The following is a 55,020-nucleotide window of genomic DNA, read 5'->3' as shown; positions in this document are numbered from 1 at the left end:
GGACGTAGACGATCGCGAGAGCGAGCAGCGGGAAGCCGGTGAGCAGCACGATCCGCAGGGACAGGACCGGGACGAGCAGCCCGCTCATCATGCCGAGGAACGCGCCGCCGATGATCAGGGCGATCTCGCCCGTCTCACGGTTCTTGCCGACGATCGCGTTCGGCCGGGCACGGCCGATGAGATACGTACGGCGGGGCGCGATCGGATGGGACTGCGTGCTCAACGCCCGCCACCTCCTGTGCTTTTGTTACCTGAACTGCCGGATTCGCCGCGTGGGCTGCGGCTGCCGTGCGGGGTGCCGGACGTGGGGCCCGAACCGCTGCGGGGCGGAGGTGCGGCGGAGGGGACAGATCCGCCGCCGACCCCGCTCCCGGAGTTGCGGGAGCTGTGCGCGGCGACTCCGCCGCTGACCGGGTTGGACGGCCGTCCGCCGCCGCTGTTGCCGCCACCGCTGTCCTGGCCGCCGCCGCGGCTGCTGTGGGTCTTGATCCCCTGCGAGACGAGTGCGGCGGGCGAGCTGATCATCGCGGCGGCCTGGGAGCCGTCGGTGGCCTGCTTGCGGTTGGTGCGGGCGCCCTGGATCTCGTCGCCGAAGCCGGGGACGAAGCGGTAGATCATGCCGGAGGCGAAGATCGCCAGCAGGATGATGGCCAGCCCGGAGACGACGGCCGAGAACGCGTCCGGGCCGTCGTCCGAGGACAGCGCGCCGGCCAGCCCGAGCACGATGACGATGACCGGCTTCACCATGATCACGGCGACCATGATGCCCGCCCAGCGGCGTACGTGTCCCCACATGTTCTTGTCGACGAGTCCCGCGTACACGGCGGTTCCGAGCAGGGCGCCGACGTAGAGCAGGGCGGCGCGGATCACGAGCTCCAGCCAGAGGATGCCCGCGGCGAGGATCGACACCAGCGAGACGACGATCAGCATGATCGGCCCGCCGCCGATGTCGGCGTCCTTCTTGAGCGCCTCTGCGAACGACCCGAAGAAGACGTCGGTCTGACCGCCGGAGGACGAGGAGATGACCTCGGTGACGCCGTCGGTGGCGGAGACGATCGTGTACAGGATCAGCGGCGTGAACGCGGACGCGAGCACGGTGAGCCACAGGAACCCGATGGCCTCGGAGATCGCGGTGGTGACCGGCACGCCGCGGATCGCCCGCTTGGCGACGGCGAGGAGCCACAGGACGAGCGTCAGCACGGTGGAGGCCGCGAAGACGATCGCGTACTGCTGGAGGAAGCGGGTGTTGGTGAAGTCGACGTTGGCGGTGCCCTTGACGGCCTCGCTGAGCTTGCCCACGATCCACGCCGCGGCGTCGGCGCAACCGCGTCCGAGGGAGGTGAGGGGGTCGAGGGAGGGGTCGACGCTGTTGGGGAGGTCGGACTGGGGGGCGGAGTTGTCGCCTTCGCAGTAGTTCTTGGCGGGTCCGATCAGCAGGTCACAGGCCCTGTTACTCGGACTCGGCGTCGGAGTCGGAGATGGCGTAGGCGCGGCGACGGCACGTGCGGAGAGGAGGACAGCGGCTGTCTGTACTGCAGCCAGAGCGGCGACAACGGCGCGAACGCCGAACCGAGGGCTACCTCGCATAAGTGAAGCCTCCGTACTCCTCGACAGCCTTGCTGATCTCGTCAGAGCTGGAAGCGGCCACGTCCCCAGGGACCGGGGCAGGCCCGTCTCTCTGTGTGTCGTCGACGGCCTTCCAGCCTTCGTCTGTCCACGTGAGTTCGACGGTCCAGGTCTTCCAGGAGGTACTGACGGGGTCGGTCGAACCTGGACCGGACATGCCGATCAATGCCGTGTACCAGACCGATACCTTGGCCGTGTCGCCACCGTAAAGCTCCAGCTTGGTGCCTACGGGAATGGTCCGCGAAACAAAGGTGCTGTCCTGAGGTGCAATTCCATCGGCGTCAAGGCCCAGCTTCTGGAGGAAACCCGGTGAGTATGCGGCGTCCTGGGGTGCCCTCAGCTTGTTCGCGGCGTCAGAGGTGTAGATGCTGTCCACGATTGCGTGACGGCTGTCCTTCGTAAACATTCCGACAGAGCCGAGTGCTACCGCGAAGTTGGACGCAGCGCTCTGCGCCCCCTGCTCGTCGTGCGCGAAGCCCGAGGGGATCTCACCGTTCTTCCCCGTCACCGGCTTCGTCCCCGTGGCCGCTGTCGGCGCGGCTCCTGCCTTGCTTCCGCCGCCGCCCCCCGACGTGCCGCCCTTGTCTCCGTCGCCCCCGCCCAAGTTGGCGAACGCGATGGCTGCGAGGAGCAGGACGATCACGCCCACGACCGTGACCAGCGAGCGGGAGCTGCGGGGCGGGCGGCGGGGGCCGTAGCCGTCGCCGCCCTCGCCGTCGGGGAGGCGGGTGCGGGTCTGGCGCGTGCCGCCGAGGGTGCTGTAGCCGTCGCCCGTACGCCCCGAGTCGTTGCCGTAGCCGTCGTCGTGACTCATGCCGCGCACGCCCCCTCAACCGTTGCCTGAACCGTTCCTTTGTACGACGGTAGCCGTGCTGGTTCCCGCGTGGACGCGGTGTGGTGAGTCGACATCAGGGAGACGCAACCTCTGCCGGTGGGCACGACGGACGGATGGTGAGGGGTGGGCGGGGACGCCCCTGGGCATGAGCTGACGGCTGGTTAGACGGCCATGCCGTAGACGATGGTGAACACGGTCCCCAGTGATCCGATGATGAACACACCGGTCAGGCCCGCGACGATCAGCCCCTTGCCCTGTTCCGCGCTGAACGTGTCGCGCAGGGCCGTCGCACCGATGCGCTGTTTCGCCGCGCCCCAGACCGCGATGCCGAGGCAGAGCAGGATCGCGATCGCCATCACGACCTCGATCATTACGCGGGCCTCGTTGCCCAAGGTCCCGAACGGCCCCCAGTTCGGGGCGATTCCGCCGATGATGGTGGTGATGTCGCCCTTCTCAGCTGCCAGGATCATGTAAGTCACCGCCCCTGTTGGGTAGTTCGATGCCCGTGTCGCTTGGCACGAGTCACCCTCTATCTTCGCTGATGAAACTGCTCTCGTACGACGACTTGACGGCTCTCTTTACCCGGATCTCGTACATATGACCGGTCTGGCCGCCCTGACCTGCGGATCGAATCGGTGTGTGAGCGATTTGTGTCTGGTTACTCTGTGTATCACGGAGGGTGACGCCGGGCAATGATTGCCATCGCGCCACCCTGGCCGAGACCTGCGAGGAGGCCGGAACCGCACCCGTCAGGGGTGATGCGGGGAGGTCGGGGCGGCCATGGGTCACAGGAGCGGGTGGCGGGGGACCGGTGGTCGGGGTGGGGTGCGCCAGGCCTGGGGAGGCCGGAAATCGCACCAGGAGCCGTCGAAGGGAAACGTTCCGGCCTCGGCGAGCCGGGCCACTCTGTCTCCCTCGGTCCTGATGGCCGCGGCCTCCTCGGCGGTCCAGTACGCGGGATGGCCGGTCTTCTCGGCGAAGGACTCCTCGTCCTTCCACCGCCAGGTCCGGTCCGGTGACACGTTGATGTCGAGCTCGTGGTCGGCGATGTCGATGTCGGCACCGCGGTGGACCCGACGCTCCAGATTGACGTACCAGCCGCGGAACTTCTGTCCACGGCCGAACAGCCACAGGACGGAGTGCGCGGCACCCGTCGGCTGGTGGAACAGGGCGTTGCCCATCGGCCACCGGTCGGCGATCACGGGGTAGCCCTCGGCGGGGCGCTCGTGCGGGGCGATGTCACGCAGGTGTGTGGCACCGCGCGGCAGAGCCGTGCGCCACATCGGGGTGCCCGCCTCCATCCAGACGAGCTGGCCCTCGGGCGTGCGTTCGACGAGGCGCACGGGTACGGAGGCGCTCAGGTGGCCGCCTATGAAGAAGTTCCAGTGCAGGATCTGCCCCGGTTCATCGCTGACGCGGTCGACCGCGTCGATTCTCGCGTCGTATCCCGGCTCGGCTTCCGTGCCGTTGCCGACGACGTCCCTCTTGCCCGTTTTCATGCATTTGATCATGCCCGCGTGGAGGTCCCCGGACACGTGCCCGGCCGTCCGGCGCTGTCGAGTTCGCGCGATCGCGCGATCCCGCGGTCCGTGTCCGAGCGGCGGGTGGCGCTCAGTGACCTCCCCGGTTCTCCACGCATGGCCCCATTCCCGGCTGCGGCTCGGCGTAGGCGCCGTGCACCTGAATGGTCAGCTCCTTCTCCGTCAGGTGCCCGGACACGCACACGTCTCCCGTGTGAACGCTGTAGAAGCCGTTCCCGACGTAGACGCCGTGCTCTTTCCCGCAGCCGAGATTCTTCAGCGACGCCGTGATCCGCTTCTCACTCACGTCACCCTCCTTCCGGGCCTTTTCCAGCTCGTACCGGATGAGCCCGGCCGACACCTCGCCCTTTGCCTGCTGGGCCGGGCTGAGATCGGCGGACATGCGGTAGGCGTGGTTGTCGGCGTAGTTGGGCGGTCCGTCCACGCTGCTTCCCTCCTGCGGCACGGCAGCAGAAGGCGCGGAAGACGCGGAGGGAGGCGTGCTCGGAGGGGGCTCGGCCGGCTGGGCGCACTTCGGCCGGGGGGTGAACGACGGTCGCGGGACGGCCGGCTGAGCTTGCTGCTGCCCGGCGTGTTCGGTTCCGCACGCGGTCACGGTGAGCGCGAGAAGAACGGCTGCTGCGGCGGATGGCCCGAGGTGTGTGGTGAGGGACATGACAGGAGTCTCGGGCTTGGGCCGCGCCTCGTCCAAGAAGAATTCCACCGCGTGGGCTCCGCCGGCTCGCAGCTATCCGCGCAGCCCCACGATTCCCCAGCCGCGAAGGGCAGTCCCGGACAGGACGGATCCCCAGTCCTCCAACAGGTCGGTGAAGGCTTCGAAGGTGCCCGCCCAACCATGGGCGCCGGCGGCGTGCTCGTCAAAGGCCCCTCGCAGCCCGGGGAGCAGGGGCCGCACGCGTTCCCACGTCGCAGCCAGCCCCCGAACGCTGTCCGGCGAGCGTGCGAGCAGCAGGTCATGCGCGAGGGCGGGATCATCGCTGAAGAAGCCCGGATCGGTTTGGGAGGCCTCGCCGTCCATCCCCTGCCAGACCAGTCCCAGCAGCAAGGTGTCCAACTCGGTCCGCAGAAGCGGGTCTGCATGGTCGCGTACGTCCTCCCACCGCTCCCCGGTCCAGAAGTGCGCCTTGTACGAGCCGAGGGTGCGCCGGAACTCGTAGACGGCGAAGGAGCCGCTGTGAGGCCCCCGTGGCCATGTCCACTCGCCTTCGGGCAGTGCCGGAGCGTCGTGATCCCACAACCCGGTCCCGTCGTCGTGCCATGCGTCCCGCAACCGCGAGAGCCTCTTGTCGCGCGCCGCCTCTCCCAGCCATGCCCAGTCGGCGGGCAGCACGGTGATGTCCATTCCCATGCGGTCAGCGTACGGATCAACAGCGCTGCGGCTGAGGGCCACGGGCGGCTTGCCGAGCTGCCTCGCGGACGGCTGCCGGCGCCCTCAGTCGACGGCGATGCCCCGGGCCGCCAGCACGTCGACGTCGAAGGCGGCGCCGATTCCGCAGTCCTCGACGCCGGAGATCAGCTTCAGGTTCGGCAGCAGATCGAGGTCGTCGAGCGAACCCACGTCAAAGAGGTCGTCCTCGCCGTCCCAGACCGGGGAGCACTCCTGGTACACCGAGAGCCCGCCGTCGAGGATGAGCTCCTCGACCGTCGCGAGCAGCTCCGTACTGATCTCCAGTGCCTCGAAGTATGCGCGGGCCTCGGGGAGCACGGTGTAGGTGAGGTCGTTGTCGTACGCGTAGGTCTGTGGGTCGTCGACTCCCTTCGCCTTCAGGCAGTCCGCGATGCGGAACGCCGGCGTCAGGGTCTCGTCCGTGTACATGAGCTGATCGATGACGAGCAGCTTGAGGTTGAAGTCTCGGAAGGCAGGCATGCCGGGAGCGTAGCGAGGAGGTGTGACAGTCGGCCGGGGTGGTGCCGCACCTCTACGCGTCAGGGAGGTGGCGACCCGTGGTGGAGCCGAAGCCCAGCCAGGTGTGCCGGTTGCCCGCCCAGCACCATCCGGCCTTCGGAGCGTTGCGTCGCTCCCGGCCGTCGCGGCCGGTGCCGTTGCTGATCCAGAGCGCCGGGGTGCGGGCGTCCAGGGCGCCGTTGGCCTTGCGCAGCCGGGATCCGATGGTCATGAAGCAGTGGTTGCGCTCCAGGGCGGCGGGCTGTTGCAGCACCCAGTGGATGCCCTCGGTGAGGAGCAGCGGGGTGCGGCCCTGCGCGGCGAGGGCGGGCAGCGCTTCGTCCGGGCTCCAGTTCGCCATGTGGTCGCCCCGGTCGATGTCACCGAGGACGTGGAGCGGTGCGTCGGGGACCGTGATGGTGTCGAGCGGGGTGAAGAGGTCGACATCGGGCATGTCGACGACGACGAAGCCCTGTTTGTCGTCGCGACGGAGCAGCGGGGCGAGCGCCGACGCGGGGGCCCGGTCCGGGTGGACGGTGAGCAGCCCGCCCTGTACGGCCCCGCCCGCCCCGGCCGCCTTGGCGAAGCCGCGGATCTCGGCTGCGGTCAGGCCGGCGATCTCGTGGATCCCGAGCTCGATCAGCGTCTCACCCTGTGTGGTCAGGGGCGGCAGGGCGGGGAGAACGGCGGCGGTGACGGGGGTGGGCTCGGGCACGATGCTCCTCGGGCGGCTGCTGGTGACAGGGACGGCCGGAGACGTAACGAGGCGGCGCGGCTTGAACGTTCCCCTCACTCATGTCTGGCGGACAGGGCCTCGTACCGTGCGGCGGCGGTGGTAGGCGACGGCGACCGCGCCCACGAGCGGGCCCCAGAGGATGAGCGGCTGGTACAGCAGGCCCACGACGATGTGGCCGGTGTGTGTCATGTCGGTGTGCGGGAAGGTCCACCACCACGCCATGGGTGTCCACAGCGCGGTGAGGCAGCCGGCTCCGACGAGCGCGGCCACGGTGGCGGCCAGGGGGTGGACCGTACGCCCGCCGATGCGCGGGATCCAGCGCGGCAGTACTTCGCCCCACGGGCGCACCAGGCCGGTGGTCAGGAGTGCCAGCAATTCGGTGGCCACGCTCAGGAACAGCATCCATGCCTTCGCGCCCGGGGTCTCGAAGCCCGCGAACCCGTCGGCCGTGTAGCCGGACGGGAAGCCGATGACGAGCGCGATGCGCCAGAGGCCGGTCGGCAGGACGACGAGAGCGGCGAGGTGCGCGGAGCGGACAGCCCAACGAGGGGCGGGCGAGGTGGCGACATCGGCCGGGGAGTGGGGGTGCTGTGTCGGGCGCATGACGTCAGCCTTTCGCGCCCGCACACCCGTATCGCCGTTCCCGGGGGTGAGTTCGGCACCGCCGAGAGGAGGAGAGGGCGCCTGGGCGCCTCCGCCGCCCGAGGGGGAAGCCGTCATCCTTCGTGCGCCGCTCCGGCCCCGGCGGGCCGGGCGGTCGTCAGCCGGCGGGCTCGGTGAAGTGGTCGAACTCGCCCGCCCGGACTCCCTTCGCGAAGGCCTCCCATTTGGCGCGAGTGGTCGTGACGATGTTCTCGGGGTCACTCGTCTCGCGGAGATGGACGAGGTCGTTCCCCTCACCGAACGCGATCTCGATCCACGGGCCGGGGCCGGTCTCGTCCTCGGGGGCGGCGCGGGCCCAGGTGAGGGTGGGGAGGGCCTTGTCAGCCATGGGGGTGCTGCTCCTGCTTGAGCGCGCGGAGGAGGGCGTGCAGGGCGGTGGGGGTGGTGTGGAGTATCGCGCCGGTGGGGTCGCCCGACTCCCTCACTCTTACGGTGCCGTTGCCTGCGGCCACGTGGACACACGAGTTGCCCTGGGCGCAGTAGGACGACTTCTGCCAGACGCTTGCGGTCATCTCGGATCCCTTCACAGGCTGAGCGCGATGGTGTGGATGAAGGTCCTGGACTCTTCCCGGCCGAGTGCGATGCTCTCCATTCGGTTCAGGAGGACTCGGTACTTCTCGAGCTGGGGGTCGGTGTCGAGGAACACGGGGCCGTGCGACTGGTCCAGGTTGATGGTGTCGAGTTGGCGGACCGGACCATGTGAGTAGTAGATCGACTGGCCCGAGCCCGCGAAGCTGCCCGCAGAGAACGGAATCACGTGGAGCGAGATGTGCGGGAGCTCGCTCAGCGCCAGTAGGTGCTCCAACTGCTTCCGGGCGACCACTGTGCCGCCGAACTGCATGCGAAGAGCCGCTTCGTGGATGACGACCTGCTGGGGGACGGGTTGCTCCCGGTACAGGACGGCTTGCCGTTTGATGCGGAACGAGACCCGGTGTTCTACGTCGGGTGGGGGCAACGCCGGTACGTCCTGCCGGAACACCTCGCGGGCGTGCTCGACCGTTTGGAAGAGCCCGGGGATGTGCACGGTCACCGCGGTGCGGAGATGTTGTGCGTGGTGTTCGACCTCCGCGAGGTCGAGCAAGGGCCCGGGAAGAATTTCGCGGTACTCCTCCCACCAGCCGCGGTTTCGGTCCGCCGTCATTTCGCAGAGCGCGGCGATCAGTGCCTGGTCGGTGCAGCCGTAGTGGCCGGCCAGAGCGCGTACGCGGTCGGGGCTCACGCCTACGCGGCCGGCCTCCATGTTGCTGATCTGGTTCTGCTGGACGCCCAGGATCCGGCCTGTCTCGGTGGCGGTGAGACCTGCGTGCTCGCGAAGTTTGCGCAGTTCGGCGCCGAAGCGGAGTTGGCGACCCGTTGGGTTGCTTCTCACGGGCGTGTTCGCCTCCTTGAACGGCTGGTCACCCACAAGGGTGCGAGTTTACGGATATCTCGCGATTCGGTTAACACGTTAACTGCGACTCGCTAGCTTGGTCTCAGGCCATCCGCCCGGAAGCACCCCGCTCGACGGAGCGGCCTCGTCACCGGGTACCGCAGGACCCCTCATCGACGCCTCCCCGCCCCTCGTGATCGGAGAACTCCATGCCCGCAGCCACCGTAACGCCGCCCTGGACCTACACCCTCCAACTCCCGCAGGATCCCCGGGCCCCCGGAGTCGCCCGCGCCACCCTCCGTAACGTGCTCCGCGTCCACGGCATGGCCGAACTCACCGAAACCGCCGAGCTCCTGGCGAGCGAACTCGTCACCAACGCCTACCAGCACTCCTCCGGCCCGTACTCCCTGCGCATCCGCGACGCCGGACGCAGCCGCGTCCGCCTCGGCGTCTGGGACACCGAACCCCACATCCCCGCCCCCTTCCGCTGGACCGCACAGGCCCCGGAAGAACTCACCGAACGCGGACGCGGGCTCTACCTCATCACCCTCTACGCCGAGAGCTGGGGCGCCTACCCCATGCGCGGCGGACTCCCCGGACAGGGCGGCAAACTCCTCTGGGTGGAGTGCGTCGCCAAACCGGATCACCGGGGCGGGTTCGACGAGGCCCACTGGGGTTTGGCGCGAGAGTAGATCTTGGTTGTGGCAGATCGCGTGCTGGGACGCCAACGAGTGGCTGTGACCAGCACGTTCGCTACAGGCACTGGCCTGCCTTCTCCTCCGGCCCTCGACCGGCCGGCCGCTCGCGACCCCAGGCGGCCAGCGGCTGGAGCGCGTCGTTCAGGTGCTTGCCGTCCTCGGTCAGTGAGTACTCGACGCGCGGCGGCACCTCGTCGTAGGAGACACGGTGCACGACACCGTCCGCTTCCAGCTCGCGCAGGTGAGAGGCCAGCACCTTCTCGGAGATCCCCGGAAGCAGTCGACGCAGCTCGCCGAAGCGACGGCAGGGGTGTTCGTGGAGCGCCCAGAGGATCAGCACCTTCCACCTGCCGCCGATCACCTCCATCGCGGTGTCGATCCCGCAGACGTGCCCGTCCGGTGTGCCCGGCCGGTTCAGCGTTGTCATGCCGCACCCTTCCGACGTGCTCGCTCACCCCGGGGTAACCACCCACTGCGAAGTGCGTACTTGATCACCCCCGGACTTGTGGCCAGCCTAGTCGGCATGGCACAGAACACTGTTGAGAAGACGCCCGTCACGCTGCTGGGCCTCGGCGCGATGGGTACCGCGCTGGCCCGTACCTGGCTTGCCGCCGGCCACCCGCTGACCGTCTGGAACCGCACCCCGGCCCGCGCCACGGCGCTCGCCGCTGAGGGGGCAAGGGTCGCGGACACCGCCGCTGAGGCGGTCGCGGCGAACACCCTGGTCGTCGTCTGCCTGTTGGACGACACCTCGGTCGAGGGGGTGCTGGCCGGCACCGACCTGGCCGACAGGGACCTGGTCAACCTGACCACCGGCACCCCTGCCCAGGCCCGCGCCCGCGCCGAGTGGGCCCGCGAGCGCGGCGCCCGCTACCTGGACGGCGGGATCATGGCCGTCCCTCCCATGATCGGCGTCCCGGAAGCCGGCGGCTACGTCTTCTACAGCGGCTCGCCAGAGCTGTTCGAGAGGCACAAGGAGACCCTGGGCGTCCCGGTAGGCACTACCTACGTCGGCGAGAACGCGGGCTTCGCGGCCCTGCACGATGTGGCCCTGCTCAGCGCCATGTACGGGATGTTCGCCGGGGCCGCGCACGCCTTTGCTCTGATCCGTAACGAGGACATCGACCCCGAGGCGCTCGCCCCGTTGCTCGCCGACTGGCTCGTCGCGATGGCCCCGGCGGTTCACCAGACGGCCAGCCGGCTGCGGAGCGGTGACTACACCAAGGGTGTCGTCTCCAACCTCGCTATGCAGGTGGCCGGCACGCCGACCTTCCTGAGCACCGCCGAGCAGCAGGGGGTCAGCCCGGAACTGCTCAGCCCCTACTTCGAGCTGATGCGCCGCCGCCTGGCCGAGGGCAGCGGCGAGGAGGACCTGACGGGCGTGATCGACCTGCTGGTGCACTGACCGGCCACTTGCCGCCCGAGAAGCGACCGTGCTGGTCACAGGTCTCATCGAGTAGCTGTGACCAGCGCTTTCGCGACACGCCCCAGTCTCCGGTGCGCGTTAGCTGAAGCCGTTCAGGCCCCACCAGTCGCCGTTGGTCTGCTCGCCGCGCGCCAGGGAGCCGTTGCTCAGGCCTCTGTGGGTGAGGAGCCAGCCCGGGTTGCCCCGGTAGCCGTCGATGGCGTACGTGGTGTTGGTCACGGTGGCGAGGTCGGGACGGCCGTCGCCGGTGAAGTCGCCGACGGCGATGAAGTTCGCCATGGCGTTCCAGCCGCCGGTGCCGATGAGCTTGCGCCCTCCGAGCTTGCCGGTCGACGTGGCGGGGTAGAGCCAGAGCTTGCCGGTGGATGCTTCGCGGGCGTAGAGGTCGGGTCGGCCGTCGCCGGTCACGTCGCCGACGCCTGAGAGCGCGCTCATGGCGTTCCAGCCGCCGGCGCCGATGAGCTTGCGCCCTCCGAGCTTGCCGGTGGACGTGCCCGGGTACAGGTAGAGCCTGCCCGTGGACGCCTCGCGCGCGATCAGGTCGGAGCGGCCGTCGCCCGTCAGGTCACCGAAGGCGGTGATGTTGCTCATGGCGTTCCAGCCACCCGTACCGATCAGCTTGCGTGCGCCGAGGGAGCCGGTGCCGGTGCCCGGGTAGAGCCAGAGCTTGCCGGTGGACGCCTCGCGGGCGATGAGGTCCTCGCGGCCGTCGCGGCTGAAGTCCCCGTGCCGGGTGAGGGTGTTCATGGCGTTCCAGCCGCCCGCGCCGACGAGGCGGCCGGTTCCGTTGCCCGAGGTGAACCAGAGTCGTCCCACCTTGTCGCGGACCAGCACGTCGGCTTTGCGATCGCCGTTCATGTCACCGAAGCCCAGGGCCTTGGGAGACGTCTCGGAGTACCAGTAGGGAGAGGCTGTCCATCCGCACTCGCGCTCCGTACGGACGAACTTGATCGAGCTGGTCGTCGGAGGGAAGTCCGTACTGTACGCCAGGCCGGTACCGGCGGGATCCTCGGCGAAGTAGCCGCCCCCCGCAGCGTAGTTCTTATCCTCATAGGTGCAGGCGATGAGGTTCGTGCGGTTGACGTGCGACCGGATCTTGTTGTCCCAACTGCCCAGGTTCGCGACGTTCTTCTTCGTCATGTACCGCGTCCCGGTGCCGTCCGCGCGCGACCATCCGCACCAGTAGCCCACCGTGCAGCCGTCCACGTCCTTGGCCGCGGCCGACTCCGCGCTCGCCGCGTTCAGGCCGGTACACATAAGCGTGAGGCCGGCGAGCGTCGCCAGGCCCCGCACGAGATGCTTCCGCATGTGTGGTGTCCCCCTCCCCATGGATGCGCCGATGCCCTCGGCCCTCAGCACACCGGGGCCACCAAATTGATGGTGTGGCTCCACGGCTGCTCGTCGGCGCAGGCACACACTGCCATGAAGGAATCATGGTTGACCAGGACAGCGGGGAACGGTACGCAGACATCGGCCCCACACCCTCGCGGAGGACAAGGAGAAGTGAAGTCGTCTGTCCCGGTCCTGCTCACGGGCGGCGGGGTGGTCGTGTGCGTCGGCCTGTGGACTCTTCCGGATCGCACGTGACGAATACGCGCGGTCCGCCGGAATGGTCACTGGTCGGGTTCTCGGTAAGGAGACACGCTCCAGAGGTGGAGGGGGCGGGTGGCCGCTATGGCGGCAGCTGGCGTCACGCACGAGTCGTCACCTCGCCCCCGATGAAATCGGTCGCCGCCCCCGGTCGGAGGCCGCCGAGGTTGAGGGGCCTCAGCCGATAGCGTGTCCACGGGGATGACGGTGTGGCACCCCGACGCGTCGGGAGGGAGGTCGAGGCACGTGCGTGTTGCGCGAGCGGTCCGCCCTCGGCCGATCGGGTCGGTGGGATGAGCCGCGCGTCCGAGGAGTCCAACCGCCGCATGCTGCGGGCCAGGGACGCGATGGACCGTTCCTACGCCCAGCCCCTCGACGTGCCGGCCCTTGCCCGGCTCGCCCATGTGTCGGCGGCGCACTTCTCGCGCACCTTCCGGGCCACGTTCGGTGAGACGCCGCACCGCTACCTGCAGCGGCGCCGGGTCGAGCGCGCGATGTTCCTGCTGCGGGAGACCGACCGCAGTGTCACGGACATCTGCTTCGAGGTCGGCTTCGGCAGTACGGGGACGTTCAGCCGGACGTTCCGGGAGATCGTCGGTCAGTCGCCGAGGACGTACCGGAAGGAAGCGGTGGCGGCACACGTCCCGACGTGCTTCACGATGGCGTGGACGCGGCCGACCTCCTGAGCGGTCGCGTGGTCGCGTGGTCGCGCGGTCGCGCGGTCGTCTCGCGGTGAGGCCGGGCGTCAGGACGCGTGAGATCGCCGCAGTCCCTGGATGAGAAGGGCGATCAGGCGTCGGGGGTCGTAGCGGGGGTCGTTGTCGTGCCCTATGCAGAGGTTGCCGATGCCCCGCATCAGCTCGTAGGGCTGGATGCCCTCCCGGATCTCACCGGCCTCGACCGACGCGTCGAGCAACTGGGCGCAGACGGGCAGCAGGCGGTCGAGGAAGTAGGAGTGCAGGGACGCGAAGCGGTCGCTCTCGGACTGCAGGGCGTCGGCGAGTCCGTGTTTGGTGACCAGGAAGTCGACGAAGAGGTCGATCCACTGGCGCAGCGCGTGGAGCGGTGAGTCCGCGTGGGCCAGCAGGTTCGGGCCGGCCTCTGCGCATTCTTCGATCTGGTGGCGGTAGACGGCGGTGACGAGATCCGTCCGGGTCGGGAAGTGGCGGTAGACCGTGGCCACCCCGACGCCCGCCCGGGCCGCGATCCGCCGGATCGGCGCGTCTACGCCCGAGGTGACGAACTCCTCGGCGGCGGCGGAGAGGACGGTCTGCTGGTTGCGCAGAGCGTCGGCCCGGCTGCTCCGGCGCGGCGACTGCGCCGCGGGATCCGTAGTAGCCATCGCGCACCCGCCTCCTCCCCTATTGACAAAACGGAACGCTGTTCCGGATACTAAATGGAGCGACGTTCCGTTTAGGTTAGCCGACACGGGGCGCCCCTGACCACGTGCCCTCGCCCTCGCCGGTCACAGGAGACCCGTGAGTGGCAGGGTGCCATCGAAAAGGAGCCCTCGCCGTGAGCACATCCAGTCCCGCATCCACTCCCGCGTCCACACCCTCATCCGCATCCGCAGGCACTGGCGGTACCGCTTTCGAAGCCTTGGGTGCGCCCGCCCCCGTTCTGTCCTTCAGCCCCGTCACCCTCTCCGTGCCCGGCCGCCCCGTGGACCTCCAGGTGCGCGTCTCCGCACCCGCGACGGGAACCGCACTCCCCGTCCTCCTCCTCTCGCACGGCCACGGCCCCTCGAACAACCTCTCCTCCCTCAACGGCTACGCACCGCTCGTCAACTTCTGGGCCGCACACGGATTCGTCGTCATCCAGCCCACCCACCTCACTTCCGCGACACTGAGGCACCTGGTCGCCGACGCCCCCGGGGCCCCCGACTTCTGGCGCTCCCGCGCCGAGGACATGACGCACGTCCTCGACCGGCTCGACGTGATCGAGGAGGCAGTGCCGCAGCTTGCCGGACGGATCGACCCCAGCCGGGTCGCCCTCGCCGGGCACTCGCTCGGCGGCTTCACCGCCGCCCTCCTGCTGGGCGCCGGGATCACCGACCCCGACACCGGGGACGTGGTGCGACTCGTCGAGCCACGGATCGGGGCCGGCGTACTGCTCGCCGCGCCCGGCAGGGGCGGTGAGGTCTTCAACGGGCCCATGGCAGCGCAGTGGCCGATCATCGGGGCCGTCGACTTCTCCACCATGACCGCACCGGCTCTGGTCGTCGCGGGGGACAAGGACGATTCGCGGCACTTCACGGACATGGGTCCGCAGTGGCATGCCGACCCGTACACCCTCGCCCCCGGCCCCAAGGAACTGCTCACCCTGTTCGACGCGGAGCACGGGCTCGGCGGGATCTCCGGGTACGACGTCGCCGAGACCACCGACGAGAGCCCCGCGCGCGTGGCCGCCGTCGCCCGGCTCACCGCCGCCTACCTCCGGACCCGGCTCCAGCCCAACGATCCGGCGTGGCGGATCACGTCCGAGGCGCTGACGACCGGCCCCGACGCGGTGGGACGGGTCACGTCCAAGTAGGCCCCCGGCCGGGGCACCCGATTGAGCAGTTCCGGATAAGTTTTCGCGCGGCCTCTTGCGTAGCGTGAACGACATGTTCAACGCCATCACGCACTCGCAGATGTACGTCCTCGACCAGGACGAGGCCCTCGACTTCTACGTCGGCAAGCTCGGGCTGGAGGTGGCCGCCGATGTCGACCTGGGCTTCATGCGCTGGCTGGCCGTCAGCGTCCCCGGCCATCCGGAACGGCAGATCCTCCTGGAGAAGCCGGGTGCTCCGGCGATGTCCGAGGAGACGGCGGCGCAGGTCCGCGACCTGGTGACGAAGGGGGCCATGGGCGGCTGGGTCATCCTCACCACGGATGACTGCCGTAAAACGTACGAGACGCTGCTGGCCCAGGGCGTCGAGTTCACCGAGGAGCCCACCGAGCGTCCCTACGGCACGGACTGCGGCCTCCGCGATCCGTTCGGCAACCGCCTCCGGTTCACACAGCCGAAGGCGGTCGGGTAAGCCGACGGGCCGGCGAACCGATGAGCCGGTGAGCTGCGGGAACGCCGGAGTCCCCTGACGGGCCGTGGTGGCGCGTCAGGGGACTCCGGAGGGATGGGCGGGGGTCAGGACGTCGAGTCCGCCTGCTTCATGGAGTTCACCGCTTCGGCGACCGTGCCGCTGTACAGGCCCAGCTTCGGGTCGAGGACCTTCGCGTCGGGACCGAGCGGGAAGTTGAGCTGCTCCGCGTTGGGCATGTGGTCGCCGTCTGCCAGCACGTTCAGCTCGTTGATCCAGGTCAGGGCCCCGCTCGCACCGCTCGGATTGAGGTCGATCACCGCGATGGCGGCGCTCTTCGGCTTGACCGGGTAGGCCGGGGCGCCGCCCAGGCCGCTCGGGACCAGTGGCGTGACATCGCCGCTGTGGTCGGCGGCGCTCTCGCTGCCCAGGCTGACGCGCGGGAAGTAGCTCAGCCCGCAGGCGTTCGCGCCGGTGTTGTTGACCTCGATCACGTGCTGGGTGGCCGAGCCCTCACGTGCGTACACCCGGACCGAGAGGTCCTCGCTCCGGCACGGGTGCTTGTAGGCGTAACTGTCGCTGGTGTCGCCGCCGGTGGTCGTGCCGGTCCCGGCGGTGCCGCCCTTGGAGGTGTCCTTGCCGGAAGCGATCGTCTTCGCGGAACCGCCGGTCGTCGCGGTGTCCGTGGACTTGCCGGAGCCGGCGGAGTCGGCGGGCTGCGAGGCGCCCGCCGAGGCGGAGCCCTTCGCGGAGTTGTCCGCCGGGCCGGCCGACTTCGTGCCGCTGCCGTCTCCGCCGCAGGCGGTGAGGGCCAGGGCGAGGACGGCGGTCACGGCGGCGCCGAGGGCGGCGGTGCGCTTGCGGGTGTGGATCGTACGCATGTGAGTTCCCCGAGTGTGTGGCGGTCGAGTGTGGCGGAGCTGCCGAGGTCCGGAACTCGCGGCGAACCGCTCCCCCTCCTGACCTGCTGACATGTGAAGCTTCCCGCCCGCCGCTCATGTTCCGCTAACGCCTCCCTCACGTCCTGCTGACGTCCACCGGAATGGCGGTCGAGCGGCGGTCGGCGTGGGGGCCCGCGGATACGTCGGCGGGATTGTGCCTCACGTCACGCGTGACTTTCGCGGCCTGATCACCGTTAGATGTGATGTGCCCAAGCCTGCCATTTCGGCCGAGACCGCTGCTGTGCCGCCTCCGCCCCCCGCGCCCCTGCCCTTTCTGCTGACGCCGCGACAGGGGGAGGCGGCGCGCGAGCTCCTCTCGTACGTGGCCGGCCTGCCGCTCACCACCGTCGACGCGCAACTCCTCGCCGTCGTCGTGGCGATCCGTGCCGCGCGGGCCGGGGTCGGGAACCTCACGGGCACCGACCTGCGGTCGCTCCGGCTCGACCAGCCGGAGCAGGCGGTGGGCGAACTGGGCGCCGCCGGTTGGCAGGTGCCCGACTCGCTGCTCAACGGGGATCCGGACAAGCCGGCCGGGATCATCGTGCCGGAGATGACTCCGGGGCCGGACCACGTACTCCCTCTGGGCAAGGGCACGCGGTCCAAGGTCTCGGGGTGGGCCATGCGGACGCGGCTCGCCAAGCCCGTGAAGAAGGGCTCGCCGGCCGCGCGGCTCGCCGCGCTGTTCCTGGCGGCGCACTGCACCGACGAGCTCGTCGGCGAGGCACCCGCCGAGCTGCCCATCGCCTGTTACGCGGCCGTGCCCGCCCTCCTTGAGAAGGGGTTCCTGGCCGAGGTGTCCGGGCCGACGTACCGGCTCGGCCCGGCGGTGCGGCACCTCTCCGGCCTGTTCCGTACGCCCGAGGAGGTCGCGGCCCTCGCTGCGGAGGAGGCGGAGCGCAGGGCGGCGCGGGAGGCGGCGGCCGCGGCGGAACTCGTGGAGGTCACCCCGGACCAGTGGGCACAGTGGAAGACCGGTGTGACTCCGGCGCTGCTGCGGCATGTGGAGGCCGTGGAGCAGTGCGCGTTGTGCCGGTGTTCCTTCGGGCGGGTCGCGAAGGCGTTCATGTCCTCGCCGTCACCCGTCCCGGGGCCCCGGCCGTCGGCGGGCGCCCACGACACGTGGCGGGACGCGCACCCGGACTGCGGCCGCGAGGCGGCCGAGTTCACCGTGGCATTCCGGGCGGAGCACGGTCACGGACCGTCGTACGGACAGTTGTGCAAAGGGCTGGGCTGGAAGAAACTCTCGCGCTCGTTGCGCGGCCAGGTGGTGAGCGGGATCCTCGCCGAGGGATGGCTGGCCGAGACCTCCCCCGTGCCGTGGACCCTGCGCCCGGGGAAGGCCGCCCAGGCACGGGGGATCGTGCTGCCGGGGCAGGCGGCGGCTTCCCGGAGCACGCGCTGAGGGGTCAGGAGTCCGGCGTGCCGGGGGTACCGGAGGGCTCGGGGGCGTCGGGCGTCTCGTGGGTTCCGGATGTGCCGGGGGTTTCGCTTCGCGCTGCCAGGATCAGCGTCGCGGCGATGAGGAACGCGGTGATGATGCCCGTGACGAGGACCGGGGAGGGCGCGAAAGTCGCCGCCAGTACGGCAGCTACCGCGAGCGGGTGGAGAGCGTCGGCTGCGCGGCGCAGACCACCCGCGCGGTGGTGCAGCAGCCACACGACCGTCACGAAGACGGCGACGGGGACGGTGTAGGCCGCCGCTGAGGCCCGGTCGGAAAGGTGACCGTGTCCGGTCGCGTGGGCCACGTTGACGGCGAGACCGGCGCCGACGGCCGCGGCGGACGCGAAGACCAGGTAGTGCCCGTACCCCCACAGAAGTGCCATGCGCAGCGTGGTGAGCCGGTCGTGCACGCTCGCACTCCGCGCGAAGTAGAGCCACCACAGGGCGAAGACGGTCAGGATCCCCCCGACGACCAGGGCGGCGAGGTCACCGAGCGCCGCGTGGGAGTCGAGGGCGGCACGTACGGCTCCGGTGGCGGCGGTGATGGACTCGCCCAGCACGATCAGGGTGAACAGGCCGTACCGCTCGACGATGTGGTGCGGGTGCCAGGTGGTGGTGGCCTTGCGCTCCGCCCAGGCGGGTACGGCGATCTCGGCCAGGACGAGGACGGCGAAGGTGGCGAGGCCGGTGTCCTCGGGCAGCGCCAGGCGTACGACCCAGCCAACCTGCACGACGAAGATCCCGATGGCGTAGCGCAGGCAGGTGGAGCGCCGCTCGGGGTCGGAGCGGGCGGCGCGCAGCCACTGGGTGACCATGGCCAGCCGCATCAGCACGTAGCCCCAGGTGATGACCGTGAAGTCCTCCTGCTGCAGGGCCTGTGACGCCCCGGCGGCGAGGACGAGGGCGCCGGTGATCTGGACGAGGGTGAGCAGCCGGTAGGGCACGTCGTCGGTGTCGTACGCGGAGGCGAACCAGGTGAAGTTCATCCACGCCCACCAGATCGCGAAGAAGACCATCGCGTAGCCGAGGACGCCGTGGCCGATGCGCCCCTCCGCGAGCTCGTGCTCGAAGGCGGTCGCCGCCTGCGCGACGGCCGTGACGAAGCAGAGGTCGAAGAACAGCTCCAGCATGGTCGCGGTGCGGTGCTTCTCGTCGGACAGGCGGGCGACCATCGGCCGGTGCCAGGCGGTGGGGGAGGGGCGGGGATGGCTCATGGGTGTGCATTCTTCCGGGTGTCGCGGCGGGTCCTTGCCAGTGGGCTCGGGGCGTACGGGCTTGGGCGCCCGGTCCATCGTTCGGGTGATCCCGCTCGGCGGGTGATGCGTTGGGAGGCCCGGGGAACGGGGCCGGGCCGCTGTCCGGCGCCCGGGCGCGCGGCGTGTCGTGGGTGCCGGGTTTGGCACAGTGCCGCTCCACGATCAAGGAACGGGGCGAGCGGTGAGCGGTGTGCGGCAGAGGCTGAGCGATCTGGCAGGCGGTGGGGGCGGGGGTGGCTCCGCCGGCGGGGACCTGCTGAGGCACAGCGACGGGGCGTGGCTGCGGGCCGCGGGGGGCGCGGAGGGGATGGGGATGCACCTCGGCCCGGTGCGGACGGAACTGGCTACCGCGCACGAGGGGTTGCTCGCGGGGACCGCCGACCTGAGCGCGCTGGCCGAGCTGGGTTCCGTACGCGAGTCGTGGGAGCGGCGCTTCGAGACCGCGCGCCGTGAATGCGGGGCCCTGGCCGGCAACCTTCGGGCCGTCGCCCGGGCCCAGGGTGAGACGAACGAGACCGTGAAGTCGTCCTTCGCGCCCGTGGCGAGGCGGACGATGGGGGTCGAGCGATGACTACGGGGACCTCCGGGCTGACCTGGGCCCAGTTACGGGACCTCAAGTGCGCCGAGTTGGAGGGCGCGGCGGACGGCTGGGGCAAGGCGAGCAACCGGGCCGATGCCGGCCGGGACCGGATCGAGAAGCAGCTGCTGAACGGTCTGCGGGAGACCCAGCAGGGCGCGGCGGCGGACGCGGCGGTCGGCCGGCTGCGGCAGCTGAGCCGGAACCTCCAGTACGTGTACACGGAGTGCGGCCTCGTCCGTACGACCCTGAACAGCCTCGCGCATGAGATGAAGGCCCAGCAACGGGCGTTGCGGGACGCGCTGGAGGACGCGGAGGCGCTGAGGTTCACGGTGCACCCGGACGGTTCGGTGACGTACCCGGAGGCGGGGGAGGGCCTGATCCCCGGGAAGCCGCTGGCGGGCGGTACGGCGTCGGTGGGGGCTGCGCCGGGGATCCTGCCGCCGTCGGGGCTGGTGGCCCCGAACCCCAACACGGCCAAGGCGCAGGACATCGCGGACCGGGTGGCGAAGGCCGTGCGGACGGCGGCCGAGGTCGACTGGCGGTTCGCCCGGATCCTGCGGAAGCTGAGGGCCGAGGAGGGCCTGAAGGTCCCGGACCGTACGTGGACGGACGCGGCGGGGGACGCGGCAGCGGTCCGGGACGCGGCGCGGGGGTACCTGAAGTCGGCCATCCCGCTCGATGCGAGTCCGGCTGCGCGGCGCGACTGGTGGGCGGGCCTCACGGACGAACAGCGCGAGGAGTACCTCGCGGTGTACCCGGACCAGATCGGCAACCTGGACGGCATCCCGGCCCTGGTCCGCGACACGGCGAACCGGGACAACCTGCAACTGCTGATCGGGAAGCTGGAGGGGCGGGACGGGGAGAGGGCGGAGACGCAGTTGGCGGGGTTGCGGGAGATTGATCGGCAGTTGCAGGCGGCCAGGCGACCCGGTGAGCCGCCGATGTACTTGCTAGGTATCGGAGATGAAGGAAACGGGCGGGCGATTGTTTCTTTCGGTAACCCAGATGCCGCGAGGAACGTCGCTACGTACGTTCCAGGGCTGAATACCTCCCTCGATAGGGAGTTCGCGGAAGGCGACCTTAAGCGAGCGCGAGACACGGCGATCGGTGCTCGCTACTACGATCCGTCGAGCGCTGCGATTGTGTGGCTTGGTTACGATGCGCCGCAGTCGCCGGATGGCTTGCACAGCCTTGATGTTATGCGGGATGAGCGAGCCGAGGGAGGAGGAATGGCCTTCCACCAATTTATGGGTGGTCTCTCTTCCACGAACGAGAACAGCGATGCCCATATGACCGCGATCGGACATTCTTATGGGTCTCGGACGGTCGGCGCAGCCACGCAGCATGGGGGTGGGATTCCAGGGGTCGATGACATTGTTTTGGTGGGAAGCCCCGGGGTCGGTGTAGATCGCGCAGAGGACCTCGGTGTGGGCAAGGACCACGTCTTCGTCGGCGCAGCAGAGAACGATGTTGTGACCAGGCTTCCCTCGAAACAGCAGAGCGTATTCGGCGCGGCCGGTTGGGCCGCTGCGGGGCCGCTCGGCGCGCGTCTACTGGGCGACGCCGCAGATCAAGGGGATGACGACCTGTGGTTCGGCCGAGACCCTGCGAGTAGATCCTTTGGCGCTCGGCGCTTTCAGGTTGATGAAGGTCCTCAGTTGGTCAGTTCGGAGGGCCTGTCGATTGATGCACACTCTCGATATTTTGACCCGAATAGAGACGCGGTGTCGGCTAACAATATTGCTCTTGTTACGGCGGGGCGCGCTGGGAAAATTAAGGCTGAGGAGCATCGGTGAAACGTAAGTTGGGCGGGATCGCTATCATGCTTGCCTCGTGTGTGTTAACTGCCTCATGTGTCAGTACTGGAGGAGGGGGAGGGCGTATGGATATGCAAGAGGCCGCTGAGCATGCAGACGTCATTCTTGATGCAGTATTCGCGGAGATCCATCCAGGAGTGCAATGGGCGCATGGGCCGACGACTACGGGTGTTTGTGACGTAACTCGCAGAAGGGTCGTAATGACCATTGTTTCCCCGGAGCGGCGTGGAAGTTTTCTGGGGCTAGTGGATCGCTTCTGGCGAAAGAGCGAATACAAGATTAAGGCGATCAATAACGACTTGGAGGTGCCGGCCATTTTTGCGCAAACGGAGGATGGGTTCGGGGTGAGTTTGATCGTTGGTGCTGCGGGGCAAGTCTTCTTCGAGGTTGACAGTCCATGCGTGCGAAAAGCAGAGGTGACTGACTCTGCTGTCGAGCCGAGCGGACCCAGCTACGCGGAAGCGGAAGTGCTGCCCCGCCCCAACGTCCACTCCGACTTCTGGTCCACCGGCGCATCCTGATGGCCCATCAGTGACCCCGATGACTCGTACACACCGTCGAAAACGCCCATGAACCCGTCCCTGATGGGGGATGGTTGAGGGGTGCGGAAATTCTGGTTGGCAGGTGGGATCGGTGTAGGCGTCGCCATGTGCTTCGTGGCGCTGCTCGTCGTCGGTACGTACTCCGCCGCCGCCGGCCTGGTCGGCGGCGGGGGTGGTGGGGCCGTGGCGTTGGCCAAGGGGGCCGTGCCCGCCAAGTACCAGCCGCTCGTGCAGAAGTGGGGCAACCTCTGCCCGGCCATCAACCCCGCCCTCCTCGCCGCCCAGCTCTACCAGGAGAGCGGCTGGAATCCGCGTGCGCAGAGTCCGGCCGCCGCTCAGGGCATCGCGCAGTTCATCCCGGGGACCTGGGCCTCGCACGGGGTCGACGGGGACAAGGACGGGGACCGGGACGTCTGGGATCCCTCCGATGCGATTCCGTCCGCCGCCTCGTACGACTGCGAGTTGGCCGGGTACGTGAAGAAGGTGCCCGGGGACCCGACCGACAACATGCTGGCCGCCTACAACGCGGGGGCGTACCGCGTCATCAAGTCCGGCGGGGTACCCGCCATCGCGGAGACGCAGAACTACGTCAAGATCATCCGGACACTGGAGAAGAGCTTCGCCCGGCCCGTCGGGCGGGTGCGGCCCTCTCAGCAGGCGGCGGGTGCCATCTACTTCGCGCAGAAGAAGCTCGGCACGAAATACCTGTGGGGTGGGAACGGAACCCCGGAGCAGGGAGGGCGGTTCGACTGTTCGGGGCTGACCCAGGCCGCCTACCGGACCGTCGACATCGAGCTGCCCCGTGTGGCGAACGACCAGTACAACGCCGGTCCGCATCCCTCGCGGGACGAGTTGCTCCCGGGGGACCTGGTGTTCTTCTCCGACGACCTGACCAACTCGCGCGCCATTCACCACGTCGGTCTGTACGTCGGCGGCGGCTACATGATCAACGCTCCGTACACCGGTGCCGTCATCCGGTTCGACAAGATCGACACACCCGACTACTTCGGTGCGACACGCGTCACCAAGGACGGTGCCGCGGCCCTTCCGACCGCGCAGCCCGCGGCCTGACGTGTTGGCGTCGATGGCCGGAACTCTCTGTGAAGCCTGGGCCCTGAGCTGCGACGATGAGTCACTCTTCGATAACGTCATGGTGATCATTCGGTAGAGAGTGGAACGTACGCGCGGGACGCGTCGTTCTCTGGTTGGACCGGGGACGCAGCCACTGACCGGGCGTCGACCGAGGCACGAGAGTGATCGAACCGAATACGGGGGTTCGTCATAGCGGCACACATGGGTGTGTGCCGCAGCAGCAGACAAGGCAAGGGGCCGCGGCAGATGGCTGGACTCGCACTGGATGGGTCGAACCCCGATGTCAGCCTGCTCTACGACATCAACGGGCTCGCGAAGTCCGCTCCCACCTGGTTCGACCGGGTCATGGAGTTCGTCGGTGAGTACGGAATCATGCTGGGCATGGTCCTGGTGGTCCTGTGGTGCTGGTGGAGTGTCCGCCGGCGCGGCACGGCCGAGGACTCGGTGACCGCTGTCGCCGGGCTCGTCTGGGCGCCGCTGGCGGCCGGGATCGCCCTGCTGATCAACATCCCGATCCGTGGATTCGTGGAACGGCCGCGGCCGTTCAAGGATCACCAGGGGCTGGACGTCCTGGTGGACGGGAAGAACGACTTCTCCTTCGTCAGTGATCACGCCACCATGGCGATGGCCCTCGGCGTCGGGCTCTTCATCGCGAACCGGAAGTTCGGCATCGCGGCGATCGCGCTCGCCCTGCTGGAGGGCTTCTGCCGGATCTACATGGGCGTGCACTACCCCACCGACGTCATCGGCGGGTTCGCCCTCGGCACGGCCGCCGCACTGCTCCTCGCGCCGCTCGCCATGATGCTGCTGACGCCCCTGGTGGGCGCCGTCTCACGGTCGGAACGGCTGGGCAGGCTGGTCAGGTCGCGCAGTCCGCTCGCCGCGGACGCCGGCAGCGGTGGCGAGGCGCTCGGGATTCCCGAACCCCGCCCCGGTTCGGGCGGCGGCTCGGAGGGCGAGAAGGGGCTGGCCGCCTAAGGGCTGTTCCGGCCCCGGCCCGCAACCCGCCCCGGGCCCGCCTCGCGGGTCACAGGGATTGCGGGTACGTGAAGAACCCCTCCGGGTCGTACTGCTTCTTCACCTCGCCGAGGCGGGCCGCGGCCGGACCGTAGTAGGCCTCGCGCCAGTCCGTCAGGGCCGGGTCCGCGTAGTTCTGGTACGCCGCCCCCGAGGCGTACCGGCGCAGCGCGGCGTGGGTGTCTTTCAGCCACTCTTGCTGAGCGGTGCCGGCCGTGCCCGCGCGCCACGCGCCGATGTACTGGGCGAGCATCCGCGAGCCGCGGTGGACGAACGCGGTGGCCTGCGGGTCGACCCGGTTGACCGCACCGCCCAGGGCGGTGAGGGCGACCGAGCCGCCGCCGCCCTCCTCCACGCCGAGCCGGGTGAACGCCTCGGTGCGGTCGAGCAGGGCCTGGACGCCCGCCGGGGGCAGGGAGCGGTCGTAGAAGTCGGACGCCGCCGCGTACGTCTCGCGCTGGAGGGAGCCCTGCGGATCGCGGCCCGGTGTGGTGCCGGGCAGGTGGCACTGGGCGTCGGTGATGCCCGAGCAGCCCGCGTACACGAGCATCGCCTCCTGGTAGCTGCGGCGTCGCAGCGAGACGGAGGACGCGGAGGCGCCGATGCGGTCGGCGAGGCGGTCGACGGCGTTCTGTAGATCGCCGTACGTGCCGAGGCTGAAGGCGGTGACCGACACCGTCGGGTTGCCGCCGCCCGGTCCCGCCGCGACGTGGGCGGCGGACCAGATCTCGTCCGGCTGGTCCGGGCCCCACTCCTGCCAGGCCGTCACGACGGCCCGGGCCCGCGACCACGGCCAGGACATGTACGCGGAGACGGTCTGCGGGGCGGGGCGGGTGCGGAAGCGGAGTTCGGTGACGACGCCGAAGTTGCCGTTGCCGCCGCCGCGCAGCGCCCAGAAGAGGTCGGGGTGGTGTGTGGCGTCGGTGGTGAGCGTCCTGCCGTCGGCGGTGACGATCGTCGCCCCCGTGAGGCTGTCGCACGTCAGGCCGTACGCGCGCGAGGCGACGCCGTGGCCGCCGCCCAGGGTCAGGCCGGAGATGCCGACCGTGGGGCAGGAGCCGCCGGGGACCGTCAGCCCGTGCGCGGCGAGGCCCTGGTAGACGTCGAGGAGCCGGGCGCCCGCGCCGATCGTGCCGTCCCGGTCGACGCCCTTCAGTGACGAGACGTCAACGACCAGCCGCCCGTCGCCGCTCGACCAGCCGCCGTAGGAGTGACCGCCGCTGCGGATGGCGACGGGCACGGAGCTGCGGCGGGCGAACGCCAGGCACTCCCGGATGTCGGCCTCGTGCCGGACGTAGGCGACCGCGGCCGGTTTCTGGCCGTCGTAGCGGGTGTTGTAGAGCTGACGGGCGGTCGGGTAGGCCGCGTCGTCGGGTCGTACGAGGGAACCGGCGAGGCTCCTGCCGAGGGCCGGCCAGTCCGCCGGAACGGCCGGTGAGGTCTTCGACGGTGTGGCGGAGGGCGTGGCGGCGGTTGCCGACGTGGCCGGGGTGGAGCCGGCCGCCGGGGCGCCCGGGCCCGTGTCGTCGCACGCGGCGGTGGCGGCGGTGAGAACGGCCGCGGCGCCGGCGGTCAGGACGGTGCGCCGGTTCGGCAGGGTCATCGGACCTCCGGGGTGGGGGGAGGGGGGAAGGGAGGAGGGCCGGCGGTCAGGCCACCGATGTGCGGTGCTCCTGGGCGTCCGTGCGGGCCCGGTCGCGGGACCGGCGGGCCGGTCCCGACCAGCCACAGCTGCAGCGGGCGGTGCAGAACGAGCCGCGTTCGACGGTGGTGGCTTCGTGTGCGGGCCGGGCCGGTGGAACGGCCGGCGGGCCCTCGGCGGTGTGTTGGTCGTACACGCGTCCAAGGTACTGGGCAGGGCCGTGTGGCGGTGAGGGGTGTGCGAGCGGCGTTACGAGGGGGAGGGGCTGTCGTTATGCGGAACGGGTGGGGGGCTCGGGCAGGCGGTCGGCGTTGGGGGTTGGCAGGCGATGGTGGTGCAGCAGCACAGGTCCGGAGGCGGGGCGCGCGCTGTGCGCGCCCTCGCCGTGGTGGGCGTGATGGTGGCGGCCGCCGGGTGCGCCGGTGACGGCGGGGGCGGGGGGCCCGTCGCGGCCGACGGCCGGTCGGGTCCCGGCGCCGTCGCAGCGGTGCGGCGGGCCGCCACCGTGCTGGTGGGGACGAGGACCGGGCCCGAGGCCGGGAGCGCGCAGGTCAGTACGTCGATGGAGACGGCGGCCGGTGGTACCCGGGTGACGATCAGGGGCAAGGGGGCGTACGACTTCCGTACGCAGTCCGGCCGGCTCAAGGTCGTGCTGCCGCAGGACGCGGCGGGCGTGGACGAGCACCGGCCCATCACGGAACTGCTGGCCCCCGGCGCCCTCTACATGATGAACCGGGGTGCCGGGGTGCCCGCGGACAAGTGGGTCCGGATCGACACGACGACGCTGGCGGACGGCAATCTCGTGACCGGCGGGGTCACCGACCCCCTGGCCGCGGCCGAACTCCTCGGCGGGGTGAGCGCGGTGACGTACGTGGGCGAGACCGACCTCGCCGGGGTGACCGTGCGGCACTACCGGGGGACGACCGACATCGGTCGGGCCGCGGGGCGGGCCTCGGCTCGTTCGAGGGGGGCGCTGACGGCCGCGGCGGAGGGGTTCCGTACGGACACGGTTCCGTTCGACGCGTACCTGGACGAGCAGGGCAGACTGCGCAAGGTGCGGCACCGGTTCAGCTTCGCCAACGGGGGACCGGCGAGGGAGGTGGTGTCGACGACGCTGCTTTACGGGTTCGGCGTGGCGGTCTCCGTACCGCTGCCGGACGCGCACGACATCTACACCGGAGAGATCGAACAGGGGCGCAGACAGGGAGCCGCGGACGCGCCCTAGGCATCTGGTGGGCGGCGAAATGGTCCGTCCGTGCCATGCGCGGTGTGTACCGCGGTCCCTACCCTGAGAAGTCGGCGACGGCAGTGAGAGGTGAGTGACGTGGTGACGCTCAGCCCGCGGACCGTGACGGACCATGTGGCTCTCGCCGAGATCGAGCTCTGCGGTGAACTGATGATCGCGGCGTCGGCGGCGATCGGGGAGCGCCTCAGCGTGGACCGTATCGACGAGGTGCTCGATGTGAAGGTGGTCACGGAGCGCACCACCGTCCCCCGGCAGGCGGATCACCGGGGTTGACGGGGCGGGAGCAGGGACCGGGGCGAGGGCCGGTGGTCAGGTGCGCAGCAGGCGGGCGATGGCCTTGGTGGCCTCCTCGACCTTCGCGTCGATCTCCTCGCCGCCCTTGACCGCGGCGTCGGCGACACAGTGGCGCAGGTGCTCCTCCAGCAGCTGGAGCGCGAAGGACTGGAGCGCCTTGGTGGACGCCGAGACCTGGGTGAGTATGTCGATGCAGTAGACGTCCTCGTCGACCATGCGCTGCAGACCGCGGATCTGGCCCTCGATGCGGCGCAGGCGCTTGAGGTGCTCGGCCTTCTGGTGGTGGTAGCCGTGGATCCCGCGGTCGTGGTCGGTCACGATCGCTTCGGCGGGAGCCGTGGCTTCGGCCGTGCCGGCGCCGTCCGCCGATTCCGGCGCGCGCTCCGCCTCGGTGGCCTCGGTAGTGGTCATTGCTGCCTCCCGTTTTCCCTTTACCCTGCCGTTTATATACCCCTGGTGGGTATATCTTAACGAATTCGTCCGAAACGTGACCGGGGCCCCGTGCTGATCACTGTGCCTGATGCGCGACACTGAAGAATGCCGGTTAGCCGTGGCCGGATGATGCGCCTAGCATCAGCCTGACCGAATCCAAAGCACCCCGAGGACCCCACGTGCGCTTTCGTCTGACCCCCAGGGAGACGAGCTTCTACGACATGTTCTCCGCATCCGCGGACAACATCGTCACGGGCTCGAAACTCCTCATGGAACTGCTCGGGGCGGATTCTGCCTCCCGAGTCGAGATCGCGGAGCGCATGCGGGCAGCGGAGCACGCGGGGGACGATGCCACCCACGCGATCTTCCACCAGCTGAACTCCTCATTCATCACGCCCTTCGACCGCGAGGACATCTACAACCTGGCCTCCTCGCTCGACGACATCATGGACTTCATGGAGGAGGCCGTCGACCTGGTCGTTCTGTACCAGGTCGATGAGCTCCCGAAGGGTGTCGAGCAGCAGGTCGAGGTCCTGGCACGGGCGGCGGAACTGACCGCCGCGGCCATGCCGAACCTGCGGACCATGGACAACCTCACCGAGTACTGGATCGAGGTCAACCGCCTGGAGAACCAGGCCGACCAGATCCACCGCAAGCTGCTGGCCCAGCTCTTCAACGGCAAGTACGACGCCATAGAGGTGCTGAAGCTGAAGCAGATCGTGGACGTGCTGGAAGAGGCTGCGGACGCGTTCGAGCACGTCGCGAACACGGTGGAGACCATCGCGGTCAAGGAGTCCTGACCCACGTGGACACCTTTGTACTGGTCGTGACCATCGGCGTCGCGCTCGGCTTCACGTACACGAACGGCTTCCACGACTCGGCGAACGCCATCGCCACGTCGGTCTCCACCCGGGCACTCACCCCCCGTGCGGCCCTGGCCATGGCGGCGGTGATGAACCTCGCCGGCGCGTTCCTCGGCAGCGGGGTCGCCAAGACCGTCAGCGAGGGCCTGATCGCGACGCCCACGGGCGACAAGGGGATGGGAATCCTCTTCGCCGCACTGGTCGGCGCGATCATCTGGAACCTGGTCACCTGGTACTTCGGCCTGCCGTCGTCGTCCTCCCATGCCCTGTTCGGCGGAATGGTCGGTGCGGCGCTCGCCGGCGGGACGCTGGTGCACTGGGGCGGGGTGCTCGACAAGGTCGTCATCCCGATGTTCATCTCCCCGGTGATCGGCCTGGTGGTCGGCTACCTGGTGATGGTCGCCATCATGTGGATGTTCCGGAAGTCCAACCCGCACAAGGCCAAGCGCGGTTTCCGGATCGCCCAGACGGTCTCGGCCGCCGGCATGGCGCTCGGTCACGGTCTGCAGGACGCGCAGAAGACGATGGGCATCGTGGTGATGGCCCTGGTCATCTCCGGCCACGAGACGTACAGCGACCCGATCCCGGTCTGGGTGAAGCTCGTCTGCGCGCTGATGCTGTCCCTGGGCACGTACGCCGGTGGCTGGCGCATCATGCGTACGCTCGGCCGGAAGATCATCGAGCTGGACCCGCCGCAGGGCTTCGCCGCGGAGACGACGGGGGCCTCGATCATGTTCGGTTCGGCGTTCCTGTTCCACGCGCCGATCTCGACGACGCACGTCATCACCTCGGCGATCATGGGTGTCGGCGCCACGAAGCGGGTGAACGCGGTGCGCTGGGGTGTGGCGAAGAACATCATCCTGGGGTGGTTCATCACGATGCCGGCGGCGGCGCTGGTCGCCGCGGCGAGCTACGGGGTCGTCTTCCTGCTGTTCGGCTGACCGCAGGTCTGTCCACCGTACGAACGGGTCCGCCCCGCCCTCCTCATGGAGAGCGGGGCGGACCCTTCGCCTTGTGGTGGCACCGCCATGCAGCACCCCAAGGCCGTCTGTGCGGAGGCCCCTCAGCCGAAGCGGCCGGAGATGTAGTCCTCCGTGGCCTGGACCGAGGGATTGGAGAAGATGCGCGCCGTCTCGTCGATCTCCACGAGCTTGCCGGGCATGCCGACCGCCGCGAGGTTGAAGAACGCCGTGCGGTCCGAGACCCGGGCCGCCTGCTGCATGTTGTGCGTCACGATGACGATCGTGAAGCGTTCCTTCAGCTCACCGATCAGGTCCTCGATGGCGAGGGTGGAGATCGGGTCCAGGGCGGAGCACGGCTCGTCCATCAGCAGGACGTCCGGCTCGACCGCGATGGCGCGGGCGATGCACAGGCGCTGCTGCTGGCCGCCGGAGAGGCCGGAGCCGGGCTTGTTCAGCCGGTCCTTGACCTCGTTCCAGAGGTTCGCACCCCGCAGCGACTTCTCCACGATGTCGCCCAGGGCGCTCTTGCGGTACGAGCCGTTGAGCCGCAGGCCCGCCGCGACGTTGTCGAAGATCGACATGGTCGGGAACGGGTTCGGGCGCTGGAAGACCATGCCGACCGTGCGGCGCACGGTGACCGGGTCGACGTTCGATCCGTACAGGTTCTCGTCGTCCAGCATCACCTTGCCCTCGACGCGGCCCCCGGGGGTGACCTCGTGCATCCGGTTCAGGGTGCGCAGGAAGGTGGACTTGCCGCAGCCGGACGGGCCGATGAAGGCGGTCACGGAGCGGGGCTCCACGGTCATGGAGATGTCGTCGATCGCCTTGTGGCTGCCGTAGAAGGCGGACAGGCCACTGATGTCGATGCGCTTGGCCATCTGAATCACTGCTTTCTGCTGGCCCTATCGGCCGGTCTTGGGGGCCTTCCAGCGGGCGATGCCGCGGGCCACCAGGTTGAGGATCATGACGAAGGCGATCAGGACCAGGGCCGCTGCCCAGGCGCGGTCGTAGGACGCGGCCTCGCCGATCTTGTACTGCTCGTAGATGTAGAACGGCAGTGACGACTGGGCGCCTTCGAAGGGGTTCGGGTTGATCAGCTGGCTGCCGAAGACCAGCAGGATGATCGGCGCGGTCTCGCCCGCGATGCGCGCGATGGCGAGCATGACGCCGGTGGCGATGCCGCCGATCGCGGTCGGCAGGACCACCTTCAGGATGGTGCGCCACTTCGGGATGCCGAGGGCGAGGGAGGCCTCGCGGAGCTCGTTCGGTACGAGCTTCAGCATCTCCTCGGTGGAGCGGACCACGACCGGGATCATCAGGATGGTCAGGGCCAGGGCGCCCATCAGGCCGGAGGGCTCAAGACCCGCGATCAGCATGATCGAGAGGATGAAGAGGCCGGCGACGATGGACGGGATGCCGGTCATCACGTCGACGAAGAAGGTGACGGCCCTGGCCAGCGCGCCCTTGCCGTACTCCACCAGGTAGACCGCGGTGAGCAGGCCGAGCGGGGCGGAGATCAGGGTGGCGATGCCGACCTGTTCCAGGGTGCCGATCAGGGCGTGGTAGACGCCGCCGCTGGCCTCGGCCCCGAGGACACCGGCCATCGAGTGGGTCAGGAAGTAGCCGTCCAGGCGCTCCGAGCCGCGGCTGATGGTCGTCCAGAGCAGGGAGGCCAGCGGGACGACGGCGATCAGGAAGCAGACCCAGACGAGGCTGGTGGCCAGGCGGTCCTTGGCCTGGCGCTTGTTCTCCACGATGGTGGTGGCGACGTACGAGATCGTCAGGAAGAGCAGCGCGGAGAGCAGGCCCCACTGGACGCGGCTGTGCCAGCCGGCGGCCGCGCCGATGCCGGTGCCGAGGGCGATCGAGACGACCGCGAAGCCGAGCGGGGCGAGGCGGGGCAGGGTCCGGCTGCTGAGGCTGCCCACCGGGGTGGGAGGTACGGGCGCCGGGCGTTCCTGGACGCTCGTGGATGCGTGGCTCATGCGTTGGCCCCCGAGTACTCCTTGCGGCGGGCGATGATGAGCCGCGCGGCGCCGTTGACCAGCAGGGTGAGGACGAAGAGGACGAGGCCGGAGGCGATCAGGGCGTCGCGCCCGAACGCGTCGGCCTCGCCGAACTTCGCGGCGATGTTCTGGGCGAACGTCCCGCCGCCCGGGTTGAGCACGTGCAGCGAGATGAGGAAGCTCGGCGACAGGACCGTGGCGACGGCCATCGTCTCGCCGAGCGCGCGGCCCAGACCCAGCATCGAGGCGGAGATCACGCCGGAGCGGCCGAACGGCAGCACCGAGAGGCGGATGACCTCCCAGCGGGTGGCGCCCAGTGCGAGCGCGGCCTCCTCGTTCATCCTCGGGACCTGGAGGAAGACCTCGCGGCTGACGCTGGTCACGATCGGCAGGATCATGATCGCGAGCAGGATGCCGACGGTGAAGAGCGAGCGGGCGACGCCGATCTCGGTCTTCTCGAACAGGTAGGTCCAGCCGAAGAACTGGTCGAGCCAGAGGTTCAGGCCCTCGAGGTACGGCACGAGGACGAGCGCGCCCCAGATGCCGTAGACGATGCTGGGCACCGCGGCGAGCAGGTCGATGACGTACGCGATCAGGCCGGCGAGCTTGCGGGGCGCGTAGTGCGAGATGAACAGGGCGATGCCGACAGCGATCGGAACCGCGATGACCATCGCGATGATCGAGCTGACGACGGTCCCGAAGAGCAGGACGGCGATGCCGAAGACGGGCGGGTCGCCCGCCGGGTTCCAGTCGAAGGTCGTGAAGAAGTTGCCTTCGTCCTTGGAGATGGCGATCGCGGCGCGGTAGCTGAGGAACACGGCGATCGACGCCATGAGCACGAGCAGCAGGATGCCGGAGCCGCGGGAGAGTCCCAGGAAGATCTTGTCACCGGCGCGGCCGGTGGAGCCGGCGCGGGTGCGCCTGCCCGGCGGGGCCGGTGGGATTTCGGTCTGAGTGGTGGAAACCATGGTCTTTCCGGTCTGTGTGGGGGAGTCCCTCTGGGGCTCCCCTGGCGGCGGTGCACCGGATGGGTCGGGTGGCGGGGCCGGTCCGGAGGGGTGCGCCGGACCGGGCCCGCCTGTTGCGTCGTGCGGTGTGCGTCTTCGCTGTGCGGGGTGTGCGGGTTACGAGAGGCCGGCGACCGTCTCGCGGACCTTGGCGTTGATCGCGTCGGGGATCGGGGCGTAGCCGGCCTCGGTGAGGAGCTTCTGGCCGTCCGCGGAGGCGGTGTAGGTCAGGAAGGACTTCACGGTGCCGAGGGTGTCGGCCTTGTTGCCGGTGTCGCAGACGACCTCGTACGTCACCAGGACCAGCGGGTACGCGCCCTCGGCCTTGGTGGTGTAGTCGAGGCTGAGCGCCAGGTCCTTGCCGGTGCCCTTGACCTTGGCGGCGGCGATGGCCTTGGAGGCGTTCTCCGAGGAGGCCTTGACCGGGGCGGCACCGCCGGTGTTGATGTCGACCGTGGTGATCTTCTGGGAGGCGGCGTACGAGAGCTCGAAGTAACCGATCGAGCCGTCGACCTGCTTCACCTGGGTGGCGACACCGGAGGAGCCGGACGCGGCCTGGCCACCGGGGGCCGGCCACTTCTTCTCGGCCTCGTACTTCCAGTCGCTCGGGGCCGCGGCGCCGAGGTACTTGCCGAGGTTCTGGGTGGTGCCGGAGTCCTCGGAGCGGTGGAAGGGCTGGATCGCCTTGTCCGGGAGCTTGGCGCCCGGGTTCAGCTTGGCGATGGCCTCGTCGTTCCACTTCTTGATCTTCGTGTCGAAGATCTTGGCGAGGGTGGGGGCGTCCAGCGTGAGGCTGTCGACGCCGTCGAGGTGGAAGCCGACCGCGATCGGGCCGCCGACCATCGGGAGGTTGATGCCCTGGCCGGTCTTGCAGATCTTCTTCGAGTCGGCGACCTCCTCGGGCTTCAGCGCCGAGTCGGAGCCGGCGAAGCCGACGGTGCCCTGGTTGAAGGCGACGATGCCCTCGCCGGACGAGGAGGAGTTGTAGTTGATCTCCACACCGGAGCAGGCGGCCATGTACTCCTTGACCCAGAGGTCCATGGCGTTCTTCTGGGCGCTGGACCCGGAGGCGCGCAGCTGGCCCTTGGCGCCGTCGCACTTGACGTTCGACGCGGCCTTGGTCTGACCGCCGCTCCCGCCCGTGTCGCCGCCGCTGTTGTTGTCCGAACCGCACGCCGTGAGGACCAGGGCGCCGGAGACGGCGAGGGCACCGAGCGCGGTGGCACGAAGCCGGTTCTTGCGCTGAAGCTTCACTTTCGGGTGTTCCTTCCAGGAGCCGCCGTGGTGGTTTCGGTCTACGACGGCGTGCGAGGTAATGGGTGGAGCGGAAGTCCTGTCCGGTGCGGTGTGTTCCTCGCACCGTGCACTGCCGAAATTAGGCAGAACAGGTGAAGCGGCTTGCGAGGGTGGGTGAACGGGAGGTGAACCGTGTCGGGCGGCCTGGTTCCGGTGTACGCACCCCGGCCCGTCCGGCCTTCGAGGACGGAACCGCCGCCCGGGACCGGGCCGCCTCCACACGAGCGCCCGCCCAGGGGCAGCCGGAGTCCGGCCGGGCACGCGGGAGGATCCGGCTACGCGTCCGGCAGGGTGCGCAGGGCCGCGTCCAGCAGGTCGCGGTCGCGGGGCTGCGTCAGGCGGGTGCGTGCGGCGGCCGGGCCGAGCCACAGCACGTCGTCCACCTCGCTGTTCGGCACGAAGGCGCCCGCGGTGGCCTCGGCGGACCAGTACGTGACCTCTTTCGGCCGGCCGTTCGCGACGTACCGGACCATGGGCAGCACGGCCCCCGGCACGCAGTGGTGCCCCGTCTCCTCCAGGACCTCGCGCAGGGCCGCGTCCCGCGGCGACTCGTCGCGCTTCAGCTTCCCCTTCGGGAACGACCAGTCGTCATATCGCGGCCGGTGTACGAGGCAGAGCTCCACACCTCCGCCCGGGGACGCGGGCGGGCGGCGCCACAGCACGCAGCCCGCCGCCCGCACCGTGCCGCCCACCGCCCGGGTCATGGCCGGATCGCCGCGGCCGTCGTCGCGTACGGCCAGCTCTGCCGGAAGGCGGACCGCGCCGCCTCCACCTCGTGGCGCTGGTCGGCGTGGAGCACCCCCAGGGCGTACGCCGTCGTCGGCGCGATACGGGGGGTGCGGGCGGCCGCGGAGGCCGCCGCGGCCGCCTCCGCCGCGTCCCGGTGCAGATCGAGGGCGTGCCCGGCGCCGGCCAGGACCGGATCGGGGGCGCCCCGCACCACCTCCCGGGCGTACCGGTGCAGGCGCAGCAGCAGCCGGGTCTGGTGCCAGGGCGCGTCGTGCGCCTCGTTGTACGGCTCGGCCGCCTCGTACGGCGGGAGCGCCGCGACGGCGCCGAGCAGCCGTTGTTCCGCCCGGTCGGCGGGCTCGCGCAGCAGTTCGCCGGCGGGTTCGGCCGCCTCGGCGGACAGCGGGACCTCGGAGGCGAGCAGCGCGACGGCGTCGGCCACGGCGTGGAAGCGCGAGGAGCCGAGCGCCTGGAGCGCCGCGGAGTGCGCGCGGGTCCGGGCGAGGGTCAGCTGCCGTTCCAGCAGTGCGCCGGCGCGCGCCGCGCCGACGCCGAGGACGGCGCGCTCCTTGTCGACGACGAGGGTGGTGGCGCCGGCCTCGGCACGGGCCGCCGGCAGGGGCGCCCCCGACAGCCCGTGCAGCGCTTCGAGGAGCCGGCTCAGCCGGTCCGCGTACGCGCGTTCCCGTGCGAGCGTGCCGGACAGCCAGGCCAGCTCGGTCCGCAGCTGCTCGGCCCAGAGGGGGTCGAGCGCCGCCCGGAAGGTGTGCAGGGTGCCGCTGATGCGGCGGGACGAACGGCGCAGGGCCCCGGCGGCCTGCTCGGCGGCCTGGGGTCCGGCGTCCGTGGGGGCGCTGTTCTCGCGGTGCAGACGAAGGCTGCGCAGGAAGTCCGCGGCCTGGGCCCGCAGATATGGCGCGAGCACCGCCCCCGCGGTCACGTCCGCCTGTGTCTGGTGGTCAGGGCGTCGCACGCCGGCGCCTCCGGGCGTCAATGAGCATTTCCTGTACGTGACGCAGTGGCCGGCCCTCCGCGTCCGTGGCGTGCCGGGTCCAGTTCCCGTCGGGCCCCAGGTGCCAGGAGGAGGTGGTGTCGGCCATGCCGGTCTCCAGGAGCCGGCTGAGTGCGGCCCGGTGGGCGGGGTCGGTGACCCGGACCAGGGCCTCGATGCGACGGTCGAGGTTGCGGTGCATCATGTCGGCGCTGCCGAACCAGACCTCGGGCTCGCCGCCGTTGCCGAACGAGAAGACCCGGGAGTGTTCGAGGAATCGGCCGAGGACGGAGCGCACCCGGATGTTCTCGGAGAGGCCGGTGACACCGGGGCGGATCGCGCAGATGCCGCGGACCCAGATGTCGACCGGGACACCGGCCTGCGCGGCCCGGTAGCAGGCGTCGATGATCGCTTCGTCGACCATCGAGTTGACCTTGATGCGTACGTAGGCGGGCCGGCCGGCCCGCTGGTTCGCGATCTCCTTGTTGATCCGGACGATCAGCCCGTCGCGCAGCGACTTCGGGGCGACGAGCAGGCGGCGGTAGGTCTCGCGGCGCGAGTAGCCGGAGAGCCGGTTGAAGAGGTCGGAGAGGTCCGCGCCGACCTGGGGGTCGGCGGTGAGCAGGCCGAGGTCCTCGTAGAGCCGGGCCGTCTTGGGGTGGTAGTTGCCCGTGCCGACGTGCGAGTAGCGGCGCAGGGTGTCGCCCTCCTGGCGGACGACGAGCGAGAGCTTGCAGTGCGTCTTCAGGCCGACGAGCCCGTAGACGACGTGGCAGCCCGCCTCCTCCAGCTTGCGCGCCCATTTGATGTTGGCCTGCTCGTCGAAGCGGGCCTTGATCTCGACGAGTACGAGGACCTGCTTGCCGGACTCGGCGGCGTCGATCAGGGCGTCGACTATGGGGGAGTCCCCGGAGGTCCGGTACAGCGTCTGCTTGATCGCGAGGACGTCCGGGTCGCCGGCCGCCTGTTCCAGGAAGGCCTGGACGGAGGTGGAGAAGGAGTCGTACGGGTGGTGCAGCAGCACGTCGCGTTCGCGCAGGGCGGCGAAGATGTCGGGTGCGGAGGCGGACTCGACCTCGGCGAGGTCGCGGTGCGTGCCGGCGATGAACTTGGGGTACTTCAGCTCGGGCCGGTCCAGCGACGCTATGCCGAACAGCCCGGTGAGGTCGAGCGGCCCGGGCAGCGGGTAGACCTCGGCGTCGGACACCTTCAGCTCGCGGACCAGCAGGTCCAGCACGTACGGGTCGATGGACTCCTCGACCTCCAGGCGGACCGGCGGGCCGAAGCGGCGCCGCATGAGCTCCTTCTCCAGGGCCTGGAGGAGGTTCTCCGCGTCGTCCTCCTCGACCTCCAGGTCCTCGTTCCTGGTGACCCGGAACATGTGGTGCGCGAGGACCTCCATCCCCGGGAAGAGCTCCTCCAGGTGGGCGGCGATGACGTCCTCGATGGGGACGTAGCGCTGCGGCGAGGCCTCCAGGAAGCGGGTCAGCAGCGGCGGCACCTTGACCCGGGCGAAGTGGCGGTGGCCGCTGACCGGGTTGCGTACGACGACGGCGAGGTTGAGCGAGAGGCCGGAGATGTACGGGAAGGGGTGTGCCGGGTCGACGGCCAGGGGCGTCAGCACGGGGAAGACGCGCTGACGGAAGAAGGTGAACAGGCGGGCCTGCTCCTTCTCGGTCAGCTCCGGCCAGCGGATCAGCTGGATGCCCTCGTCGGAGAGGGCGGGTGAGATGTCCTGCTGGTAGCAGGCAGCGTGCCGGGCCATGAGTTCGCGCGAGCGGGTCCAGATCAGGTCGAGGACCTCGCGGGGCTGGAGGCCGGAGGCGGACCGGGTGGCGACACCGGTCGCTATGCGGCGCTTGAGGCCGGCCACCCGGACCATGAAGAACTCGTCCAGGTTCGAGGCGAAGATGGCGAGGAAATTAGCCCGTTCGAGGAGCGGTGTCGCCGGGTCCTCGGCCAGTTCCAGAACACGTTCGTTGAACGCGAGCCAACTGCGTTCACGGTCGAGGAACCGGCCCTGCGGCAGTTCGTCCCCGTCGACATCGGGTTCGTACGCGTCGACGTCGGCATCGATGTCCGGATCGAGGTCGGCCGCGGTGGACAGGGTGTGGGAGGACGAGGGGGTGGCGACGGCGTGCGGCCGGTGTGCGGCGAGGGAGCCGACGGACGGCTGGGCGGTGGGCTGGACCGGGACCTCGGAGCTGGGCTGCTGGCTCATGAGCCCATTGTTCCGCGTGGAGTGCTCCGGGGGCGCGTCGGAGAGGGGTGAGATCGCGGAGATCGCGTGGTCGGCGCGCTCTCCGCCGGGATTTCTCCCGTTGCGGGGGGTCGGCACAGCTGGCTGCATCCTGAGAGGGTCGCAAGGCCGTCTGAATGCCCGGTAACGGCGACATGACGTGCAGGAAGCGGTGTGGCCGTGTCCGGGAGTCCGCGAGACCCCCGGACACGGCCGGTCCCTCAGGCGTGGCGGCGGCGCAGGACGCGGAAGGCGAGGGCGACGGCGGCGGCGGTGAGGACGAGGAGGATGCCGGTTCCGACCAGCTGGAGCGGCCAGAAGTGAGCTGCGGGGTGGTAGTCGACGTACGTGCCGGTGACGTGGTGGTCGGCCAGGCAGCGGTCCATGTCGGACACGGGGCCCGGGTCACAGAGGTCGCCGGGCAGCCGCTCGTCCCCTGCCATCAGGCCTCCGTCGACCCACAGGCTGTCGGCCGGCTGGCGACCCGGGGCGTTCAGCGGCGTGATGACCGTGCTGACCGTCCACAGGCTGCTGCGTACGGCGCCGAGCGTGACCGTCACAGCCCCGTAGACCAGGGCCGTGATGCCCATGGCGAGGAGCGTGCGGCGTACCAGCAGCGCGACGAGTGCGCCGAGCGCGATGGCGAGCAGGGCCGAGGCCGTGGGCAGGGTGCCCATCGCGGCATACGCGCTCGTGTCGTACCAGGCCAGGCGGTCGGTGTCGGGGGATGTCCGGCCCCAGACGCAGACGGCCGAGAGCACCGGCACCCCCACCACCGCGATCGCCGCCGGAACGGTGAGCTTGGCGAGGAGCCAGCGGGCGGGGGAGACGGACTGCGACCAGGCCAGCCGGTAGGTGCCGCTCTCCAGCTCCCGGCCGATCAGGGGCCCGGCGACGAACAGGCCGATGGCCGCGGGCAGGACCATCATGGCGACGCCCGCGTACCGCAGCACGTCCCTGAGCCACGCCTGGTGGTCGAGCATGTCCTGGAACGCTGTCTGGCAGCGTGGGGAGGTGTCCATGTAGGAACACCCGGTGTCCGCGTACGTGTCCGCCGTGCCGGAGTTCCACCACATGGACGCGGTCAGTAGGACAATCCCGGCGAGCGCGAGCGCTCCCGTGATCCACAGGACGCGGCGGTGCTGGAGGACGACGACGCGGGCGGGGCCGCGCAGGGCGAGGGAGCTCATGCCGCGTCCACCGCCTCACGGGCCCGGGACTCCGCGCTGGGAGTGAGCAGCGCGGGCGCGTCGGGAGAGCGCAGATGTGCCAGCAGCAGCTCCTCCAGGGACGGTTCGGAACTCTCCCAGGCCGCGGTGTCCACCGGGCCCTCCTTCCGGACGAGTGCGGTCAGCCGCCGGCCCGTGGTGCGGGACTCGACGACGGTGTGCGGGGCGAGGTCCCGTACCGGGCCGGTGAGCAGGGCGTGGGCGACCAGCAGGTCGTCCGTCTCGCCGCCGAGGCGGATCCGGCCGCCGTCGACGAGCAGGAGGTAGTCGCAGGCGCCCTCCAACTCGCTGAGGATGTGGGAGGACATCACGATGGTGGTGCCGTGCTCGGCGGCGTCGGCCATCAGGGCGCCCATCAGCTGGTGCCGCCCGAGCGGGTCGAGGTCGGCCATCGGCTCGTCGAGCAGCAGCAGTTCGGGGCGCTTGCCCAGCGCGAGGGCCAGGGCGAGCCGGGTGCGCTGCCCGCCGGAGAGCGTGCGGACCTTCGCGTCCGCGGGGAGCGGCGCGGTGATGCGTTCGGCGGTGCCCTGGTCCCAGGTCGCCGGGTTCAGTTCGGCGCCCGCCCACAGGGTCTCGGTGACCGTCAACTGCGGGTACAGGGGCTTGTCCTGGGCCACGAACGCCATCCGGCTCCGGGCGTCGCCGGGTGTTCCGCCCAGTACCCGTACCGTTCCCTCGGCCGGCCGCAGGAAGCCTGCCGCGATGCCCAGCAGGGTGGACTTGCCCGCACCGTTGGGGCCGACGAGGGCGCAGACGCGCCCCGCGGGCAACCGGAACGAGCAGTCACGCAGCGCCCAGCTCCCGCCCCTGCTCCGGTACTTCATGCCGAGGCCGTCGGCCTCGATCGCAGCGCCTGTCATCCGGTCTGGTCCCCCTCGAAAGTCTTGTCCAGTACGGCGGTGAAGAGCGCGCTCACGTCGTCCCTCTCCAGGCCGGCGGTACGGGCCCGACGGGCCCAGTCGGCGAGTTCGGCGCGCAGTGGGGCGTCGTCGGCCGCCGCCGCGCCGCCGAGGGCCCGGGTGACGAAGGTGCCGAGTCCGCGCCGCGCCTCGACGAGGCCCTCGCGCTCCAGCTCCCGGTAGGCCTTCAGCACGGTGTTCGGGTTGATGGCGGTGGCCTCCACGACCTCGCGTGCGGTGGGCAGCCGGTCGCCGGGCTCCAGCAGTCCCAGCCGCAAGGCCTGTTTGGTCTGCTGGACGATCTGGAGGTACGTGGCGACGCCGCTGCGCCGGTCGATGCGGAACTCGACCGCTGCGGACTGTGCCATGTTCACCCCTTTCACTAATTGAGTAGTGAAAGGGTGGCGTAAAACAGGGGCGGCGTCAAGCGACGCCGCCCCTGAGGAGACTGACGGCGGCTCAGGACTCCGTGCGGTACATCAGGTCGGTCTCGTGGGTGGTGAAGCCCATCCGCTCGTAGACGGCCACGGCCGCGGTGTTGTCCGCGTCGACGTAGAGCATCGCGGTGGGCAGGCCCTCGGAGGCGAGGTGGCGCAGCCCGATCGCGGTGAGCGCCTTGCCCAGGCCGCCCCCCTGCGCGTCGGGCCGGATGCCGACCACGTACACCTCGCCCAGCTGCTCGTCGGCGTGCACCTTCGTCCAGTGGAAGCCGATCAGCTCGGATCCGCCGTCGTCCGTTCCGCGCTCGGCGAGGAAGAACCCCTTCGGGTCGAACCAGGCCTCGGCCTTGCGGTCGTCGAGGTCGCGCTGGGTCAGCGAGCCCTGCTCGGGGTGGTGGGCGAACGCGGCGCTGTTCACGGCGAGCCAGGCGGCGTCGTCCTCGCCCGGCACGAAGGTGCGGACGGTGACGCCGGGCGGCAGCGCGGGCTCCGCGATGTTCAGCGGGCTCAACGGACGACGCAGCTGGCGCAGTTCGCGGAAGAGCGAGAGGCCGAGCACCTGCGCGAGGTGGCGTGCCGCGGACTTCCCGCCGTGCGCCCAGACCCGCAGCCGCTTGCCGGTGGCCGCGAGCAGCGCCGCCCCGAGTGCCCGTCCGTGCCCGTGCCCGCGGTGCGAGGGGTGCACGACCAGCTCGGCGGCCGGGGCCTCGACGGGGTCGGTGTCCTCCAGCTGCGCGTACCCGACCAGCGTGCCGCCGGCGGTCAACAGGAAGTGCCGCACGCCTTCCCGGTGCCCGCCCCGCAACTGCAGCCGCCCCTGCTCGGACACGGCTTGCCGGCCGTCGGACTGCGCGGCCTCGGCGAGGAGCTCGGAGACGGCGGCGGCCTGGTCGGGGGAGAGGGTGTCGAGCGTCTGGATCTCGCGTCCGGGGGCGGGGAGGGGTACGTCAGTCGTCATGGGGACGAGCGTACGGCGGGGGCGGGGGTTCTGTGTCCTGCGGCGGTCCCCGTGCTCGGGGTTCCGTCCTCAAGCGCCGGACGGGCTGGTTTTGTGCGGGTGCTCCGCGGGGTGCGGGGGCGCTTCTGCCCGGCGGGTGGGGGTGGGGTCCCTCCGGGCAGACTCCTCAAAAATGGCGTGTGCGCCCGACGACGAGCAGGTACCCGGGTCGTACGCCATTTTCTGCGGGGACTGCCCTGCACGCCCCCACCCGGTCGCTCCTGCGTCTGCACGCCGGTGGGACGATTGGTGCAGACTCACGGCGGGCGGGTTCGGGGGCGTGCAGGGGAGTCCCCGCAGGACGACGAACAGATACCCGGGTCCATCGCGTACCCGCCGAACGTTCGTCGTTTGAGGAGACGCCCCGGAGGGACCCCGGACCCCCACCCACAAACCAAGCCCGTCCGGCGATTGAGGACGGAACCCCGAGGCACAGAACCCCGTACTGGGGAAATGGGCGAATCGCCCCCTTCCGCTCGGGCGGCAACCTATTCGTAACCCCAAACATCTGTCGCGCTACGCGCGTTGACTCTAGGCTGCGGCACGCAGTCTCCAGACTTGTCACCACCCTCACACCACCCGCTGAACTCACAAGGGGTCCGATGTCAGCGACACCGCAGAAGAACCGCGCGTCCCGGCGGGTGCTCGCCGCCGCAGCCGGTCTGGCCACCGTCGGAGCACTGGTCGCCGCCATGCCGGCCGGTGCCCAGGGCCACGGCAAGGGGCACGGCCACCACACGCCGGCCCGGACCGTCGACGTGCAGCTGCTGTCCTTCAACGACCTGCACGGCAACCTGGAGCCGCCCGCCGGCTCGGCCGGCTCGGTCACCGAGAAGCAGGCCGACGGCACGACGAAGGCCGTCCCGGCCGGGGGCGTGGAGTACCTCGCCTCCTCGCTGCGTGCCGCGCGCAAGGGCCACCCGTACTCGATCACCGCGGCCGGCGGCGACATGGTCGGCGCGAGTCCGCTGCTGTCGGGCCTCTTCCACGACGAGCCGACCATCGAGGCGCTCAACAAGATCGACCTCGATGTGACGACTGTCGGCAACCACGAGTTCGACGAGGGCGCCACCGAGCTGGCCCGCCTCCAGAACGGTGGCTGCCACCCGGTCGAGGGGTGCTACGAGAAGGGCAAGAAGTTCAAGGGTGCCGACTTCCCGTACCTCGCCGCGAACGTGACGGACGAGAAGACCGGCAAGCCGATCCTCAAGCCGTACACGGTGTGGAAGAAGAACGGCGTCAAGATCGGCTTCATCGGGGTGACCCTGGAGGGCACGCCGAACATCGTGACGGCCAACGGCGTCAAGGGCCTGAAGTTCCACGACGAGATCGAGACGGTCAACAAGTACGCCAAGGAGCTGGACCGGCAGGGCGTGAAGTCCATCGTCGCGCTGATCCACGAGGGCGGCGCCCCGGCCTCGTCCTCGTACAACTACGACTGCGACAGCCCCGCCGCCGGTGACGGGATCTCCGGACCGATCACCGACATCGCCAAGGGCATCTCGCCGAAGGTCGACGCCCTGGTGACGGGCCACACCCACCAGGCGTACGTCTGCACGATCCCGGACCCGGCGGGCAACCCGCGGCTGGTCACCTCGGCCTCGTCGTTCGGCAAGCTGTACACGGACACGACGCTCACGTACGACCGCCGCACCAAGGACATCGTGCGCACCGCGGTGAAGGGCTCGGCGAAGACTTCCCCGAAGCACCCGGCGCCCGCGAACCCGGTCTCGGCGAACCACATCGTCACCCGGGACCAGGCCAAGGCCACCGACATGACGGCCCTGATCGCCCGCTGGAACACCCTCGCGGCGCCGATCGCCAACCGGCCGCAGGGGTTCATCTCGGCCGACATCAACGGCCGCGGTTCCACGGCCCCCGAGAAGCCGCTCGGCAACCTGATCGCCGACGCGCAGCTGGAGGGTCTGGCCCCGGCGGACAAGGGCGGGGCGGTCGTGGCGTTCATGAACCCGGGCGGCATCCGTGCCGACCTGGTGTACACGGCGTCGGGCAGTGAGGGCGACGGCGTCGTGACGTACGGCGAGTCGTTCACCGTGCAGCCGTTCACCAACATGATGAACGTCGTCGACCTGACCGGTGCGCAGCTGGTGGCCGCGCTCCAACAGCAGGTCAGCGGCTCGAACGAGGCCAGCCCGAAGATCCTCCAGATCTCGAAGGGCCTCACCTACACCCTGGACATGACGAAGGCCGGTGCGGACCGCGTGGTCGCCGACACGATCCGCCTGAACGGTGAGGCGATCGATCCGGCCGCGTCGTACCGGGTCGCGATGAACGAGTTCCTGGCGGGCGGCGGCGACGGCTTCGCGGCCCTCGGCGCGGGCACCAACAAGCTGGTCGGCGCCTCGGACCTGGACCTGTTCAACGCCTACCTGGCGGCGCACTCCACGGCCTCGGCGCCGCTGGCCCCGCCGGCCACGGACCGGATCACGGTCGTGCAGTAACTCCCGCACAGCGGTGAGGGGGGCGGTGGGCCGATGGGCCCCCGCCCCCCTCTTCCATGTGCCGGCCTGTGCCGATGGGTGCTCGCAAGGGTGCCCCTCGGCACCGGCGGTGCCGCCCCCGCACCGGTCCCTGTGAGAAGTGCAGATGCGACGTGCACGGTCGATCCGCATGAACGAGTCATGACAGCGGTGACTGTCGCGCCCAAGGGCCTCGTGACACCTTCGTTCATGCCGACAACGTCGCCTGGACAGGGAGTTGTGCGTGAATCCGGAGTACGCCACGTACTGCGAGGCGGACCGTGTCTTCTACGACGCGCCGCACCGCTCCGCCGCCGGTCCCGGCGCCGAGGGGGCCCTCTACGGCCCCGCCCGCGGTGCCGGCCCCGACGGATGGGAGCGTTCGCGGCGCGGCGACTGGCTCTCCTTCAGCCCGCCCGGGATACGGGTGCCGGCGCAGGGCTGGAAGATTCACGTGTCGGCCGCACTCGACAACGCGGAGTCCGTGCTGGGCCGAGTGGCCGCCTTCTGTGTGGCGCGTCGGCTGCCGTTCAAGTGCGTCCCCGGACCCGCCCTGTTGCATCTGCGCAACGCGAAGTACGCGGACCGGGCCGGCAGCGGCAAGTTCATCACGGTCTATCCGCACTCCGAGGAGCAGTTCCCCGAGGTCTGCCAGGGGCTGATGGACCTCCTCGCGGGGGAGCACGGGCCGTACATCCTCAGTGATCTGCGCTGTGGTGAGGGGCCGGTGTACGTGCGGTACGGAGCATTCGCGCCGCGCTTCTGCCCCGGGCCCGACGGTCGCCTCGTACCCGCCGTCGCCGAGCCGGGGGGCAGGCTTGTTCCCGACGCCCGGGGTCCGGCCCTGAGCATCCCCGGCTGGGTGACGCCGCCTCCCTTCCTTCTGCCGCACCTGGAGGCGCGCAGGGCCGTCGGGCTGACCGACGTGCCCTACCGGGTCGAGGGCGCGCTGCACTTCTCCAACGGCGGAGGCGTCTACGTCGGCCGGGACACCCGGACCGGCGAGCGCGTCGTGCTCAAGGAGGCGCGTCCGTACGCCGGCCTGGCGGCGGACGGGGCCGACGCGGTGGCGAGGCTGGAGCGTGAACGGGCCGCCCTGGACATGCTGGCGGGTCTGGAGTGCGTCCCGGACGTCAGGGACGTGATCGATGTCGGGGAGCACCGCTTCCTCGTCCTCCAACACGTGTCCGGCGCCACCCTCAACTCCGTCTTCGCCCGACGCTTCCCCCTGTCCCTGGAGGAGCCGGCACCGGAGGCGATCGCCGAACACGCGGCCTGGGCGCAAAAGATGTACGCCCTCGTCGAGGGTGCTGTGCGTGCCGTCCACGAACGAGGCGTCGTCATCAGCGACCTCCACATGAGCAACATCATGGTCTCCGAGGACGAGTCCCGGGTGGTGCTGCTGGACTTCGAGGCCGCATCCAGAACGCGGGATCAAGCCCGGCAGATCGTCGCCAACCCGGCGTTCGTGGCCCCCTCCGACCGGCGCGGCGCGGACATCGACCGCTACGCGCTCGCCTGCCTGCGCCTCGCCCTGTACCTACCGCTGACCACGCACTTCGCCATCGACCGGCGCAAGGCCGTACGGCTGGCCCAGGAGATCACCCGCATCTTCCCGGTGACCGATGCCGAACTGCGACCGGCCGTCGTGGAGATCCTCCGCGAGGTCGCGGACGAGGATGGCTCCGCGCGGCGGCGCACGGTCCCCGCGCAGGTGACAGGCGTACGCGTCACGCCGGACGGGCCGTCGCTGCCGGCGCCCGGGGACTGGCCGCGCAGCCGCGACTCGATGGCCCGGGCCATCATCGCGTCCTGCACCCCGGAGCGAGAGGACCGCTGCTTCCCCGGTGACATCGCCCAGTTCGCCTCACCGGCCGGCGGACAGTCCTTCGGTTACGGGGCCGCCGGGGTGCTCTACGCGCTCCACGAAACCGGTGCCCCGCCGTGCCCGCAGGCCGAACAGTGGCTGCTCGCGCGGGCCAAGGACCCCGCACCCGGCACCCCCCTCGGCTTCTACGACGGGCTGACCGGCATCGCCTGGACCCTGGACCGACTGGGCCACCGGGAGCAGGCCGCGGAGCTCGCCCGGATCGTCGTGCGGCAACCCCTGCAAGGCCTCACCGCCGACCTGCACAGCGGCTACGCGGGCATCGCGCTCGCTCTCGACGACCTCGCCCGCAACGCGACCGCGACCGACGGCATCGCCCTCTCCCGCGCCGCCGACGAGTGCACCTCGCTCGCCGTCCACGCCCTCACCGACGGTGGACCCGCCCACCGCACGGGACTGCTGTACGGCGCGGCCGGACTGGCGCTGCTGCTCCTGCGCAGGTACGGGACGACCGGCGACCGGCAACTTCTCGACCTGGCCGCCACGGCCCTGCGCCGCGACCTGGCCCGCTGCCAGGAAGGAGCCGACGGAACCCTGCTGGTGGTGGAGGGCACCCGCACGATGCCGTATCTCGGGGCGGGCAGCGCCGGCCTCGCGACGGTCATCGACGACTACCTGGCGCTTCGGCCGGACGAGGAACTGGAGAAGGCACGGGCATCCCTGATGCCCGCCTCCCGGTCCGCCTTCTACGTGCAGCCGGGCCTGTTCAGGGGAGTGGCCGGACTCATCCTCCAGCTGGCCCGGACCCGGACCGGAGACCGGACCGACCGACGGCGCGTCATCCACCGGCACGCCGAACTCCTGAGCTGCCACGCGATGCCGTACAAGGGCGAACTAGCCTTCCCCGGCGAGCAGTTGATGCGGCTCTCGATGGACCTGGCGACCGGCACGGCCGGCTGCCTCCTCGCTCTCGGCAGCGCCTTCGCGGACACCACCGCGTCGCTGCCGTTCCTGCCGCCGTTGCGGCCTGCCCCGCCGCGCTCCGCGGCCCCCGAACCGGCCCCATCCGGGGTCGTCAGTAAATGAACACGACCGTCCCCACGAAAGGACACCATCATGGCGCTTCTCGACCTTCAGACGATGGACACCCCCGCCGACGAGGCGTACGGCGACGTGGCCACGGGCAGCCAGATCAGCCTGCTCGTCTGTGAGTACAGCTCGCTGAGCGTCGTGCTCTGCACCCCGTGACGAGAGGTAGTCGGCCCGGCCGGTAAGCAAGGCACCGACCGGCGACTACGTCACAGGCCGGCCCCGGGCGGCATCTCCGCCCGGGGCCGGCCGCACGCACATCCGCAGGTGGTACGGCCCACGGAAGGGACTCAGGCGTGAACAGCAGTGCCGACCGGCCGTCGACGGGCGGCACACCGAGCGAGGGCCCGGCCGCTTCCGGAGGGCTGCCGCGCAAGCTGGCCCGCCGCCGCCCCCTCACGCTCACCACCGTCCTCCTGTGCTCCGTCGGCGCGGCCCTCGCCGCCGTCGCACTGCCGGCCGTGCTCGGCAGCGCCGTGGACAGCGTCACCGAGGACGCGGCCGTGCCCTGGCCGTCGCTCAGGCTCGCCATGGCGCTCACCGCCGCCGAAGTCCTCCTGGACGCAGCCGTCGCGCTCCTGGGCGGTAGCACGACCGCCGGGCTGGCCGCGTGGCTGCGCGGCGCCACCGTGGACCGTCTCCTGCGGGCCGAACCCCGCCGCGGAGAGGCCTTCGCACCCGGAGACCTCGCCACCCGTCTCACCGCCAACGCCGCCGACGCCGCCGCCGCACCGGTCACCCTGGCGGGCTCCGTCGCCGGCCTGCTGCTCCCCGCGGGCGGGCTGATCGGCCTCCTCCTCGTCGACCCGTGGACCGCGGCCGCGCTCCTCGTCGGTGCTCCCGCGCTCCTCGTACTCCTGCGGACCTTCGCCCGGCACACCGCCGACACCACCGCCGACTACCAGCGTGCCCAGGCCGATCTGGCCACCCGGCTCACCGAAGCCCTGGAGGGCGCCGCGACCATCAGGGCGGCACACACCGGTGCCCGTGAACACGCCAGGATCCTCGAACCGCTCACCGCCCTCGACGTCCACGGCCGCCGCACCTGGCAGGTCTTCGGGCGGGCCACCGGCCACAGCGCCGTACTCCTTCCCCTGCTCACCCTCCTCGTGCTCGCCGTGGCGGGCCTGCGGCTCGCCGCCGGAGCCATCAGCGTCGGAGACCTGGTGGCCGTGTCCCGTTACGCCGTGCTCGCCGTCGGCGTCGGATCCCTGACCGGCGCCCTGGGCGCGCTGTCGCGGAGCCACGCCGCCGCCCGCCGGATCGATCCACTCCTCGCCCTCCCCGCGATGCCGAACCGTTCGGGTGCACTGCCCTCCGGTGGGCCGGGCACGCTGGAACTGCGTGACGTGGACGTCACCCGCGACGGCAGGCACCTGCTGCGCAAGGTGAACCTCACGTTGCCGGGCGGGTCATCGACGGCGGTGGTCGGCCTGTCCGGCTCGGGCAAGTCCGTGCTCGCCGCCGTGGCCGGCCGCCTCACGGACCCCGACGCGGGCACCGTCACGCTGGACGGGACCTCCCTGGCAGCGGTCGAAGCCACGGCGCTGCGCCGGGACATCAGCTACGCCTTCGCACGGCCGGCCCTGCTGGGCACGACGGTCCAGGACACGATCGCCTTCGGCGTGAGCCGCCCCTCCGCGGAGCGGATCCGCTCCGCGGCCCGGTCCGCATCGGCGCACGGCTTCATCAGTCTGCTGCCGCTGGGCTACGAGACCCCGCTCAGTGAGGCGCCACTGTCCGGCGGCGAGCGGCAACGGCTGGGCCTCGCCCGCGCGTTCGCCCATTGCGGACGTCTTCTCGTGCTGGACGACGCGACCTCCAGCCTCGACACCGTGACCGAACGCGAGGTGCAGCGGGCCCTGGCCGACCGCGCCGGCTCCCGTACGAGAGTGATCGTCGCGCACCGGCTGTCCTCGGCCGTCGACGCCGACCGGGTCGTCTGGCTCGAGGACGGCGCGGTTCGCGCGGTGGGCCCGCACAGCGACCTGTGGGGCGACCCCTCCTACCGTGCGGTCTTCGCCGCCCAGCCGCCGGAGCAGCCACCGTGCGACGCCCCGGACGAGACCGAGCCCGCACATCCCGGCGAACCGCAGCAGTCTGCGCAGGAGGACACCCGATGACGGTGGAGCCGCCCCGGGTCACCGCGGCCGCGACCGGCCGCCCCCAGCCACCCGGGGCGGCGTCCGCGCGGTCCGGGTCCGAGCCCGGCACACCGGCCCGCCGTGCGCGGGGCGGGGCCCTCGGACGGGTCGTACGCGAAGGTGCGCGGTTCCTGCGCGCCCGCATCCCGGTCCTGCTGCGGCTGGGCGGCTGGTCGTTGCTGGAGTTCGCCCAGACCTTCCTGAGCGGTTACGGGGTGGCCCGCGCCCTCGACCAGGGATTTCTGGCCGGTCACCCGTCCACCGGACTGCTGTGGCTGGCAGTGGCGGCCCTCGCCGTCCTGCCGACCGGAATCGCGACACGGAGGGTGTTCGCCCGGCTGGCCGATCTCGTGGAACCGTTCCGTGACGGGCTGGTGCGACGCGCGGTCGCCCGTGCCCTGACCACCGCCGTGAGCGGCCCGGCGGGCACCACAGCCGGCCCCGTCTCCCAAGTCACCCATCAGAGCGAGATCGCCCGCGACAGTTGGGCCGGGCTCGTGCTGACCCTGCGCTCCTTCGTGTTCACCGCGGCCGGAGCGCTGGCCGGACTCGCGGCACTGGCCCCCGGACTGCTCCTGGTCGTCCTCCCTCCGCTCGCCCTCGGACTGGCGCTGTTCCTTGCGACACTCGCCCCGATGGCGGCAGCCCAACGCGCCTACCTGGGCGCCGACGAGGACTTCGCCGCGCATGCGGGACAGACCGCGTCCGCTCTCCGCGACATCGCGGCGGCCGGTGCGGCGGACCGTGTCGCCGCCCACACCCGGATGCTCGCCGAACAGCAGGCGGACGCGGCCCGCTCACTGGCCCGCTGGGCCGCCGTGCGTGTCCTCGCCCTCGCCGTCTGCGGCCGGGTCCCCCCGCTCCTCCTGCTGATCGCCGCGCCATGGCTCATGCACCGAGGCCTCACCGGGGGAGCGCTGGTGGGCGCACTGACGTATCTGACCCAGGCCCTGGCCCCGGCGGTGCACGCGCTCATGAGCATGCTGGGCACGGCCGGGGGCCGACTCGTGGTGGTGCTCGACCGCTTCACCGACCCCGTGAAACCGCCCGCCGAGCCCGCACCCGCACCCGCACCCGCCGTTCCGGCCTCGCGGACCCGGGCAGCGTCGGCGCCGCCGTCTCCCCGTCCCGCCACCGACGTCGTCGAACTGCGCGCCGTGAGCTTCGCCTACGGCCCGTCGGCCCAACCCGTGCTGGACCGCCTGGACCTCGTGATCAGGGCGGGGGACCGGCTCGCGGTGGTGGGGCCGAGCGGCAGCGGGAAGTCGACCCTCGCGGCTGTTCTCGCCGGGGTCGTGCCCCCCACGCGGGGCGAGGTCCGGTGGTACGGCCGCCCCACGTCTGCCGTGGACCCCAGGAGCGTGCGCACGCTCCTCCCGCAACAGGCGTACGTGTTCAGCGCGTCGCTGCGCGACAACCTGCGCTATCTGCGCCCCGACGCACCCGAGCGCGACATCACCGCCGCCGTGGCCGCACTCGGCCTGGAGCCCCTGGCCGAACGGCTCGGTGGTCTCGACACGCGGGTCGAGCCCACCCGGCTCACGCTCGGCGAACGCCAACTGGTCGCCCTGGGGCGGGCCCACGTGGCCACCGCCCCGCTGCTCGTCCTGGACGAGGCGACCAGCCACCTCGATCCGACGGTGGAGGCACGGGCGGAGACGGCGCTCGCTGCCCGTGCCGACACCCTGGTCGTCATCGCCCATCGCCTGTCGTCGGCCCGGCGCGCCGACCGGATCCTGGTGGTGGACGGTCCCCGGACCCTGCTCGGTACCTCGGCAGAACTGCTCAGGAGTTCCGCCCTCTACCGCGATCTGGCGGGCTCATGGGGCCCGGATCCGGTCTGAGGCGCTGTTCCCGCCCGCCCGACCGTGCAGAACAGTGTGTGTATGCCAGACATCGCGGGCCGGCGGCGATCGTGCCTTCCCACCTCACGGGGAAACACGCCCTAGAGCCAGCCGAGCTGACTGGAAAGCCGTATGGCGTCCTGTCGGTTGCGGGCCCCCGTCTTGCGGATGGCGGCGGCCAGATAGTTGCGTACGGTTCCGCAGGTCAGGTGGAGGGCGCCCGCTATCGTGGTCACGGACTCGCCTTCCGCGGCGAGCGAGAGCACACTCAGCTCACGCGCCGATAAGGGCACCTCCGCCGCCTGTAACAGGCCGAAGGCGAGGGATTCGTCGATGTGCCGGCCCCCGTCGGCCACTTTGTGCAGGACTTCAGCCAAGTTCTTCGGGGGCTCGTACTTGTCGATGTACCCACGAGCACCCGCGTTGAACGCTCTGCGGAGCCCGCCCGGCCGGTCCCCCCTGGCCAGGACGATCAGTGCCCCGCCGTGGTCGGTGGACTTCCGTACGGAATCCACTTCGGTCAGCACTTCGACGGAGTCCGGACAGTCGAGATCGGTCATGAACAAGTCCGGGCACGACTGTTCCACAGCGGCGCGCACGCCGCCCTTGTCCGCTGTCCGTACGCGGAGTTCGGCGTCGGTGCTGAGCAGGCTGGCCAGGGAAGTCCGCCACAGGGGAACTGCGTGTACCAACAGAAGCGTCGTCATGAGCGGGTGCCTCGGTTCTGGTGTCGGTGTGGGGGCAGTGTGCGTGAACTGTGTCCAGTTCATCGCAGGGAGCCGACGGACTGGTCATGAACTGGCTCATTCCCGCATTCCGTGGAAGCGACGGGGGCGTGCGAGAGCACGGGAGAGATGGCTGATGCGCCCGCATGTGCCCTTCGTCTGCCCTGAATGCGCCGCTGCCCCTGAGGACGGAGTGCATGTCGGAAGAAGGGCGGACTTCGGCTCGGAGCCGGACGGGTCCGCGTCGGCCGGCAGGGCGATGCCGTATCCGACGGGCGGTGCCCGCCCGCCGAGGGCGGGCCCGCACCGGCGACGCGCATGGGGTACGCGCAGGCGGAAGCCGTGCGCGGAGTGTGTGAAGGGAGCGGAAGCGGCGCGGCAGGGGCCCCCGGACGGGCTGAAGCCATGCCGCTGACGTGCTTCGGTGGAAAGGGAGCGGCGCCACAGCGGGTTCGCGGTGGAGCAGCAGCCGGTGCGCTGAGGCGTTCAGGCGTGGGGAAGCCGGTCTCGTACGGACGCGGTCGCCGCGTGCAGACTGTCCGCCGCGCCGGCGACGGCACCGCTCACCTCGCGCGCGGCGCGGCGTGCGCCGCGCCGGCCACCGGCGGCCGCGCCGCGGGTGCGGTAGGCCAGTGAGGGCTTTCCGTGGGTATCGGCCGCGGCGATCAGCAGCCCGCCGAGCAACGACATGTCCGACGCGAACCTGACGCGCCGACGTGCCCGCTCGTCCTGATCCTCCGCCCTCCACCAGGCGTGTTCCCAGAGCGCTGTGGGGACGAGGGTGGCGGCGAGAACCAGGGCGGACGACCGCGGGAAGCGCCCGGTCGCGAGCAACGCGCCCGCCCCGATCTGAACAGCGCTGTTCATACGGACGAGACGTGCCGGGTCCCGCGACAGCCCGGGAAGGCGGTCTGCGACCGGTAGGGCGAGCCAGGTGGCGTCCGGTGCCGCGGCATGGGGGGCTCGCAGGGCGCGGAGGCCGCCGGAGACGAAGGCGGAGGCGAGGAGCGGGCGTGCTGCTGTCCTGAGGATGGCCATGATGAGCGCGTGCCCCGCCTGCCGACCGCGTACGCCTGGGCACGGGGAGTACCCCGGTGCGGTGGCCGGGGTGTGCTTCTCGGCGGCGCGAAGAGGGCTGGTTCGGCGACCTGGTAGCGGTGGCCGATGTCGGGCTCCGAGAAATCCGGGTCGGGCGGGCTGCGCGGTCCCGGCGCCGCCGACTCCCGTCGCGCCGTTCCCTGAATGACGTGTACGGGACATAATCCGGAGGCTGACCCCACGCGGCCCCCGGAGGCGTTACGTATGAGCCCGTACACCACGAACCGCAGACACTTCCTGGCCGGAGCGCTGGCCGTGTCCGCCACCGCTCTCGTCGGGGCGGCGCCCGCCCGGGCCGCCACCCGGCAGGCCCTCACCGTGCAGGACTGGATGCGCGGCATCGCGGACTCCACCGCGCTCCAGCGGCTCACCGTCCCCGGCTCGCACGACTCCGGCGCCCGCTACGGCGGCCCCTGGACCGAGTGTCAGAACACCACGATCACGGAGCAGCTGAACAGCGGTCTGCGTTTTCTCGACGTACGGTGCCGGATCACCGGTGACTCGTTCGCGATCCACCACGGTGCCTCGTACCAGAACCTCATGTTCGGCGACGTGCTCGGCGCCTGTAGGGACTTCCTCGCCCAGCGACCCACGGAGACCGTGCTGATGCGGGTCAAGCAGGAGTACTCGGAGGAGAGCGACGCCGCGTTCCGCCGGATCTTCGACCTGTACCTCGACACCAAGGGCTGGCGCCCGCTGTTCCACATCGACTCCGCGCTGCCGACGCTGGGCGGGGCGCGCGGCAAGGTGGTGCTGCTCGCCGACAACGGGGGCCTGCCCGGGGTGCGGTACGCCGATCCGGGGCTCTTCGACATCCAGGACGACTACATGGCGGAGCCGTTCGCCAAGTACCCGAAGATCGAGAACCAGTTCCGCAGGGCGGCCGAGCAGCCGGGCAAGCTCTTCATGAACTACGTGAGCACCGCCGCCCTGCTGCCGCCCCGTTGGAACGCGGACCGGCTCAACCCCCAGGTCCACTCCTTCCTCGACTCCTCGCAGGCGGCCGGCTGGACCGGGCTCGGCATCGTCCCGCTGGACTTCCCGGCCACCCGGTCGGGGCTGGTGGAGTCGCTGATCCGGCACAACCCGACGGCCTGAGCCGCCGCTCCGCCGGTGCGGTGTCTCGCCGGGGGCCGGGCTGTGCGCCGATCACGTTCGCGCTGCGCGAGGTCGTTCCCGGCACCGATCTCGCATCCGTCACTCAGCCCGGCATCGGTGCCGCGATCTGGCTCCACGCCCCCGAAGTCCAGGCCATTCACGATGCCCTCGTCGCCGACGGTCGCACCATCGTCTCCGCCCCGGTCGACGGCCCCTTCGGTCGGACGTTCACCTTCGCCGACCCCGACGGCTACCAGGTCACCCCCCCCATGACCGCGCCTGATCGGCCCTACGCCACCGATCCCCGCGGCTCGCGTCCGAGCGGGGCTGTTCACAGGGTCGCCAGGAACTCCCGTACCGCCTGCGCGAACCCCTTCGGGTCCTGGAGTTGGACGAAGTGATCCGTCTCCAGCGTGACGAGCGACGTGCGCGGGCGCAGTGACGCCATCGCCGCGGCCTGCTCGGCGGGGAGTGCCTGGCTGGTGCGGCCGTTGATCACCAGTGCGGGGCAGTCGCTCGCCAGCCACTGGGCCCAGTGGTCGCCGTGCACCTGCCGCTCGGAGTCGAGCGTGTCCCGCGGGTGGAAGGGCAGCCGCCAGCCGTCGTCGTCCGGCAGGGGCCGAAGGAGGGGTGCCACCATCGGGCCCACCGGGCCGCAGGCGGCGATCAGTTCCTCCCGGGTGGGGGCGGTGTACGGGAAGCCTGCGAGAAAGGCCAGCGGGCCGGGGTCCTGGTGCGGGAGGTCCACCGGTGCGTCGGTGTTGACGAGGGCCGCGACCGAGGCCGGCCGGGTCGCGGCGAGGTGCAGCGCGTTGATCCCGCCGAGGGAGTGCCCGAGAGCGACGACCGGGCCGGTGCCGAGGTGGTCGAGCAGGGCAATCAGGTCCAGGACGTAGCCCTCGCGGCTGTAGTCGTCCGCCCGGTCGGAGTCGCCGTGGCCGCGCTGGTCGGGGGCGATGACCCGCCATTCCGGGCCGAGCTCGACGGCCAGGTCGTCGAAGGACGCGCCCTCGGAGAGGTGGCCGTGCAGGGCGAGGAGCGAACGGCCGGTGGTGGGACCGTGGTCGAGGTAGGAGAGGCGGCGGCCGCCGATGGTCAGTTCGCGGCGGAGCGCGGGTCGCTGAGTCATGACAGCGACTGTACGCGTGTGTAGATCGCCCGCGCAATACGTTTGTATAGGGCGGTTGCCCAATTAGTGGAGCCGTACCATCCCGGACATGGGAAACCGCGAGGATCTGCTGGCCGGGGCGAGGCACTGCCTGGAGGAGAAGGGCTACCTCCGCACCACCGTGCGCGACATCGCCACCGCCTCCCGCGTCTCGATGGCGGCGATCGGCTATCACTTCGGCTCCCGCGAGGCGCTGCTCAA

Annotated in this window: 57 protein-coding genes and 1 pseudogene (2 of these 58 running past the window's edge); 23 read left to right on the top strand and 35 right to left on the bottom strand. The window is 70.6% G+C overall.

Features of this window, described 5'->3' with window-relative positions:
* The 13 genes from ACFYPA_RS34320 to ACFYPA_RS34260 all read right to left on the bottom strand — a co-directional run.
* Positions 1 to 223 carry the beginning of an SCO6880 family protein gene (locus ACFYPA_RS34320; protein ID WP_219573890.1) on the bottom strand. The gene continues 1,328 nt to the left of window position 1, outside the view, so only the first 223 of its 1,551 coding nucleotides appear in the window; it begins with the start codon at positions 221 to 223; its stop codon lies beyond the left edge, outside the window.
* Entirely contained in the window at positions 220 to 1,587 is a 1,368-nt protein-coding gene (locus ACFYPA_RS34315) for a hypothetical protein (protein ID WP_389136350.1), read from the bottom strand. The genes ACFYPA_RS34320 and ACFYPA_RS34315 overlap by 4 nt, the downstream gene beginning before the upstream one ends.
* Complete coding sequence (locus ACFYPA_RS34310; protein ID WP_389136347.1) at positions 1,577 to 2,440, bottom strand: hypothetical protein; 864 nt, start codon at positions 2,438 to 2,440, stop codon at positions 1,577 to 1,579. Before ACFYPA_RS34310 ends, ACFYPA_RS34315 begins: the two co-directional genes overlap by 11 nt.
* Before the next feature lie 182 nt (positions 2,441 to 2,622).
* A complete protein-coding gene (locus ACFYPA_RS34305; RefSeq protein ID WP_072489575.1) occupies positions 2,623 to 2,931 on the bottom strand; it encodes a hypothetical protein in 309 nt (102 codons plus the stop codon).
* 315 nt (positions 2,932 to 3,246) lie between these two features.
* The gene (locus ACFYPA_RS34300; RefSeq protein ID WP_359319386.1) at positions 3,247 to 3,960 is read right to left on the bottom strand and encodes a DUF402 domain-containing protein; all 714 of its coding nucleotides are present in this window, start codon (positions 3,958 to 3,960) and stop codon (positions 3,247 to 3,249) included.
* A gap of 112 nt (positions 3,961 to 4,072) precedes the next feature.
* Positions 4,073 to 4,426: a hypothetical protein gene (locus tag ACFYPA_RS34295; protein WP_389136344.1), complete on the bottom strand. Its 354-nt coding sequence runs from the start codon at positions 4,424 to 4,426 to the stop codon at positions 4,073 to 4,075.
* A gap of 303 nt (positions 4,427 to 4,729) precedes the next feature.
* Positions 4,730 to 5,350, bottom strand: a complete 621-nt coding sequence (locus tag ACFYPA_RS34290) for a hypothetical protein (protein WP_389136342.1) — start codon at positions 5,348 to 5,350, stop codon at positions 4,730 to 4,732.
* A gap of 84 nt (positions 5,351 to 5,434) precedes the next feature.
* Positions 5,435 to 5,869, bottom strand: coding sequence for a DUF6892 domain-containing protein (locus tag ACFYPA_RS34285; protein ID WP_389136340.1), 435 nt, complete (start codon positions 5,867 to 5,869; stop codon positions 5,435 to 5,437).
* A 52-nt stretch (positions 5,870 to 5,921) separates the two neighbouring features.
* On the bottom strand, positions 5,922 to 6,602 hold the full coding sequence (locus ACFYPA_RS34280; RefSeq protein ID WP_389136338.1) for a DUF5701 family protein: 681 nt from the start codon (positions 6,600 to 6,602) through the stop codon (positions 5,922 to 5,924).
* A gap of 78 nt (positions 6,603 to 6,680) precedes the next feature.
* Positions 6,681 to 7,226, bottom strand: coding sequence for a hypothetical protein (locus tag ACFYPA_RS34275; RefSeq protein WP_389136336.1), 546 nt, complete (start codon positions 7,224 to 7,226; stop codon positions 6,681 to 6,683).
* A gap of 157 nt (positions 7,227 to 7,383) precedes the next feature.
* Positions 7,384 to 7,614 carry a DUF397 domain-containing protein gene (locus ACFYPA_RS34270; RefSeq protein ID WP_359085426.1) on the bottom strand — a complete coding sequence of 77 codons (231 nt, stop codon included), beginning with the start codon at positions 7,612 to 7,614 and terminating at the stop codon, positions 7,384 to 7,386.
* A complete protein-coding gene (locus tag ACFYPA_RS34265) occupies positions 7,607 to 7,798 on the bottom strand; it encodes a DUF397 domain-containing protein (RefSeq protein ID WP_359085427.1) in 192 nt (63 codons plus the stop codon). The genes ACFYPA_RS34270 and ACFYPA_RS34265 overlap by 8 nt, the downstream gene beginning before the upstream one ends.
* Before the next feature lie 11 nt (positions 7,799 to 7,809).
* Positions 7,810 to 8,655: a helix-turn-helix transcriptional regulator gene (locus tag ACFYPA_RS34260; RefSeq protein WP_359319394.1), complete on the bottom strand. Its 846-nt coding sequence runs from the start codon at positions 8,653 to 8,655 to the stop codon at positions 7,810 to 7,812.
* 209 nt (positions 8,656 to 8,864) lie between these two features.
* On the opposite strand from ACFYPA_RS34260, the gene ACFYPA_RS34255 reads away from it, so the two are divergent.
* Positions 8,865 to 9,347 carry an ATP-binding protein gene (locus tag ACFYPA_RS34255; protein ID WP_359085429.1) on the top strand — a complete coding sequence of 161 codons (483 nt, stop codon included), beginning with the start codon at positions 8,865 to 8,867 and terminating at the stop codon, positions 9,345 to 9,347.
* Positions 9,348 to 9,408: 61 nt separating this feature from the next.
* Here the strand turns inward: ACFYPA_RS34255 and ACFYPA_RS34250 are convergent, their stop codons facing one another.
* Entirely contained in the window at positions 9,409 to 9,780 is a 372-nt protein-coding gene (locus ACFYPA_RS34250; protein WP_359319396.1) for a helix-turn-helix domain-containing protein, read from the bottom strand.
* Positions 9,781 to 9,876: 96 nt separating this feature from the next.
* Between ACFYPA_RS34250 and ACFYPA_RS34245 the strand changes: the two genes are divergently transcribed.
* Positions 9,877 to 10,758, top strand: a complete 882-nt coding sequence (locus tag ACFYPA_RS34245) for an NAD(P)-dependent oxidoreductase (RefSeq protein WP_389136333.1) — start codon at positions 9,877 to 9,879, stop codon at positions 10,756 to 10,758.
* Between the two features lie 99 nt (positions 10,759 to 10,857).
* Here ACFYPA_RS34245 and ACFYPA_RS34240 read toward each other — a convergent pair whose 3' ends face one another.
* Complete coding sequence (locus ACFYPA_RS34240; protein WP_359085432.1) at positions 10,858 to 12,087, bottom strand: FG-GAP-like repeat-containing protein; 1,230 nt, start codon at positions 12,085 to 12,087, stop codon at positions 10,858 to 10,860.
* A gap of 575 nt (positions 12,088 to 12,662) precedes the next feature.
* Between ACFYPA_RS34240 and ACFYPA_RS34235 the strand changes: the two genes are divergently transcribed.
* Positions 12,663 to 13,055, top strand: coding sequence for an AraC family transcriptional regulator (locus ACFYPA_RS34235; RefSeq protein WP_359085433.1), 393 nt, complete (start codon positions 12,663 to 12,665; stop codon positions 13,053 to 13,055).
* Between the two features lie 59 nt (positions 13,056 to 13,114).
* Here ACFYPA_RS34235 and ACFYPA_RS34230 read toward each other — a convergent pair whose 3' ends face one another.
* A complete protein-coding gene (locus ACFYPA_RS34230; protein ID WP_359085434.1) occupies positions 13,115 to 13,711 on the bottom strand; it encodes a TetR/AcrR family transcriptional regulator in 597 nt (198 codons plus the stop codon).
* A 257-nt stretch (positions 13,712 to 13,968) separates the two neighbouring features.
* On the opposite strand from ACFYPA_RS34230, the gene ACFYPA_RS34225 reads away from it, so the two are divergent.
* Positions 13,969 to 14,901: a chlorophyllase gene (locus tag ACFYPA_RS34225; RefSeq protein ID WP_359085518.1), complete on the top strand. Its 933-nt coding sequence runs from the start codon at positions 13,969 to 13,971 to the stop codon at positions 14,899 to 14,901.
* Between the two features lie 73 nt (positions 14,902 to 14,974).
* Complete coding sequence (locus ACFYPA_RS34220) at positions 14,975 to 15,391, top strand: VOC family protein (protein WP_359085435.1); 417 nt, start codon at positions 14,975 to 14,977, stop codon at positions 15,389 to 15,391.
* Positions 15,392 to 15,495: 104 nt separating this feature from the next.
* Here the strand turns inward: ACFYPA_RS34220 and ACFYPA_RS34215 are convergent, their stop codons facing one another.
* A complete protein-coding gene (locus ACFYPA_RS34215) occupies positions 15,496 to 16,269 on the bottom strand; it encodes a DUF4232 domain-containing protein (protein ID WP_359085436.1) in 774 nt (257 codons plus the stop codon).
* A gap of 301 nt (positions 16,270 to 16,570) precedes the next feature.
* Between ACFYPA_RS34215 and ACFYPA_RS34210 the strand changes: the two genes are divergently transcribed.
* Positions 16,571 to 17,731 (top strand): hypothetical protein, encoded by a 1,161-nt coding sequence (locus ACFYPA_RS34210; protein ID WP_389136328.1) that lies wholly within the window; start codon positions 16,571 to 16,573, stop codon positions 17,729 to 17,731.
* 4 nt (positions 17,732 to 17,735) lie between these two features.
* Here the strand turns inward: ACFYPA_RS34210 and ACFYPA_RS34205 are convergent, their stop codons facing one another.
* Positions 17,736 to 18,983 carry a low temperature requirement protein A gene (locus tag ACFYPA_RS34205; protein ID WP_389136326.1) on the bottom strand — a complete coding sequence of 416 codons (1,248 nt, stop codon included), beginning with the start codon at positions 18,981 to 18,983 and terminating at the stop codon, positions 17,736 to 17,738.
* 223 nt (positions 18,984 to 19,206) lie between these two features.
* Here ACFYPA_RS34205 and ACFYPA_RS34200 point away from each other — a divergent pair, with 223 nt between their 5' ends.
* The 5 genes from ACFYPA_RS34200 to ACFYPA_RS34180 all read left to right on the top strand — a co-directional run bounded on the left by ACFYPA_RS34200 (position 19,207) and on the right by ACFYPA_RS34180 (position 24,034).
* On the top strand, positions 19,207 to 19,596 hold the full coding sequence (locus ACFYPA_RS34200) for a hypothetical protein (protein WP_389136324.1): 390 nt from the start codon (positions 19,207 to 19,209) through the stop codon (positions 19,594 to 19,596).
* Positions 19,593 to 21,401 carry an alpha/beta hydrolase gene (locus ACFYPA_RS34195; RefSeq protein ID WP_389136321.1) on the top strand — a complete coding sequence of 603 codons (1,809 nt, stop codon included), beginning with the start codon at positions 19,593 to 19,595 and terminating at the stop codon, positions 21,399 to 21,401. Before ACFYPA_RS34200 ends, ACFYPA_RS34195 begins: the two co-directional genes overlap by 4 nt.
* Before the next feature lie 86 nt (positions 21,402 to 21,487).
* Positions 21,488 to 21,943 (top strand): hypothetical protein, encoded by a 456-nt coding sequence (locus ACFYPA_RS34190; RefSeq protein WP_359355461.1) that lies wholly within the window; start codon positions 21,488 to 21,490, stop codon positions 21,941 to 21,943.
* Positions 21,944 to 22,069: 126 nt separating this feature from the next.
* Positions 22,070 to 23,035, top strand: a complete 966-nt coding sequence (locus ACFYPA_RS34185; RefSeq protein ID WP_389136318.1) for an NlpC/P60 family protein — start codon at positions 22,070 to 22,072, stop codon at positions 23,033 to 23,035.
* A gap of 267 nt (positions 23,036 to 23,302) precedes the next feature.
* Positions 23,303 to 24,034, top strand: coding sequence for a phosphatase PAP2 family protein (locus tag ACFYPA_RS34180; RefSeq protein WP_359319410.1), 732 nt, complete (start codon positions 23,303 to 23,305; stop codon positions 24,032 to 24,034).
* A 49-nt stretch (positions 24,035 to 24,083) separates the two neighbouring features.
* Here the strand turns inward: ACFYPA_RS34180 and ACFYPA_RS34175 are convergent, their stop codons facing one another.
* Positions 24,084 to 25,676: an FAD-binding oxidoreductase gene (locus ACFYPA_RS34175; protein WP_389136315.1), complete on the bottom strand. Its 1,593-nt coding sequence runs from the start codon at positions 25,674 to 25,676 to the stop codon at positions 24,084 to 24,086.
* Between the two features lie 46 nt (positions 25,677 to 25,722).
* Positions 25,723 to 25,911 (bottom strand): hypothetical protein, encoded by a 189-nt coding sequence (locus ACFYPA_RS34170; protein WP_359355470.1) that lies wholly within the window; start codon positions 25,909 to 25,911, stop codon positions 25,723 to 25,725.
* A 132-nt stretch (positions 25,912 to 26,043) separates the two neighbouring features.
* Here ACFYPA_RS34170 and ACFYPA_RS34165 point away from each other — a divergent pair, with 132 nt between their 5' ends.
* Positions 26,044 to 26,940 carry a hypothetical protein gene (locus tag ACFYPA_RS34165; protein WP_359085445.1) on the top strand — a complete coding sequence of 299 codons (897 nt, stop codon included), beginning with the start codon at positions 26,044 to 26,046 and terminating at the stop codon, positions 26,938 to 26,940.
* Positions 26,941 to 27,039: 99 nt separating this feature from the next.
* On the top strand, positions 27,040 to 27,234 hold the full coding sequence (locus ACFYPA_RS34160; protein ID WP_359085446.1) for a hypothetical protein: 195 nt from the start codon (positions 27,040 to 27,042) through the stop codon (positions 27,232 to 27,234).
* 36 nt (positions 27,235 to 27,270) lie between these two features.
* Here ACFYPA_RS34160 and ACFYPA_RS34155 read toward each other — a convergent pair whose 3' ends face one another.
* On the bottom strand, positions 27,271 to 27,666 hold the full coding sequence (locus tag ACFYPA_RS34155) for a metal-sensitive transcriptional regulator (RefSeq protein WP_359319415.1): 396 nt from the start codon (positions 27,664 to 27,666) through the stop codon (positions 27,271 to 27,273).
* 200 nt (positions 27,667 to 27,866) lie between these two features.
* Between ACFYPA_RS34155 and ACFYPA_RS34150 the strand changes: the two genes are divergently transcribed.
* Positions 27,867 to 28,487 (top strand): DUF47 domain-containing protein, encoded by a 621-nt coding sequence (locus ACFYPA_RS34150; protein ID WP_148019498.1) that lies wholly within the window; start codon positions 27,867 to 27,869, stop codon positions 28,485 to 28,487.
* A 5-nt stretch (positions 28,488 to 28,492) separates the two neighbouring features.
* Positions 28,493 to 29,491, top strand: a complete 999-nt coding sequence (locus ACFYPA_RS34145; RefSeq protein WP_359085448.1) for an inorganic phosphate transporter — start codon at positions 28,493 to 28,495, stop codon at positions 29,489 to 29,491.
* A 122-nt stretch (positions 29,492 to 29,613) separates the two neighbouring features.
* Here ACFYPA_RS34145 and pstB read toward each other — a convergent pair whose 3' ends face one another.
* The 11 genes from pstB to mshD form a co-directional block, all read right to left on the bottom strand.
* Entirely contained in the window at positions 29,614 to 30,390 is a 777-nt protein-coding gene (gene pstB / locus ACFYPA_RS34140) for a phosphate ABC transporter ATP-binding protein PstB (RefSeq protein WP_359085449.1), read from the bottom strand.
* A gap of 24 nt (positions 30,391 to 30,414) precedes the next feature.
* Positions 30,415 to 31,497, bottom strand: coding sequence for a phosphate ABC transporter permease PstA (gene pstA / locus ACFYPA_RS34135; RefSeq protein ID WP_389136311.1), 1,083 nt, complete (start codon positions 31,495 to 31,497; stop codon positions 30,415 to 30,417).
* Entirely contained in the window at positions 31,494 to 32,486 is a 993-nt protein-coding gene (pstC, locus tag ACFYPA_RS34130) for a phosphate ABC transporter permease subunit PstC (protein WP_359085451.1), read from the bottom strand. Before pstC ends, pstA begins: the two co-directional genes overlap by 4 nt.
* 156 nt (positions 32,487 to 32,642) lie before the next feature.
* Positions 32,643 to 33,779: a phosphate ABC transporter substrate-binding protein PstS gene (pstS, locus tag ACFYPA_RS34125; protein ID WP_359085452.1), complete on the bottom strand. Its 1,137-nt coding sequence runs from the start codon at positions 33,777 to 33,779 to the stop codon at positions 32,643 to 32,645.
* A gap of 317 nt (positions 33,780 to 34,096) precedes the next feature.
* Positions 34,097 to 34,525, bottom strand: a complete 429-nt coding sequence (locus tag ACFYPA_RS34120) for an NUDIX hydrolase (RefSeq protein ID WP_389136308.1) — start codon at positions 34,523 to 34,525, stop codon at positions 34,097 to 34,099.
* The gene (locus ACFYPA_RS34115) at positions 34,522 to 35,523 is read right to left on the bottom strand and encodes a CHAD domain-containing protein (RefSeq protein WP_389136306.1); all 1,002 of its coding nucleotides are present in this window, start codon (positions 35,521 to 35,523) and stop codon (positions 34,522 to 34,524) included. The genes ACFYPA_RS34120 and ACFYPA_RS34115 overlap by 4 nt, the downstream gene beginning before the upstream one ends.
* The gene (locus ACFYPA_RS34110) at positions 35,510 to 37,762 is read right to left on the bottom strand and encodes an RNA degradosome polyphosphate kinase (RefSeq protein ID WP_359085454.1); all 2,253 of its coding nucleotides are present in this window, start codon (positions 37,760 to 37,762) and stop codon (positions 35,510 to 35,512) included. The genes ACFYPA_RS34115 and ACFYPA_RS34110 overlap by 14 nt, the downstream gene beginning before the upstream one ends.
* Positions 37,763 to 38,001: 239 nt before the next feature.
* Positions 38,002 to 38,970, bottom strand: a complete 969-nt coding sequence (locus ACFYPA_RS34105; RefSeq protein ID WP_359085455.1) for a hypothetical protein — start codon at positions 38,968 to 38,970, stop codon at positions 38,002 to 38,004.
* On the bottom strand, positions 38,967 to 39,869 hold the full coding sequence (locus ACFYPA_RS34100) for an ABC transporter ATP-binding protein (protein WP_359319421.1): 903 nt from the start codon (positions 39,867 to 39,869) through the stop codon (positions 38,967 to 38,969). The genes ACFYPA_RS34105 and ACFYPA_RS34100 overlap by 4 nt, the downstream gene beginning before the upstream one ends.
* Positions 39,866 to 40,276, bottom strand: coding sequence for a GntR family transcriptional regulator (locus ACFYPA_RS34095; RefSeq protein ID WP_359085457.1), 411 nt, complete (start codon positions 40,274 to 40,276; stop codon positions 39,866 to 39,868). Before ACFYPA_RS34095 ends, ACFYPA_RS34100 begins: the two co-directional genes overlap by 4 nt.
* A 91-nt stretch (positions 40,277 to 40,367) precedes the next feature.
* A complete protein-coding gene (mshD, locus tag ACFYPA_RS34090; RefSeq protein WP_359085458.1) occupies positions 40,368 to 41,306 on the bottom strand; it encodes a mycothiol synthase in 939 nt (312 codons plus the stop codon).
* Positions 41,307 to 41,947: 641 nt separating this feature from the next.
* On the opposite strand from mshD, the gene ACFYPA_RS34085 reads away from it, so the two are divergent.
* From ACFYPA_RS34085 to ACFYPA_RS34065, 5 genes are all read left to right on the top strand, one after another.
* Positions 41,948 to 43,807, top strand: coding sequence for a bifunctional metallophosphatase/5'-nucleotidase (locus tag ACFYPA_RS34085; protein ID WP_389136301.1), 1,860 nt, complete (start codon positions 41,948 to 41,950; stop codon positions 43,805 to 43,807).
* Positions 43,808 to 44,069: 262 nt separating this feature from the next.
* Complete coding sequence (gene lanKC, locus ACFYPA_RS34080; protein WP_359085460.1) at positions 44,070 to 46,739, top strand: class III lanthionine synthetase LanKC; 2,670 nt, start codon at positions 44,070 to 44,072, stop codon at positions 46,737 to 46,739.
* Positions 46,740 to 46,769: 30 nt separating this feature from the next.
* Complete coding sequence (locus ACFYPA_RS34075; protein ID WP_359085461.1) at positions 46,770 to 46,901, top strand: SapB/AmfS family lanthipeptide; 132 nt, start codon at positions 46,770 to 46,772, stop codon at positions 46,899 to 46,901.
* A 137-nt stretch (positions 46,902 to 47,038) separates the two neighbouring features.
* Positions 47,039 to 48,865: an ABC transporter ATP-binding protein gene (locus ACFYPA_RS34070; RefSeq protein ID WP_389136298.1), complete on the top strand. Its 1,827-nt coding sequence runs from the start codon at positions 47,039 to 47,041 to the stop codon at positions 48,863 to 48,865.
* Complete coding sequence (locus ACFYPA_RS34065; protein ID WP_359319427.1) at positions 48,862 to 50,730, top strand: ABC transporter ATP-binding protein; 1,869 nt, start codon at positions 48,862 to 48,864, stop codon at positions 50,728 to 50,730. The genes ACFYPA_RS34070 and ACFYPA_RS34065 overlap by 4 nt, the downstream gene beginning before the upstream one ends.
* Before the next feature lie 101 nt (positions 50,731 to 50,831).
* On the opposite strand, the gene ACFYPA_RS34060 is transcribed toward ACFYPA_RS34065, so the two are convergent.
* Both ACFYPA_RS34060 and ACFYPA_RS34055 read right to left on the bottom strand, forming a co-directional pair.
* The gene (locus ACFYPA_RS34060) at positions 50,832 to 51,437 is read right to left on the bottom strand and encodes a response regulator transcription factor (protein WP_359085463.1); all 606 of its coding nucleotides are present in this window, start codon (positions 51,435 to 51,437) and stop codon (positions 50,832 to 50,834) included.
* 504 nt (positions 51,438 to 51,941) lie between these two features.
* Entirely contained in the window at positions 51,942 to 52,493 is a 552-nt protein-coding gene (locus ACFYPA_RS34055) for a DoxX family membrane protein (protein WP_359319429.1), read from the bottom strand.
* A gap of 264 nt (positions 52,494 to 52,757) precedes the next feature.
* Here ACFYPA_RS34055 and ACFYPA_RS34050 point away from each other — a divergent pair, with 264 nt between their 5' ends.
* Together ACFYPA_RS34050 and ACFYPA_RS34045 are read left to right on the top strand one after the other, a co-directional pair.
* Positions 52,758 to 53,651: a phosphatidylinositol-specific phospholipase C gene (locus ACFYPA_RS34050; protein ID WP_359085465.1), complete on the top strand. Its 894-nt coding sequence runs from the start codon at positions 52,758 to 52,760 to the stop codon at positions 53,649 to 53,651.
* Positions 53,652 to 53,698: 47 nt separating this feature from the next.
* A pseudogene (locus ACFYPA_RS34045) lies at positions 53,699 to 53,934 on the top strand (VOC family protein); the annotation flags it as partial.
* A 48-nt stretch (positions 53,935 to 53,982) separates the two neighbouring features.
* On the opposite strand, the gene ACFYPA_RS34040 reads toward ACFYPA_RS34045, so the two are convergent.
* Entirely contained in the window at positions 53,983 to 54,780 is a 798-nt protein-coding gene (locus tag ACFYPA_RS34040) for an alpha/beta fold hydrolase (RefSeq protein WP_389136295.1), read from the bottom strand.
* Positions 54,781 to 54,868: 88 nt separating this feature from the next.
* On the opposite strand from ACFYPA_RS34040, the gene ACFYPA_RS34035 reads away from it, so the two are divergent.
* Positions 54,869 to 55,020, top strand: the 5' portion of a protein-coding gene (locus ACFYPA_RS34035; protein ID WP_389136292.1) for a TetR/AcrR family transcriptional regulator. Its footprint extends 424 nt past the window's final position; 152 of the gene's 576 nt are visible here — the first part of the coding sequence; the start codon lies at positions 54,869 to 54,871; its stop codon lies off the right edge, out of view.

The organism is Streptomyces sp. NPDC005775 (genome assembly GCF_042871565.1).
GTDB lineage: Bacteria > Actinomycetota > Actinomycetes > Streptomycetales > Streptomycetaceae > Streptomyces.
This window is presented reverse-complemented; position numbering and strand designations above follow the sequence as displayed.

Coding starts and splice junctions, on each gene's coding strand:
- ACFYPA_RS34060 (WP_359085463.1), bottom strand. CDS start 51,437: ATGACGACGCTTCTGTTGGTACACGCAGTTCCCCTGTGGCGGACTTCC.
- ACFYPA_RS34275 (WP_389136336.1), bottom strand. CDS start 7,226: ATGCGCCCGACACAGCACCCCCACTCCCCGGCCGATGTCGCCACCTCG.
- ACFYPA_RS34050 (WP_359085465.1), top strand. CDS start 52,758: ATGAGCCCGTACACCACGAACCGCAGACACTTCCTGGCCGGAGCGCTG.
- ACFYPA_RS34230 (WP_359085434.1), bottom strand. CDS start 13,711: ATGGCTACTACGGATCCCGCGGCGCAGTCGCCGCGCCGGAGCAGCCGG.
- ACFYPA_RS34270 (WP_359085426.1), bottom strand. CDS start 7,614: ATGGCTGACAAGGCCCTCCCCACCCTCACCTGGGCCCGCGCCGCCCCC.
- ACFYPA_RS34195 (WP_389136321.1), top strand. CDS start 19,593: ATGACTACGGGGACCTCCGGGCTGACCTGGGCCCAGTTACGGGACCTC.
- ACFYPA_RS34285 (WP_389136340.1), bottom strand. CDS start 5,869: ATGCCTGCCTTCCGAGACTTCAACCTCAAGCTGCTCGTCATCGATCAG.
- ACFYPA_RS34245 (WP_389136333.1), top strand. CDS start 9,877: ATGGCACAGAACACTGTTGAGAAGACGCCCGTCACGCTGCTGGGCCTC.
- ACFYPA_RS34190 (WP_359355461.1), top strand. CDS start 21,488: ATGGATATGCAAGAGGCCGCTGAGCATGCAGACGTCATTCTTGATGCA.
- ACFYPA_RS34250 (WP_359319396.1), bottom strand. CDS start 9,780: ATGACAACGCTGAACCGGCCGGGCACACCGGACGGGCACGTCTGCGGG.
- ACFYPA_RS34185 (WP_389136318.1), top strand. CDS start 22,070: ATGTGCTTCGTGGCGCTGCTCGTCGTCGGTACGTACTCCGCCGCCGCC.
- mshD (WP_359085458.1), bottom strand. CDS start 41,306: ATGACGACTGACGTACCCCTCCCCGCCCCCGGACGCGAGATCCAGACG.
- ACFYPA_RS34085 (WP_389136301.1), top strand. CDS start 41,948: ATGTCAGCGACACCGCAGAAGAACCGCGCGTCCCGGCGGGTGCTCGCC.
- ACFYPA_RS34155 (WP_359319415.1), bottom strand. CDS start 27,666: ATGACCACTACCGAGGCCACCGAGGCGGAGCGCGCGCCGGAATCGGCG.
- pstB (WP_359085449.1), bottom strand. CDS start 30,390: ATGGCCAAGCGCATCGACATCAGTGGCCTGTCCGCCTTCTACGGCAGC.
- ACFYPA_RS34235 (WP_359085433.1), top strand. CDS start 12,663: ATGAGCCGCGCGTCCGAGGAGTCCAACCGCCGCATGCTGCGGGCCAGG.
- ACFYPA_RS34265 (WP_359085427.1), bottom strand. CDS start 7,798: ATGACCGCAAGCGTCTGGCAGAAGTCGTCCTACTGCGCCCAGGGCAAC.
- ACFYPA_RS34065 (WP_359319427.1), top strand. CDS start 48,862: ATGACGGTGGAGCCGCCCCGGGTCACCGCGGCCGCGACCGGCCGCCCC.
- ACFYPA_RS34100 (WP_359319421.1), bottom strand. CDS start 39,869: ATGACAGGCGCTGCGATCGAGGCCGACGGCCTCGGCATGAAGTACCGG.
- ACFYPA_RS34205 (WP_389136326.1), bottom strand. CDS start 18,983: ATGAGCCATCCCCGCCCCTCCCCCACCGCCTGGCACCGGCCGATGGTC.
- ACFYPA_RS34075 (WP_359085461.1), top strand. CDS start 46,770: ATGGCGCTTCTCGACCTTCAGACGATGGACACCCCCGCCGACGAGGCG.
- ACFYPA_RS34095 (WP_359085457.1), bottom strand. CDS start 40,276: ATGGCACAGTCCGCAGCGGTCGAGTTCCGCATCGACCGGCGCAGCGGC.
- ACFYPA_RS34215 (WP_359085436.1), bottom strand. CDS start 16,269: ATGCGTACGATCCACACCCGCAAGCGCACCGCCGCCCTCGGCGCCGCC.
- ACFYPA_RS34305 (WP_072489575.1), bottom strand. CDS start 2,931: ATGATCCTGGCAGCTGAGAAGGGCGACATCACCACCATCATCGGCGGA.
- ACFYPA_RS34055 (WP_359319429.1), bottom strand. CDS start 52,493: ATGGCCATCCTCAGGACAGCAGCACGCCCGCTCCTCGCCTCCGCCTTC.
- ACFYPA_RS34315 (WP_389136350.1), bottom strand. CDS start 1,587: ATGCGAGGTAGCCCTCGGTTCGGCGTTCGCGCCGTTGTCGCCGCTCTG.
- pstA (WP_389136311.1), bottom strand. CDS start 31,497: ATGAGCCACGCATCCACGAGCGTCCAGGAACGCCCGGCGCCCGTACCT.
- ACFYPA_RS34310 (WP_389136347.1), bottom strand. CDS start 2,440: ATGAGTCACGACGACGGCTACGGCAACGACTCGGGGCGTACGGGCGAC.
- ACFYPA_RS34300 (WP_359319386.1), bottom strand. CDS start 3,960: ATGAAAACGGGCAAGAGGGACGTCGTCGGCAACGGCACGGAAGCCGAG.
- ACFYPA_RS34110 (WP_359085454.1), bottom strand. CDS start 37,762: ATGAGCCAGCAGCCCAGCTCCGAGGTCCCGGTCCAGCCCACCGCCCAG.
- ACFYPA_RS34120 (WP_389136308.1), bottom strand. CDS start 34,525: ATGACCCGGGCGGTGGGCGGCACGGTGCGGGCGGCGGGCTGCGTGCTG.
- ACFYPA_RS34175 (WP_389136315.1), bottom strand. CDS start 25,676: ATGACCCTGCCGAACCGGCGCACCGTCCTGACCGCCGGCGCCGCGGCC.
- ACFYPA_RS34290 (WP_389136342.1), bottom strand. CDS start 5,350: ATGGGAATGGACATCACCGTGCTGCCCGCCGACTGGGCATGGCTGGGA.
- ACFYPA_RS34220 (WP_359085435.1), top strand. CDS start 14,975: ATGTTCAACGCCATCACGCACTCGCAGATGTACGTCCTCGACCAGGAC.
- ACFYPA_RS34040 (WP_389136295.1), bottom strand. CDS start 54,780: ATGACTCAGCGACCCGCGCTCCGCCGCGAACTGACCATCGGCGGCCGC.
- ACFYPA_RS34240 (WP_359085432.1), bottom strand. CDS start 12,087: ATGCGGAAGCATCTCGTGCGGGGCCTGGCGACGCTCGCCGGCCTCACG.
- ACFYPA_RS34165 (WP_359085445.1), top strand. CDS start 26,044: ATGGTGGTGCAGCAGCACAGGTCCGGAGGCGGGGCGCGCGCTGTGCGC.
- ACFYPA_RS34255 (WP_359085429.1), top strand. CDS start 8,865: ATGCCCGCAGCCACCGTAACGCCGCCCTGGACCTACACCCTCCAACTC.
- pstC (WP_359085451.1), bottom strand. CDS start 32,486: ATGGTTTCCACCACTCAGACCGAAATCCCACCGGCCCCGCCGGGCAGG.
- ACFYPA_RS34105 (WP_359085455.1), bottom strand. CDS start 38,970: ATGAGCTCCCTCGCCCTGCGCGGCCCCGCCCGCGTCGTCGTCCTCCAG.
- ACFYPA_RS34180 (WP_359319410.1), top strand. CDS start 23,303: ATGGCTGGACTCGCACTGGATGGGTCGAACCCCGATGTCAGCCTGCTC.